The sequence below is a fragment of the Parachlamydiales bacterium genome, assembly GCA_041671045.1.
GTDB lineage: Bacteria > Chlamydiota > Chlamydiia > Chlamydiales > JABDDJ01 > JABDDJ01.
In genome coordinates this window covers 115,343-173,013 of the sequence record JBAZCF010000003.1, presented here as the reverse complement: position 1 = coordinate 173,013, position 57,671 = coordinate 115,343, and the positions used below count along the sequence as shown (strand labels likewise).

Genomic DNA, 57,671 nt, shown 5'->3' with positions numbered 1-57,671 from the left:
GATCGAAGTTTCTGACGATGGGAAGGTTTATACAATAAAATTAAAGGAAACCTTTTGGACGAATGGTGAAAGAGTAGAAGCCAATGACTTCATTTATGCATGGAAAAGTATGCTGACTCCGGGATTTCCTGCGCCCAATGCCTACCAACTCTATCCGATAAAAAATGCCCAAGCGATTAAAGACGGTAAAGAATTTGTCGATGCTTTAGGTGTTTTTGAGAAAAATAAGACGACTTTAGTCATAGAGCTAGAACATGCGCATCCTGAGTTCATGCAGCTCCTTTCCACTCCATTTTATTATCCTGTAAATTATCAGTGGGCAAAAGATTACGATGACAGCCCGCATACAATCAATCCTGGGGAAGTCCCTCTCAATGGACCGTTTGTTCCTAAGTCTTGGCATCAGCAAGAATCGTTAGTCGCGGCTCCGAATCCCACCTATTGGGATGCTAAAGCTGTGAAATTGAAAAAGGTGGAGTTTATCTATAGTGACAATAATACAGCCCTGCAGATGTTCAAACAAGATGGTGTGGATTGGGTAGGCTCCCCTCTTTCTACATTGCCGATGGACGCTTTAGCTGCTTTGAAAAAAGAAAACTGCGTCAAAATAGTGCCTGCTGATGGAATGTTCTTCATACGTATGAATACAGCAAAACCTCCCTTCACTAATGCCAACATCAGACGAGGATTCAGTCAAGCTATTGATCGTAAGAGCATCGTAGAAAATATTACCCTAGCAGGCCAGCCTCCTTCCACATCCTTAGTCCCCACTAACTATGGCTTGGGTTCCACAGCAGCCCATGAAATTTATGATCCCTCAAGAGCCGCAAGTGATTTTGCCAGAGGCTTAAAGGAGTTAGGGCTGCAAACTGATACGTTCCCTCCTGTCACCCTTTCGTATGTTTATAGTGATCGCAACCATAAGATAGCTCAAACTTTGCAACGCCAGTGGAAGACCCTATTGGGCATCGATGTTTCCCTTCCGCCTTCTGAAGCTAAAGTGACGATGGACCAAATCCGCCGCGGCGACTATATGATGGCTATCGGTTCTTGGTTTGCAGATATCCATGATCCGATCAATTATTTGGATGTCTTCAAGTATAAAAATAACGGCACAAATAATACAGGCTGGGAAAACGCAAAGTATATTGAAGCTTTGGAAAAATCGACAACAGTCGGAACAGATGAAAGGAAGAAGTCCTTAGCTGAAGCTGAAAGCATCCTTTTGCAGGAAATGCCTATTGTTCCACTTTTTGAAGCTACCTTCAGCTACATGCAAAAACCGCGTGTAGAAGGGGTCTATTTATCTCCTTTGGGGTATATGGACTTTAAATATGCATCCGTAGCAAAGTATGCAGATGACTTTCCTCCCAAAGGTGACTAAGTGAACGGTTGGTTAAAGCAGCGCTTGTTAGTATCACTGACGGCGCTGCTTTTAGTTTTTTTGATCACATTCCTCTTGATACGTTTTTTGCCGGGCGATCCATTTCTTACAGAACAGGGATTGCCGGAGAAAAGCCACCAAGCTCTCAGAGACCATTGGAAACTTGACGACGCTTGGTATCAACAACTTTTTTCACATGTACGTTCCATAATATCTTTTGACTTCGGCACCTCCATCACCTATCCCGACCGAACAGTCAAATCGATAATTTGGCAAGCTTTGCCGATTTCCATCCAGCTAGGAATGAGCAGTGTTTGCTTAGCGTTATTCTTAGGTGTTTCCAGTGCTGTTTTGACTAGTATCTATGATTATCAGACCCATCGTGTCTTGTTTTTTCTTTTCACAACGTTGCTTCTTTCCATGCCTACTTTTTTAGTTGCCGCTTTGCTGCAGTACTTTGTTGGAACAGAATGGGGGTGGCTGCCCGTTGCCCGCTGGGGTAGCTGGGAACAGCTTATATTACCCTCCTTAAGTTTGGCATTAGGGACGGGAGCTTTTCTTGGAAATTTGCTCTATGTCCGGATCCAAAAAGAATTAGACGAGCCTTATGTAAGATTTGCGGAAGCTAAAGGTCTTTCTCATGCGGCCATTATCTTGAAGCATGTTCTTAGGAATGCCATCATTCCCCTTTTGGCCTATTTAGGTCCTTTCATTGCGAATGTTGCTACCGGTAGTTTTATTATCGAGAAAATATTCGCTATTCCTGGGCTTGGCTACTGGTTTGTCCAAAGTGTAGGGAATAGGGATTACCCTCTCATTGTTGCTTTGGTACTGCTTTATTGCTCAGTGTTGCTTGTCTGTGTTTTCCTTAGCGACTTAGCTATTGCATGGGCGGACCCAAGGCAACGTACTCAACTCTATAAAAAAGCTGCGGCATGAGAAAATCGTTCGGCATATTCTTACTTTTGCTCTGCTTATGCTTGGCTGTATTTGGCCCTTCACTGGCCCCTAGCGAATTCGATGCGATCCATCTAAGTCAGACCAACCTTGCACCTTCAGCCAAACATTGGTTTGGAACTGATGACCTAGGCCGTGACTTATTTGCTCGGACGGCCATAGGCCTGCGACTGTCCTTAGCGACAGGAATTGTTGCTGCTTGTATAGACTGCCTCATAGGAGCATTATGGGGTGCTTCAGCGGCGATGCTGGGAAGAAAATATGATATGATCATGATGCGTTTTGTGGATTCCCTCGCTGCTATTCCTCAGACTATTCTGGCTATTGTCATGCTGGTGTGCTTAGGGCCGGGATTCCTTTCTATGATCTGCGCCATGGTCATCGCGGGATGGCTGACAATGGCACGCATCATGCGCTCTTACGTGGCAACATTAGTCAACAAAGAATATGTCTTAGCTTCCCGATTAATCGGTGCAGGATATGGCAGAGTTCTCCGCATGCATATATTGCCAAACAGTACCGATATCATCCTGACGACTTTACTGATGACTATTCCTCAGGCTATATTTCTGGAATCGTTCTTAAGTTTTCTTGGATTGGGGGTTCCCCCGCCGGCTTCTAGCTTAGGCAGTATGGCCCAAGAAGCGCTGCCTGCATTAAGCTACTATCCTTGGAGAATGCTTATTCCCGCGGGATGTGTCAGCGTAGTTATTTTAGGATTCAATTTAATCGCCAAGCAAGCGGACGATAGACATGGAAAGTAATCAGCCACTGCTGCAAGTCACAAATTTAAATATCCGTTTAGAGGATAAGCCCCTTCTTTCTGATGTTTCATTCGATGTGTTTCCTGCAGAAAGAATTGCGCTAGTGGGTCCAAGCGGTAGCGGTAAATCCCTCACAGTTTCTGCAATCGCTAAACTACTACCGCGTAAGCAATCTTGGGAAATATCCGGAAATATTCTCTGGGAAAATACAGACCTGGTAAAGGCAAACGAAAAGCAAATGCTGGCCTTTAGGAAACAAGGAATCGCCTTCATTCCGCAAGAAGCGTTGTGCTGCTTAAACCCCTCTATGAAAATAGGCAAACAGCTTCAAGAAATTGCCCCTAACGAGGACCCTGCAGAATGGCTGTCCGAGGTAGGCATTCATAATCCTGAACAAGCTCAATGGTCATATCCACATGAATTCAGTGGAGGAATGTGTCAACGTGTGGTGCTTGCGATAGCGTTAGCTTCTAAGCCTAAGCTGCTACTAGCGGATGAATTCACAAGCGCCCTAGACACAGTTTCCCAAGTACAGATTCTACAATTGTTGGATAAGTTATGCACACGTTACAATACCGCGTTGCTGGCTGTTACACACGATAAGAACATTGCCGCAAAACTTTGCTCAAAATCATATCGCATGGATAAAGGCAGGTTGAGTGTCGCATAATCCCCTTGTTCACATAAAAAACCTGACTGTAAAATACGGCCAAAAGACTGCATTAGAGAGAGTAAGCTTTCAGGTGGAAGCCGGCAAGACTTATGGAATTGTAGGGAAAAGCGGCTGCGGCAAATCGACCTTAGCTAAAGCAATAGCAGGCCTTATCCAGTATGAAGGCTGGATTGCTGTAGATGGACAACGGATCCCCCCTATCAGTTGGTCTAATCATGCCTTATGGGCAAGAAAATTAGTTCAGATGATTTTCCAGGATCCCTATTCCTGCCTTAATCCCAAGATGACGATATGTGATATCCTTTCGGAACCCTTTGAAGTGCATGGACTCATCCCCAATAAAGTGGAAAGGATGGCAGCTATTCAGCAATTACTAGAAAATGTGGGGCTGCCGCAGGATATCTTGTATAGATACCCAAAGACTTTCAGTGGAGGACAACGGCAACGTATTGCTATTGCTAGAGCGTTAGCAGTCATTCCCCGTCTACTAATTCTTGACGAATCGCTTTCTGCTTTAGATGGTCACTTACAGCAGCAACTTCTTGCCTTACTTAGAGAACTGCAGAACAAATATGGGATAACATTCCTCTTTATTACGCATCATTTGAAGATGGCTGAATCTTTTTGCAACAGGATAGGAGTGATGTATCAAGGTCGTTTAGTGGAAGAGTATGCACCCCAGGAAGTCTATACTCATGAACATACTAAAGAACTGCACGATGCACATGCTTTTTTAGAATCGGTTTGTTAAGCATATTTTCAACTCTCATCATTCTTCCTATTGTGAGCATAGCAAACCAAAGTTATAATCGGATTAAATTCAGCAACAACTAAACCACCCATATCAATTGAATATAACATCTTGATTTTAAATCAAAAAATAAGTATAAATAGTTTTTATATTTATTAAAAACAGGTACTTAATGTCTATTGACTTTTCTAATCTTTCTAGAGCTATTAAAAATAATTCTAACTGGGTTGATACAAATTTCAAACTAATTAGTAAAGATCCTTGGTATACCCGGCTATTTCACCACATTCTTTCAAAAGTAGGACTGTATTCATTTGAAAATATTAAGGCTGCGAACGTTTTAAATGCTTTAGATCACCAAATTCTAGATACCTTTTTTGACATTGATATTAAAAGCTGCCCCACCAAATCGAATTTAGAGGAGATAACTACTTTCCTCCTAACATTTGATCTTGCGACGAAAGGTCTACATAATGCCCACATCCAAACGCTCATCCAAAAAATTGAGCTTTTCAAATACGGCTCATTGCCCACAATGCTTTTTGCAAAAAACTCTTCTGCTAGAGCGAATTTGCCCTGTGAAAAATCAATACAGATGGATGCTCTCGTAACGCAATGGAAGCGGTTCTATCATGTACAAGAGGATAATGATGAGATCGTTAGTGGGATTTTAGAGCTATTTGACCCTAAGATTGTGGATCACCCGGGCCGTAGTGTGTATGTCAATAGTGAAGGCCATATCTACCTTTATGAGAAAAGGGATGACATTACTTATGAATCTTGTTTTAACGGCAGTAAAGCTACAGAAACGCCTGTTGAAAAACCTAAAAGCGGTCCTCAAAGTACCCCATCGTATGAAGCTTTTAAGCAACTGTTAAAAAAAATACACGGTGATAATTATCCTACTTTATCCCTCAGATTCGAGGCAGTTCAGCTAAAAAATTTCATAGGTTTCATCGACAAACTCAAACCCACTCCCGCATTAAATCAATGGGTCATCGGGTGTTTAACGCATCTTCAAAAGAAGGCTGAGAAGCTAGGTGATGCCGGAGTAAAAGAATTTGTTAGTCAAAGTCTTCTGAAATTTCCACCCTTAGCCATCGTAGAAGAGCTTAAAGTTCAAGATACTCCTCCTCCCCCTGTTAAACCTTTGGTAAATGTCACTGAAAGACCCCCCATGCAAGAAGTTGTATCCACAGGAAAAGCAACTGAAATTCAGATCTTTCATACACCTTCTAAGGTAACATTTATCGAAAAAACCAGAGAGCAGGTTGTTGAACAGCTGCAATCGTGGGAACGACATATTGAAACCCTTAAACAAAATAATCAACTTGAACAGCTGGATAGAGACCTCATTATAATGATGGATTCATTTGATGAAGTGGATTTTATCAAAGGGATGATCAACCAATTTTCGGAAGAGGAAACGCAGGATTGGGTCAAACATCTCAAATATTTTGTAGCGACACTTGTTCAAAATCATTACAAATTGCAGCGGCATCCTTTTCCTGCCGGCCATATCGTCAGCACATTAAGATTACTTGAAATGCAACTTCACGCTATTGCTCGCTTTCAAAAAGACAGAGGCACTGGCTATGTACCCTATTTTACAGGAACCTTCATCCCTCATTTTATAGATTCATATCTTTCATTTGAAAATCATGGAAGTGAAGTCTATTTCTTAGCAAACCGGATTCGAAATTATGACACAAGCGGATGGGGCGCTGATTTTGGAGATATTCGAATAAAATCATCTAATCAACGTCCTTCCTATGTTTTTGAGGCGGCTGAATCGTTTCTTTATCTAAAAATGGTCATAGAAGAAAATAAGATACTGCATATCAAAAAACCGACAATTAAAAGCAGTGATGTTACTTCTACAACTCGTATTGAACTACAAGAGAATTCAAAAAAAATTAGAAAGCTCCTTAAAGGACTTACACAGGAGATAGAACTTGTTTGGAGTGATTCAGAAAGCTCTTATATCGTTCAACCACTGGGCCTTTATCTACGTGATGTGGATTTTTATAATCTCAATTCCGACAGTATGACTGAAGGAGCTTTTTCGAACTATAAAACTCAAGGCGCTCCCATCCTTAGCAATGAGTACCGGTGTAGAGTGACAGAATCAAGCCTATCATCCTACGCGAATGGTCAACGTCAATTCACCGGTAATAATCCTACACACGACATCTTATTAGATGACAATTTTAGTTTTCCTGAACAATCTAAAGATTTTAGTTATAAGCTTCAGCTGGCGCAAACGGACAATGATCGTCCACGGATGAATTTACTTTTATTTTCAGCACATCCGACAGCATTGAATGACCCTCAATTGATGAGGATGTTTTATCTTTTCTTCTCTCAGGGGGGCTACGCCGGAGCATTCACATATTATTACGAGCATCCAGAACATATTCCAGAGCTTGTACATCACCTTCAAGAATTAGATCAGCATCAAAAAAAAGGGGCATTTCCTATAGAAGGTTGGGCAGAATTTGTCAGTATGACGAAAGAGCTCCTAGGAAAAATTATTGCTACTTTAGAAAATGAAGAGCCGTCTCGAATCGATGCATGTGAAGAAAGGTTAAAATTTGGACTCGAACAGTCAAAAAAAGTATTTTCTGAAGGTGAGTTTAATCTCAAAGCCTGTGCTCTTGCAGTGGAAACTTTTGATGAGGCGAATAAACTCCAATACTCTCTTTACAAATTCCATGCCCCTCTAGATATCATCTATTGTAGAGATCACCACATCACTCATCAAGCTTCTCAATTGCAAAAAGTTTTATATAGTTATAAAGTGTCTGGGGAATTAACAAAATCAGCAGATGAGTTTGAACAAAAAGCCCAGCCTCTGCGTATTGCCATTGAAAAAAATTTATATAAGTTTCCAGCAGCAAAAGAAGAGCTGGCAAAATTGATTCGCTCGCTTAAAGAGGAACAGAGCAAACTCCTTGCATTTGAAAATAATAGCCACTTAAGACATCTTCGTCAGACATGTGAAGCTTCGATAGCCACTCATGCGTTATCAAACGATTCATTAAAACAACTCCGCGATTATTTATACATCGAGTCTCTCAATCCCTCCCGCTCCAGAACACTGGATGATCGGACATTTATCTTTAAGGCCTATTTTGCTTTTTCCTATAGAAGTGCGGAGAAGTATGCGGAAGATAAACCCCAGATAGGTCGCTTGATCGACAGCTTTGCTAAGGAAATGCTTACAGAATGCAAGAAAAACCCAAGTCTTGTTGACGAGATCATCTCCTACTGCTTTATGAAAAAGAATAATCCCCGCGATTGGATTTTCGAAGAAGAGGGATTCTTAATACAATCAGGCGAAATCAAGCTCAACCTCCGTAGTGCTGACATTGTCCGCCAAGCTCAGTTAAATCAATATATCCCCACACAACATCACAAATTTCTCAAGGGCCTTATTCCTGCGGAATTATTGAAGAAGAAACATGTCTTCTCTTTCGCACGCTCCGAGGAAAAAACTTTTCTCTACCTGAAATTAGAAGGTGTAGAGATATGGTTGCCTTTTTCAAAAGCAAACCAGCCATTCATTGAAATTCACTATAAAAATCCACAAGGAATTTCCGGAAAATATGCGCTCATTCCTAATGCTGAGGAGCAATTTAAGGAATGCCTACCCAAAGATGTCAAAGGCTGCCCTTGCTATATTTCCTCGGATAAAAAAGAGCTTCTTTTCTTAGGAACCAAGGGTGAGGTGCGTTACTCTGCTCATGTCAACACACAAATGGAAATCGTTTCTGTAGAGCAACACTTCCTCTCTGATCTACCTAAGAATGTCATCTTAAATGCTTCAAACGACAAACTTTCTCTTCTTTTACGTATTTGTGATAAGAGCAATCTTATTTTCTTCGGCAGTAAAGACCAGGTGGAAGTGGCTTATGACATGCATTTGGGGCTGACCTTCCAATGGAACACACGTTTAAAAGTGTGGGACTGCTATGAATTCGAAGGGTATTCAACCAGCGCAGACAGCGTAGATCGCCACTATAAAGCGATGAACCAATACTCAATGAGCTCTGTACGAGAAGGGCATACGGTATTCCGTTCCGACTTTGACCGTTATTTACTCCTAAAACATTCTGACTCCCCTTCTAAGATGATCATTCCCCATAACGAGTTTATCTGTGCGGGGGGGAAATACTCGCGTAAACTCATTCCTTTAGACAGCGAAGCAAAATCTAAAGCGCATGTATTTACCATCGATGCAGAAAAAGGGCTTAGTGGATCAACTCCAAGCGATTACTTATATCTGTCATACGTTTATTTAGCCCAAGGCCGCTATGTGGAGGCAAGTCACGCACTGAGCGAGGGCTTCTTACGGATGCAGACGATAGATTCACAAAGTTTGGAAATCTTAAACTGGATAGAGCGATGGGAAGATAAACACCCTAATGCTATCGCATTAAAGTTAGCGATACAGATGTGCTCGCTACAATTAGAGGACAAAGGGTTTCATACGTTGAACTCTTTACTTGCAGCTGAATTCAAAATCAAAAAACTTTTTCAACTTTCTGGAGAGTACCTCTCAAAACAAAATAAGGTGCACCGTCAACTTCAGATTCCCCAGGCCTTTTTGAATGAACGTTTACGCTTCTATGCTCTGCGCTTAGGAGATCTTGAGTATAAAAAGTTTATGACTGCATCCGATATAGATTTTATCTCGAGTTTAGGGGATGAGCCTAAAAAGAAAGCAAAGATCCTAGAGTACGCGTTAAGTCAAGAGATCGAGTCACTGTCCCAAGCAGTTAAGCCGCAACCCGTTGAGAAAAAGTTAACCTCTGAAGAATGCGCAGCGGGAAGTCATCCTGTATACACCTTTGTTAACCCATCAAAATGGCTTGTGAAAGGTGCGGCTTCAGCAGCAAAGTTTGAGGAAGTAGATTCAGTGATTACAGAACTGAAAACTTACTTTGAAGGGAAAGACTCTTATGCTAAGGAGATCATTGATGATGAGATCGTGGACATGGAAATCCACCAATCTGCTACCCAGAAACAAGTTCCTTTAGAATTTAATGCACAGTCTGATTGGAAAGAGATAAGGCAGCAATTTACAGATGCTAAACAGAAAATTGAAGCTAATCTATCAAAACTGAAGCAGCACATCATTGCCAACTTCCAGCTGGACATGAAAGAATCAGCAACAATGCAAGACCTTAAAGAGGTTTCGCCTATTGCAGAGGATCTTTTCCGAAAAGGAAAACAATCAATACAAGAGAGTGAATGGCAAAATCTTGTGGAAAAAGGATTTATCGATAACAAGCAAATTCCTGAGTTAAAACAAAGCTATCACCACTACCTCAAGCTTTGTAGAGAAAACCTACAAATTCAGAAAATATTGAAGCTTGTGGACAAGTGTCAAAGCAATCCTTCTAAAACGGAGGAATTGGCTAAGTTAGGACAGCTTTTAGCAGCCAGATCCCCCTATAATCCAGACACATTCCCTTTTGCAAAGGCTATCCTTCTCATTGAAACTGAGCTAGGGATAATCCTTACCGAAAATCAGTTTGTCCACATTGCGGAGATGATCAATAACCCTAGCTCCTTTAAACAAGAGAAATGGGGTAGCGGAAAAACCACAGTTATAAGAAACATTATCGCCAAAATTCATGCGGATGGCTATAACCTGTCAGGTGTATTAACCGACCAGGCCCTTGTACAAGCACACCATAGATTACTTAAAGAAACTACTGCCAATGCATTTGGTGATGAAGCCTACCTCAATACTTTCTCCCGCGACGTGAAGATCGATAAGTTGACCATCTTAAATGAGCATAGGAAAGTCCTGCAAATTATCCGTGATGGCGGAAGGATGGACCAGACCCTCCATACATTCGTCAGCATGCTGCACTCAAAGACTCTCAGACTTTTAAGGTTAAAGAGTGATGATAAGGAAGCCATCGGACTCATCAAGTCATTGGAGAAGCTGCTTGCCCTCTACCGAGAAAGAGCGGTCTTCGGGAGCGATGAGCTGGATCAAGTCGGCAACCCACACCATTACCATAACTTTGGTGAAGGTAAAATCAAACTCAGCGAGGATATTTATAATCCGGCACTCATTTTGATGCGTCATGTGAAAACAGATCCGCGCTTTGAAACCTTCAGAATCTACTACAGCACCAAGCACACTAAAGCAATGACCGAACAGGAAAGATCGGACCTCCTTAACCTCTTCGCATCCGTCGCTATCGAACAGCTAAACTGCGGAGATCTTAATGAAGAGCTCTTAAAAAGCTACCTCGTCGGCAGTACCGAAAAAAATGTGATCGACTACTTCCATAGCCATCTCAAAACACATGCTAAACATGCCGAAATCATGAGCTACCAAGTCATGATCACGCAAACCATCGGCACAAGCTTCGACCGTGTTTCAGGTGTGAAATTCTGGAGATCTGAAGATGGCATCCGCACAAAACCGTGCCTCTATGCCGGTAAGTGTAATGAGAAAGGAGAAAACTCCTCTATCGAACTGACTGTTTGGGATACATGTGTCGATTACATGCGTAAAGGGGTCGCCCTCCAAGCAATAAAAACTTATGTCAACTTCATGAAGCAAAAAAGCCAAAATGAAATTCTTCTAATGGAAGGTGGAACTATTAATGACACACCTACAGGAGTGAAATTTAAAGCTCATTTTGGCATTAGCCTAAGTGAAGTTGAACCTTCGCACTTTCCGGCTATCCAGCAAACAATCAATGGCAACCTGGAATGGATCATCGATTTCATGGTGGATATCAACTTTGAGGAATATTTCTATAGCACCGGCCGGATTGATGGCCACGCTGCCTACGCCTCGCACTATATGCGCGAACTTTGGGGATCTTCCGGTAACACAGAAAGCGCCCGCGCTATGCCGCATAAAGTCAATCTCCACGCTGACATGTATAGACAAAAAGGCGCCGCAGGCCATGTCTATGTAACATTCATTCAGGAAATGTCAAATCCTGAAACGCAAGTGGAGACCTATGACTATTCCATCCCTTTTGAAGAATATCTGGCAGCACGTTTAAATCCCGGAAGCGCCTATGTAGACGCAGCTCCTTTCTTCGAAGGTTTAAGCAATGAAAGCATTGCCACTAAGCTTGCAGCGCACCTCCCCAAAGATCGTAAAGCACGCTTCCAGGGAGAGGGCGATGATGTGATCATCCAAGGCAACGACGGCAAGCAAGAAAAGGATATTGGCCTCGTCGACCTAAATACCACCAATACCCTATTTCCCAAAAAAGACACGAGAGGAACTAACTTCATCCTTCCGTCGCAAAAGGAAAATGTCATTTCCATCTCCTCCGATACCGATGTCACAACCTTTACTCAGGCGATCATGCGAGACCGCGCATATGGCAAAGGCTCTCGGTTTAGATATATCCAAGACTCGGGCTTCCAACACAAACTTGGGAGAGAAGACCTTAAAGGGCTATCTCGCGCAGCCAAATACCTTATCCTATTTGCGGAAGAAGAAGCTGCCAACCAAAAGAAACTTAACTATATTCTTAACACCCAAGAAATAGCTGTAGCAGGGATACGCACGGTTCAAGCTCTCCTTGAAATGGCTTCTGAAGAGGAGTATTTTGAGCTCTTAACGAAAGCACGAGAAATCCATCCGCAATGGTTCATCAGCCCATCATCACAAGCTCTGGAAAGACGTGCCGCCCCAAGGCAAAAGCAGAGTGGACATAGTGCTGTTGAAGCCCTGAATTTAGAAGAAATAGGAAGACTTGAAAAATTGAAAGAAACCTTAACTCATCCCGTACAGCAGACTTTCCTTAGCGAAGTCATCAAGCGTCTTGAGAAAAAGAATCTCATTCTTAACGCAAAATATCTCCTGGACGAAGTTAGAGGAAGTGAACATGATCAGAACGTCGTGGTTGTCGAAGTAGAATCGGAAGTTACAGGCGAAGTGGAAGCCGACGTCGATATCCAAGTAGAGCAAGAACTTGCAATCGATTCTGAGCAAGCGAACGATACGGAAACTGCTTTTGAACAAGATTTACGCCGTGGCAGGGCTCTTTCAAGATTTGGGGATAATCGTCCTTATAATCCCTCACGACTACAACAATTTCTTATCGATTTAAATCCATGGTATGGTGATGAAAGGGATATTGATGCCTTTGAGGCAAACTTTGCTAACCCCGAAGTATATCCCGGAACAGGTTTAAGGCTATCCCCTACTATGGATATGCATAGATTTCATTCACAATTTCCTGATTTAACAGGTAATTGGATGACTGGAGAAATTGAATCCATTCAAATCTATTATCCCGCTGTCTATCTTTTTGCGGAGGAACACGGTAAAACAGGCGCTCTTCTCGGAAATGCTAGCGATGCAAAATATGCTGACCATGCAAAGAAAAGGGTGACGGGACAATTTAGTCAACCTCTGGAATCCTTTGTGAATTACCACCTCTTTAGCAAGTTGGATATTACAGCATATGATGTACCCAAAAACTGTATTGAGCCATATAAAAGACATATTGCCATGAGTAAGCTTGTCTTCGGATTTGCTCCGCTTAACATGGAGGATAAGGCGATCATCACACAATGGATGAATGTTCAACCTAATAAGCAGGTATTGATCGATAATTTTAGAAAATATTGCGCAAGGCACTGCAGTAAAAACGACAAAATTGATCTGTTAGATCTATTTAATGGTCTTAAGTAAAAAAAGGAGGCGTAAACGCCTCCTTTTTCTTTTCACACCCAAAGCGAATTTCGAAAGAAGTCTACTCTTGCTTTGAATAATATCCTGACCCTTTAAGCTCAATCCCCGATACACCCAGGCATATATCTAAAGGTCCCCCGGGCGTAATAACTCTTACATGCCCCTGAGATTTGTAAATAGAAGCGCACGATAAAGAACCTGTCCCGCACGATCTCGTAAGGCGTTGCACTCCCCTCTCAAAAGTTTTTACAAAGAGTGTTCCATCTCTTTGAATTTGCCAAACATTTAAATTGATACCGAGGGGAAATAGATCTCTCTGCGTATTCAATTCTCGTCCCTGCTTATATAGTTCTTGATCGCTCATTTCACCTTCAAGAGTTAAATGGGGCTCAATCATATTCACAAAGATCCAGGGATATTTAGACCTAAAAGTTTGGGGATCTGCAATAAACTTCGAATCTATTTCAAAAGATGCCGCAGGCAGGTTAATGGAATAGACATCTTCATCATACTTTTGCAAGGGATGCAGCCCGTATGGAGTGATGAGATAATGCTGTTTTGCATGGGGATAGTTGTCAAATAGATAAGCTCCGCAAGCACGCGCGCCGTTACCGCAAAACTCCCCTAATTGCCCATCTTGTCCTAGTACAAGCATCTGCGCAATGAAGGCGCCCTTTTTTTCACTACCATTGACGAGCAATAAAGCATCATCCCTATTTTCAAAAAGGAGGGCTTTTTGCACCTCATTAAGGAGTTTCTGATCTACGCTCTGTTTATCTAGAAAATCGTACAAAATAAACGTGTTTTGATTAGCCTCGGCTAGATAATACTTCATACTTTCAACGCGGTGTTAAGGATAGATATCTTAGTAGATTCATAATATCTGCCAGAAACAGTGAAACTATCGGCGAGGGACTTAGCATATTTTCCGGTGACGGAATACATATCCCTGTATTGAAAGGGATAAAATACCGTGCTGCTTTGCCTGGGTTTATAAGCTTCTTCTGTACCGATTGCTTTAAAATATTTCGATCCTTCTAGAGTGTTCTTTGAGGGTGTTGTAATGGTGTGGCCTAATTTAAGACCATGCATGAAATATTCCGTAAAGCCACAAAAGCCTAGGGCACCTTCGGAAGAATTTAAGTATGTTATTTGATGGTCTTCCAAACCGCCTTGCATAAGAATATCAGTTTTTAAGCTCCCTTCACAAAGCAAATAATCCACTTTAAGCTCTCTTTGAAATAGCTCATGAACTTTTTTAGGATGCCCTGCCAAAAGATATTTCTGAGTGAAAAAGGTTTGTACTACATTTTCGCAATCAGCAATCTCTCCGGCTGGTAAATAACGGGTTATCGGATTTTGAAGATCAAAAACCGCAACTTTGGTTCCTTCCACCTGAGAGGCCTGAAATTGCTTTACAACATCAGTCGCTTCTTGAACTTCTTTTCTTGTGAAGATCTTTTTCACTAAGCTTTTATGGCACACAGCATTTTTGGTAAAAACATCAACAACGGCTCCTGATGAGGGCTTTTGTTCTTCTTTAAAGACAAAAACTTGCTCAGAGCTGCTTTGATTTTGAAGTTTAAAATGGATATGCACTTCATATGCATATTCATTCAGAAATGACACAGTACAATTTGAACCTATGACTTTACCTATAGTCATACATCACCTAAATTTTGTATTTTGTAGATATGCATAAATATTAACTGATAGTGAATATTTATGCAAGTCGCTACTGAAAATCATACAAGAGTTGCTATTTGGATATAAGAGTGTGCAAAGCGAATGAACGTAGGGAAAGGGGTACCTCAAGAATCAAGCCATAAGAGTGGCGGCAGAACTTACGAAGGGGTTATAATGCCTCATTAGCATAATTACCGCTGTAAAGTACTGCTTCATAGTTAGGTATAGGTATGTGGAATTGAGTGAAGCTTTAAAAGTTCTGCATGAAACTAGAATTCATTAGCAATCCATGCTTAGCAACCGCTTAAACGTTTCTATCGATATTCCCTTCTCTGATCAAAGCAATTAGATGAGGGGGTAAATAAGATTTAGATTTAACATAACTAATTTCAGATGCGGTCATCACATGCAAAACATGTTGATAAGTATCTAAGTAGTGGCCTATTAGTAGGCTCTTATCTTTGTTATCTTTGTTAAGACGACTTTTTATTACAATGCTATTCCAATAAAGCATTCGGTTACTATCATGAGGAGCGATAAAAGTGATGCATTTACCGCGAGCAAACTTCATGAAATCCATTCTAATGCGGCCATTGTCCAAGACATCATGTTCTCTAATAGTTCCGTCGATGGCAAAAAGCGCGTTGACCTGACCAGAATTTTTCCTGTAACTCGCTATGTTGATGCGCTCGAAGGCGCATTTTGTACTGCGCTTTACGGCTTTCTGCATGCTAGTATCAAACTCTGCATCATTGTCATCACGATTACATAGAAACTTGCCGTCCCAGCTTAATGAAGGCTGAGGAATATACACTAATTTAACATTCTTTCCTGTTAATCCCTTGTCCCATTTATGGCGTATGTTTTCGGATAAAAGCCCAAAGCCAAAAGAAATGAGAGTCCATAGAAACGCCTTGAAAATATTATTCAAAGGGCTTTTGCATTGCTTCTCATAGCGAATAATTTCATATTCACGTCCGGAAAAAGAAACCGAAGGTTGCTTTGAAGAATTGTAATGCTTCTCATGCACATGAACATTAGCAGCTTCGTTATCGGGTAAAATAATTGTACGCATAAACTTATATATAATATAAAAACAGAATCATACAATAGTTTTTATTTATAAAAAAGTAAACTCAACAACAACTATGATATATAACAAGGATAACTATTGTAAATTTTTTGAGCTCTCCAACAATAGAGTAAAAGTACGCCCCTCCGTCAAAGCAGGCAACCCCGCAAATTGTATAGGTCCCGGAAAACAATATTTATCTTCCTGTACCCAGCTGTCACGTAATTTTGCTAACGTTTTAAACGGAGCATTATTAAGGTCTACCAAAGCTTTTTTTATGACCGGCTTTTGTTTTCCGTGCCTTTCTTCCATTGCCATCATCTTCACAAGAGGAATCCCCCCGCACTGCCATTCGTCTACGGCTTCTGCAAGCCGACTTACTGTGGCAATATACCCCGTAGCTCTCATCTGAATTAGCAGCGCCGCTACGTAACCTAGGGCATTACAATATTGGGAATCAAAATTTGAAGGGTAGCAACTACGTCCTTCATATCCCAAAAAGTGCCCCTGAGCGCTGAACTTTCCTTGAAAAAGACCCTTCTGTTTCCGTTCTTCCAGCTCTTTTTCAACGGCTGTAATAAATAATTTCTCCGTCTCAATCTTAGATACCTGCACATTACCGTGCGGATCACGGTCCATTAATAGCTGCTCTTGAATGGCCTGCGGTATTGATTTAAAACACTGATTGGATGCGTCAGAAAGCAATGTAGATAAAAGAGCCTTTTTATCAGTTGCTGCATCCAGCGCTAGAGCGTGCGGTTTATCCGGTGCTAAAACGGTATTAAGTTCATTGATGAGTAAACGGAATTCCGGAATGAATTCTATAATCCCCTCCGGCAGCAAGATAATGCCGTAGTTTTTCCCTGCTGCAGCGCGCCGGCTGATGACATCGCAGATTTCATCCGTAATATTTTGCAGTGTTTTAGCTTTTTCCAATACTTCCTCCGCAATCACAACATAATTAGGATGAGTCTGCAGTGCGCATTCCAAAGCGATGTGAGAGGCAGAGCGCCCCATTAACCGTATAAAGTGATAGTATTTTTTTGCCGAGAGGGCATCACGTGCAATATTACCGATGATATCGGCAAAGGTTTTGCTTGCCGTATCGAAGCCAAACGAAATTTCGATATGCTCATTTTTCAGGTCGCCATCTATCGTTTTTGGGACGCCAATAACACAGATATTGCGGCCTTTAGATTTAATGAATTCTGCAAGTAACGCCGCATTCGTATTAGAATCATCTCCCCCTATGATAACGATAGCATCTAACTTTAGGTGCTCTGCAGTATAAAGGGCTGCCTCATATTGAGCTGACGTTTCTATTTTAGTCCTGCCTGAACCGATCATATCAAAGCCGCCTTGATTGCGGTACTTTTGGACAAGGTCGTGTGTGATTTCAACATGCTGATCAGAAATCAGACCGGAAGGCCCCCCTAGAAATCCAAAAAGGCGGCTTTCGTGATGCAGATTAACTAAAGCATCAAAAAGGCCGGTGATCACATTATGCCCTCCGGACGCTTGTCCTCCGGAGAAAAGCACCCCTACCCTCTTGGGCGTATGGGCCGGTAAGCCAGACTGAATAGAGAATACAATTTCATCCTGATCCTTGGTCTGGGGGAAAAGACTTAAAATCGAAGGATCGGCTTCATTACCGTCAAGGGCTTTGAAATGGCCGCCGACTTGCCTTAAATGCTCCAAGATGGAGGGTAGCTTAGGCTGATATTGCTGACGCTGGAGTTGTAAAGGGCTGCAAGAGGAATGCACTGACATGGCCATCCATAATAGAAAGTTTTTCAAAAACTCCTAACATTTCATATGTCGGCATATTTTCTCTAGCAAGAAAATTACCTGATGTAGAACTTTTTGTTTGGAAATTCAAACGGCGGCAAGTCCTTGCAATTTTGCATAACTTTCTATTGATAACCTTCTTACGTTTACTGACTGCGAAGCAGTCAGTAAACTATTATTATCTATAGTGTCTGCCTGAACCAATCTAGGGTAGATTCAAAAGCTTCTTCCCTTTCCCAGATATTGCTGAAATCATGATCACTTTCTTTGAGACGGAGAAAATGATTCGGTGCTTGGGCAGCTTCGCGAATTTTGTGATACTCGTCCGCTTGGCTTACGCTGACACGGCCGTCTTTTTCGCCGTGAATATGAAGCAGAGGAATATCATGAAGATGTCCTAATGAGCCTGAAGTATCGGACATGAACAGCTCTTTCCATAGTTGTACGTCCACAATATGACCGTTAACAGTCATAGCTGCATTGTAGTGTTCTTGAGGCAATGTCCCCATTTGCGCCTGTTCCCAGATTTCGCGCCATGGTTCGCCATTAAACACTGCAGACCAAAGTCCTATACTGCAAAATGCTTTCGTCTTTGCTGCAGCATGAACGGCTATAAGCCCTCCGAAAGAACGCCCAAAAATCCCCAAACGCGTGTTGTCAATGCCGGGATAGTGTTGCAAGAAGTGAGAGGCCGCAATAGCATCTTCAACTTGGGAGCTTAATGTGACTTGGCTAAATTCCCCTTCACTGTCACCGCAGCCGCGATAATCAAAGCGCATGCAGGCGATGCCGTTCTCTGCTAACATACGGGCAAGGATGACATAGGCGCGGTAGCGGCCATTTTTATCTCCGCCCAAACCATGGCAGATAAGTACGGCAGGAACTTTCTGTCCTATCAAAGGCATATGCATCATCCCAAAAAGGTTCTGATGGCCGACTTTGAATTGTATGGGATGACGTTCGTCTACCCTGATCACATCACGCTTGATTTCTGTTTCCATGGTTTTAACACTCGGGTACGTTGACAGCAAGGCCGCCTTGAGAAGTCTCTTTATAGATGCTCTTCATGTCTTTGCCGGTCTGCCGCATTGTTGCTATTACTTGATCTAGAGATACACGATGTAACCCATCCCCTGCAAGAGCTAATAATGCTGCATTGATAGCTTTTACCGCTCCCATTGTATTTCTTTCGATGCACGGAATTTGGACAAGGCCTAGGATGGGATCGCAAGTTAACCCTAAATTATGTTCCATTCCGATTTCGGCAGCATTTTCTATCTGCTCATTCGTACCGCCGAGAGCGGCGGTTAATCCGGCAGCGGCCATCGAACACGCTACGCCGACTTCACCCATACAGCCCATTTCAGCAGCAGAGATAGAAGCCCCTTCTTTATAGAGAATGCCTATGGCGCCTGAAACTAGGAAGAAGGTAATGATTCCTTCTTCGTCGATCTCGGGATAATATTTTACAAGATAGTGTAGTACGGCCGGTATAACCCCCGCTGAACCATTTGTAGGGGCAGTGACGACTCTGCCACTGGCGGCATTTTCTTCATTAACCGCTAAAGCCCAAAGACTTACCCATTCCATAACTTCCGCAGGGGATTCTTTGCCTTCTTTTTTGCGTTGCTCCAGGCTTTGCCAAAGTTTTGCTGCACGGCGACGGACATTTAATCCGCCGGGAAGAATTCCTTCTTGATGGCATCCCCTTTCTGTACAGAAACACATCACTTCCCAAATTCTTAAAATCCCTGCATGGATTTCTTCTTGAGTTCTCCAGGTCAGTTCATTGCGGAGCATAAGCTCCTTTATAGAAAAGTTATGGGTACGACAGTGATCCAGCATGGCTTCGGCTGTGGCAAATGGATGGGGTAAAGGGTGATGATGGTCGCCGAGCGTGTCATCTCTCGCAGCTTCGGAATGATCTACAATAAATCCCCCGCCGACAGAATAAAAAACTTTTTCAAGGAGCAACTTGCCATTTATGTCAAACGCGCTGAATCGCATCCCATTGGGATGGTAAGGTAATAGTTTGTCTCCATGAAATAATAAGTCGTCCGCTTCATTGAACGTCATTTCATGTTTCAGAAGTATACTGAGTTTACGGTTGTTACGAATGGAAGATGTAATTTCCGGGACAGCATCGGGATTCACACCTTCGGGAGTGTAACCACTTAATCCCAATAATATTGCGATGTCGGTATTATGACCTTTCCCTGTGAGCGCCAGTGATCCATAAAGTTCTGTTTTAATACGCCCCGTTTCGGACAAAAGTTTTAAGTCATTGAGCTCTAGTGCAAAACGACGAGCTGCGCGCATGGGTCCTACAGTATGCGAGCTAGACGGACCTATTCCGATCGAATAAAGGTCAAATACACTAATAGCCATAAAGAAACTCCGCTAATAATATTATAAGTTTAAAATTGACCTACTATCGTAAGGTGCATAGGGTATAATGTCAAAGTCTCTTTCAACAGTTCAAGCGAAGGCCTTTCTTTAATTTTATTTCTTATTTTATTTTTCTTAATACAACATTTAATTTAATCTCTTAAACTTCTTGAAAAGTGAACTTCTGGAAACAAAAAAACAACGAGAGTTTAAGTATGTTACGTAAAATCTGTTTAGCCTTAATGCTTTGCATGACATTTGTTACCGTCCTTTCCGCTAAAGCGCGATTAGAGTCTTATCCTGCGATCATGCAGCGGGTCTCCACCTTTTATACCTATGAGGGCGATCGCTATAACCAATTTGCAGGTGATGCAACCATCGTATTGAGTGACGGATCTGCTTGGAAGACTCACCCTGAAGACAGCCAAAAACTAAACCGTTTCGTTCCAGGCGATTGGGTGCATGTAGGTGTCCGACCAACCTGGTACTTCTTCAAACGAGAGCATAAATTCGAACTCGTCAACCACAACAATGGCGAAAAAATTCGCGTGATGTTAGCAAGACATGCGTCGCAACCTAAATATGTTGTCGCCTGTGAGAAAATCTATGAGAACACCGAAGCGCCTGATGCAACAACACCTAAAAATAAAAGACCGACACCTTCCGCTAAAAAACTGACCCTTAATGACGGATCTGTTTGGATGCTTAAAGAAAAACTAGGTTATTTCTCCTCGGGCAATACTGTTTGTATAGGAGCGAATTTTGATGAGACCCACTTTGATTCCTTTTACATCATCAATGGCACGCAACGTGAAGCTGTTTACGCACGTGTTAAGCCTGTATTATATTAATTTTAGCAAAACTATCTCTTAGTATAGGAGTTCTACATAACTTTCTATTGACAATTTTCTTATATTTACTGACTGCGAAGCAGTATTTTGCCACGAAGTGGCTACATGATGTTAGCCATGTGTGAATGAGCGAAGCGAAAAACGCATGGAAAGGGTACCCCTAGAATCAAGCCACAAAGTGGCGGCAGATTTAAGATTAGGCTAGAATGAATCACTAATGTAGCCACTTCGTGGCAAAATACTGCTTCGCAGTTACGTATGAGTAATGGAGAGTAATCCTTAAAATTATTCAATAGAAAGTTATGTAGAACCGCAAGGACTTGTCGCCGCTTTCATTGCCCTCGACTTGTCGAGGGCATCTTACACAATGTTATTCAAAAGATTAAGTGTCCTCGACAAGTCGAGGACAGGGAAAACGGAGACAAGTCTCCGCACTTCTATACTAGGACATGCTTATATAAAACCCTAGCCATTTTACATGTACGTCTAAGTGTTTTAAGTTCTGTTTTATATTTTTGCTTAGTGTCGGTTTTTTACCTTTCTTCTTAAGCTCAATCTCCGTTTCAGTATTGTCCACAGGGGCAGCATTAGAATCTTGAACCGCACTTGTCTCTTCAGTAGCAGCCTCTTTATTCCTTTCCCATTCCTCCGTATACTCTAAAGTGAGCATAGGGTCTGTTGGCGCACTTTTTATATGCGGCATCTCTCCGGAATCAATTTCTAATAATTCTTCTGAATCAGAATCGTTATCTACAGAGCTATTTTCTTCTTTATTTTCAGTAGAAGCACTCTCTTCTTGAGGTACTCCGAAATCGGGAACAGTAAAATTTGGTTTATCATTATGGAATAAAACTAAAAGATCAAACTCCCTGGTATTCTTATAGGCACGCGAGAGCATTTGCTCCAACTCTTTGCGAGCGCTATCAATCCATTCACTCAGTTTTTCTCGTAGATCAAAAGCTTGGGCTTTATCCCCTTCCATTACAGATAAATCCACAAGTTGCCTTGTGCAAGCGATGTAACTGTCGATGACGTATAAATAAACGGAGATGTGAACATTAGCGAGCTCATATGTTTTGAAACCACTTATTCCCTTCTGAACCCATTCCTGGTAGAGCGCATATATTTTTTCCCTATTGGTCAGTAATAACGCATGCCCTTCATCCTTCGTCATCCATTTTGTAGGGTAGTTCAATTCTTTAAGCAAGACCAACACATTGTAAAAATCATATTCCTCCTGAATGAACATAGATTGTCGTTTGACAAAGAGTTTTAAAAGCTTGTCTTCTGAAGGAAGATCCAAACATTTTTGATACTCCAACAAAAAGTTATTCCATTGGGACAAGGTTTCTTTATGATGGGAAAGTTCGATTAAGCGTTTTTTTCCTACAAGACTGTCATAATATTCCTTTGCCAGCTTAAAAGTTTCTTCCAATGTAAGGTTGGGATCAAACATAAAGAATCCCGTCTTACCTAATAGATTTTTTCTAATAGTTTCTAGCGCAGGTTTAAGCGTTTTGAATTTTTCGTGTGTAATAGGATCCTTGTTTTTATCCGGATGGTATTTTCGTGAAAGTTTTCGATATGCCATTTTGAATACGGCAAAATCCTGTTCCGTACGCGGTACTCCTAAAATTTCATAAGGATCTTTTGGATCTTTCTTTTTTGAACTATCCGTGGCAGAGGTTGTTTCTGGTTTTGGTGTGGGCATTTCTTGATATATATAATTTTCTGAGTAAAGATATGTTGCGCAATGCTTCTTAATCTTATTAAACCATTCTTTTATGGTTTTTCTAAGGGTTTCTTTTTTCTCGATGCCATAATGTTCGCAGTATTTGTCTACAGTGATCCAATGTGTATCATTCCATATCTCAGGCAGGTTGAAACCACTCCATGCCTTCACATCTTTTTCTTTAAAAAATTGTTCAACTTCCTCTGCGGCTTTTAAAACTGCCTTGAGGGTGAGTTTTTCAGGAATAAATCTCCACTGGGAGGCTTGGTCGGTCATTTCTATGTTGGGGTATGAACGGATGAACTTCGCCTCTTTAACATAGACCTCCTTAAGTTTTTGACCTAATAATGCAGAAGCCTTCTGTTGAGGATAGACAGATAAAGATATGGCAGGAGGTTCCGGTAGAAAACGCTTGCTTACAGCATGAGCAAAGATATCTTCTGCCAACGCCCAATTTCCATCATTCCATTTTTTACTTAGTGAAAATGATCCTTCACTTTGTTTTATGACTAAGGATCCGTCATCCTTGATTTCTGAGAGTATCGTCAAAGGTCTGAGCAGAGAGTCTTTTACGTTTTCTTCGGAGCCGCTCATAGGGATATAATCCCACCAGTAGGACAATTTCCGGTGAAATGGATAAACACGTTTGACCATCTTTCCAATATGGTCCTTATTTAATATGCGACCCAATTCCGGATATACTTTTCTTTCAGGACGAGCGGGGTCGGATCCATTCACAGGTGCATTACGTAAAGGAATATTAAGTTTTTCTGCGAATTCCTTTGCCGTAAGCCAGTAGGAGTCTTCTACCGCTCTTTTGGACTCATTACGCCCTAAATAATATTGTCCCTCTTTTGTGCGGTGTAGTTTTAGACAATTGATGTGCTTACGTTTAGCTTTAAGGGGGATATAGTCCCAGATGTATCTCATATCACGTGAAGGATATACCCGTACCATATGCTGGCCTATATGCTTTTCAGAGAGTTTTTCACCCCACTCCGGATAAACTTTCTGTTGGGGGCGTTCGGGGTGGTGTCCATCGACAGGGCCGTAAGGGAAAGGAATATTCAATTTTTCCATAAACTCATCAGAACTCATCCAAAAACTATCTTCTTCAAAGGGTCTAAGATCATTGTTTCTGGAAAAGTAATTTGAAAAATAATTATGATGCAGTCTGCCCTTGAATTCGTCGATTTCATAACTTGCACTTTCTACTTCATCGTAGGTCTCTTTATTTGGAATAAACTGCCAATTATAACGTCTTATTTGCACATCTCGCATGTTTTTCTCTTCCTTGTAAGGATAGACACGAAGGACGTTACGGCCGATATGTTTAGCTGAGAGTTTTTCTCCCCACTCCGTATAAACTCTGGTTTTATTGACGGGATGACGTCCGTCTACAGGAGCAGATTCATAAGGCAAATCTAATTTAGAAATAAACTCGTTAATTTCTATCCAGTAGCTGTCTTTCAATACATTTGGCGTTAGGTAATTATACTTATCTAAAAATAATTTATTACTGCTTCTTACGTATGCGCTGACATCAATTAGCGCGTTAATGGTTAATAGACGAGGGATGATATCCCATTGGAATTTTTCCTTCTCAAGGTAAGGATAGACGCGGACAACTCTTTTATTGATATGCTTTTCTGATAGGGGCTCGCCTAACTCAGGAAATACTTTCCATTCGGGGTTTGTAGGATGATGCCCGTCCACAGGTTCGTAAACATAAGTTAAATTGAGTTTTTTGAAAAATTGGTTCAGCTCCATCCAGTAATTATCGTTGCAGGGACGGGAATACTTCCCCACAAAATACTTTCCATCTTTCTTAGATAACTCTACAGCTGCGTCCACGACAGCTTTTGGAGTTGCTTCTTTGGGAATATATTTCCATTTGTACGTTGTCTTACTTAAATAAGGATGCAGTCGAACGAGTTTTTTTCCTATCAAATCATCCGAGATTTTCTCGCCTTCCAGCTCTTTAAAAGATCTGCGAAAAACGTATCCGGGTAGATGCATAAATGCTGGATCATTTTCGAAAAAGCTGAAACCTTGTTTTTCGCAATAGGTATCCACAGGTGTCCAATACCCATCATTCCATTTGGTATCCATACGGAACCCCTGTTCAGAAGCATTACCCTCTTTAAAGTAGGAAAAGATTAAGTCTGTAGATGTTATCTTTCTTAATACTAAAGCGAGCTTGCGTACATCCAGAGTTTTAGGCTCACAGATGTAACACCATTGATACGCATGATTTTTTTGGTCGTAATGGGGGTAGCTGCGTACAAAAATCTTCCCTATATCAGCCTCTGATAAAAGTGGAAATTTCTCATCCGAAACAATGAGCTGCAATTTGACGGGGTGAGCTCCCCATTTAGGAGCGTCTGCAGCAGGACCATGTTCTTTTTTATAAGCAAAGTATTCATTAATAGTTATCCATACAGCCTCATTACATTCTATGGGGTATTCTTCGTCTTGCCTATGTAAAGAGAAAGTCATTGTCTCATCCGTCAGAGCTGTTAGAAAAGGGATCCTATTCTGCAACTCCTGAGGCGTTTCATTGTCTTTCGGCACAAAATCCCAATAATATTCGCATACGGCTTCATCAACCATGGGCGTGATACGGACAAACTTTTTACCTTTATCTTGGGGGGTGAGCGACCGGGCATTCACTTTTCCTGCAGAGATCACTTCTTGGTGGGAATTTGACGGATTAGCCCCATGTAAACGTGGAGCAGTCTTTTCGCGTATTTTTTCGCGGTGGTTTAGAAAATCCTCTTCTGTGATCCAATTGGCATCATTAAATTCGGGTAAAAAAAAGGTTTCTTTTCCATTCACTATAAAAAGAGGTTTTCTATCCACAAAACGAGAGAAAATCAGGGATGAATTTCGAATATCATCAAGGAACAAAGAAGGAGGAACAAATGTCCAAAGATGCTCTCCGCCTACAGTACATGGGTAAACACGTAAAACTTTTGTGCCTATCATCGAGAAAGAGAGACGGCTTCCCAGTTCTGAATATGTCTTCTGCGCAGTATATTCAGGGTTGAATTCTACTTCCGGAACTTTTGAGGTGGTTGCAGGAACGAAAGATCTTGCGTTAAGATTAAATCCAAGAGAGTTATTAACAGACATTTAATTAATTCCGTATTATAAAAGAGTATAATTTATGGAAAACTTCTTAAACAATCAATGAAATTTATGAAATGTTTATTCTATCCAAAACTTACTCAGAATAATAAAAAATTGTAATTATATTCGGTTAGTCTTCAGTATCAAATTCTTTGATACTTTCATCTTGCTGCATGGGAATTTCCGTAGTCGTCATAGTTTAATGGCAATATCTTGAATAATAGAAAATTATTTCTAGAGAGGATTTCTAAGAAAGGTTACAAGAGAAGTATTGAGAAATTTAACGAAAGACTAGTAAGATTAGCGGCAGCCGGGCTTGAACCGACGACACACGGATTATGATTCCGTTGCTCTACCAACTGAGCTATACCGCCGTACTCTTGAAAGAAAATAGCGGGGGAAGGATTCGAACCTCCGACCTTTGGGTTATGAGCCCAACGAGCTAACCCCTGCTCCACCCCGCGTCACACATTCATTCGAACGATGTACATAACTATATATTTCCCTGTATATTAACACAAGCGGTATGTTTTATTTTTCGAAAATAGCCTTCTTACGCTATTGACAGAGAGCCAACTAAAGAATAATATGATTTCTTTTGGAGGATTATCATGGCACAGAACTTCACAGAATCGGCAGGACAAGCGATTCAGAAAGCTTTTTCTGAGGCGCAGGCAAATAAAAACACCGAGGTTACCGAAAACCACTTGCTTCTAGGCTTTTTAGAAGAGTCTGAGGGGTACTTTAATTCACTTATAGAGAATTCCGGTGCAGAGCCACTCCCCTTAATAGAAGCTGTCGAGAATGAATTAAAACGACTGCCGACTTTTGCGGGGACAGGGGGAGAACCACAGCCCTCGCGCGGTCTACAAGGCATCGTCAACGAAGCGCAAGCGATTGCGAAGAAGTGGGGCGACACATATACAGGCAGCGATCATTTCCTTTTAGCCTTCTGGAAACTCGCAGGAGAACCTTTTGCATCCTGGAAGAAAAACACCCGCATTACATTTGAGAAACTTGAAAGTACGATTAAAAAGATCCGAGGAGATAGACATATGGATTCCCCTAACGCTGAAGGCAACCTCCAGGCCCTGGAAAAGTATACCAAAAACCTTACGAAGTTAGCGCAAGAAGGTAAACTAGATCCGGTCATAGGACGTGATGAAGAAATTCGACGTACAATGCAAGTATTGAGCCGTCGTACAAAAAACAATCCTATGCTTATCGGTGAGCCTGGAGTAGGTAAAACAGCAATCGCAGAAGGACTGGCATTGCGCATTTTCCAAGATGACGTTCCCGAATCCTTAAAAAACAAGCAGCTTTTAGCCTTGGATATGGGTAGCTTAATCGCCGGAACAAAATACCGTGGCGAATTTGAAGAGCGTTTAAAATCAATTTTGCATGAAATAGAGAAGAGCGAAGGTAAAATCATCCTGTTCATCGATGAAGTCCACACTTTAGTAGGTGCAGGCGCATCTGAAGGAGCGATGGATGCGGCGAATTTGCTAAAGCCCGCCCTGGCCAGAGGAACGCTGCATTGCATTGGTGCTACCACGCTGAACGAATACAAAAAGTATATTGAGAAAGACCCCGCCTTAGAAAGACGCTTCCAGCCTGTGTTAGTTGAAGAGCCCTCTTTAGAAGAAGCTATTGGCATTCTGCGCGGCCTCAAAGAAAAGTATGAGATCTATCATGGCGTGCGCATTACAGAGTCCGCACTCCACGCTGCAGTCTTCCTATCTAACAGATACATCACTGATCGACAGCTGCCCGATAAAGCGATCGACCTTATCGATGAGGCGGCAAGCTTGATACGTATGCAGATTGGCAGCCGTCCCCTGCCTATTGACACCAAAGAGAGAGAGCTAGCCTCATTGATCGTTGAACAGGAGGCCTTGCGCCGTGAGAACACTCCCACCTCAAAAGTTGAAAGCGAAAAATTAGAGGCAAAGATAGCCCAAATCAAAGAAGAGTTGGCCAAGCTTAAACAGCAATGGGAAGGAGAGAAAGAGCTTATCACCGCTGTAAAACAGAAAAAAGACCAGCTCGAAAGATTGCGTTTCCAAGAGGAAGAGGCGGAGAGAAAGGCTGACTACAATAAAGTTGCGGAAATACGCTACAACACCATTCCCGGACTCCAGAAAGAAATTGAACAGATCGAAGAGAACCTCAAGAAAAAAACACATCGCCTCCTTCAAGAAGAAGTGGATGAAAACTTAGTCGCGCATATTGTTTCCAAATGGACCGGCGTTCCGGTACATAGGATGCTGGAAGGCGAGGCGCAGAAACTTCTTCATCTCGAAGACGACTTAAGCAAGCGCGTTGTCGGACAGGAATTTGCTGTCACAGCTATTGCAGAAGCTATCCGTCGTTCGCGTACAGGACTTAGCGATCCTAATCGTCCTATCGGATCCTTCCTATTCCTTGGCCCTACCGGTGTAGGTAAAACGGAGTTGTGCAAAGCGCTTGCGGTTACGTTGTTCGACCAAGAAGATGCCATGATCCGTATGGACATGTCTGAATATATGGAGAAGCACAGCGTCTCTAAATTGATCGGCTCCCCTCCTGGCTATGTCGGCTATGAAGAAGGCGGTCAGCTGACAGAAGCCCTTCGAAGAAGACCTTATGCTGTTGTCCTCCTTGACGAAGTAGAGAAAGCCCACCACGATGTATTCAACATCCTATTGCAAGTCTTCGATGATGGACGTATCACTGATAGCAAAGGTAGAACTGTCAACTGTAAAAACGCTATCTTCATCATGACTTCCAATATCGGATCCGATAAGCTCATGGAGAAGCTGGAAAAGAGCAAGGGTAAAAAGATCACTAAGGAAGAAATCCTTTCCGTCTTAGAACCTATTCTTAGAACTCACTTCCGGCCGGAATTCCTAAACCGTCTAGATGACATCCTCCCCTTCCTGCCGCTCAAAGAATCCGATATGGAGAAAATTGTGGATATCCAACTCGACCTTATCAAAAAGCGTCTGGCAGATAAAGATATCACTCTTCACTGGGACGAAGCCGTCCGTGCGCATCTCGCAAAGGAGGGATACGATCCCTACTACGGAGCAAGGCCCCTCAAACGTCTTATCCAAACTGATGTCACGAACATGCTTTCTAAAGCCCTACTCGAAGGTGTTATACCACCGGAATGCGATTTGGAGCTCATCCTCAAAGACAGCAAAATCTCATATAAACTACGCCAAGAAGCCATTAGGTAGAAAAGGAGTATAAGGGGCCCTCGATACGTCGAGGGCCGTGAAAGCGGCGACAAGTCGCCGCACTCCTATACTAAGACATGATTGTCATTTCTAAGCGTGGATAGCGCGGCCTAGAGCAAGGAGTGAGGCTTCTTTGATAGCTTCGGAATATGTGGGATGAGCGAAGGGTGTTTCGGCGATTTGTTCCACGGTAAGCTTGGCAGCGATGGCTATGGCACCGATGGCAATAAGTTCTGAGGCGTGGGCTGAGACAATATGAAGGCCGATGAGGCGGCCGGAGTTTTTTTCACCGACGACTTTGACGAAGCCTTCAAGTTCACCGGTGCAGCGAGCACGCGGGTTACCGCGCATGGAGACTTGTCCGGTGATAATGTCCAATCCTTTGGCTTTGGCTTCTTGATCTGTCAGGCCAACGGAGGCCACTTCGGGATAGGTATATATTACATTGGGGATGGATAGGTAGCTGATGATTTTCTGTTTACCGGCGATGGACTCAGCGACGGCGATACCTTCTTCAGAGGCACGGTGAGCCAGGCCGGGGCCTTCGATAACGTCGCCGATGGCTAAGATATTGCTTTGCGAGGTGCGGAGAGAATCGTTGACGGGAATGCGGCCTTTGGCGTCCGTTTTGATACCGGCATTTTCCAACTGAAGGCTTTGTGTATAGGGTCTGCGTCCAACGCAGACCAGGACAACATCGGATGGGAGAGTTTGCTTTTGGTTTTCTTCTTCGAAAGTCACATCTTTTGTATTTCCGTTATCTTTAACATCTATGACTTTGGAGCTTAGGTGGAAATTTATGCCTTGTTTTTTCAGTATTTGCAGAAGGGTACGGGCAGCGGTGGGTTCTACACCGGGGCAGATATGGTCGAGCATTTCTATAATATCTACTTTAGAGCCAAGGCGTTGGTAGACAGATGCGATTTCAACGCCGATGATTCCCCCACCGATGACAATAAGGGAGGAAGGTATTTTGGGTAGGGATAGGGCGCCGGTCGAGGAGACTATTGTTTTTTCATCGAAGGGTGCGAAAGGCAGTGGTATAGGTTCTGAACCTGTTGCGATGATGAAGTAGTCTGAAGTTATATTTTTTTTCGATCCATCAGGTTGTGTGACAGCGATCGTATTAGGGTCTATAAAGGCTGCTGTACCTTCAACTTGGTCAATGTGGTGATGTTTTAGAAGGTTGCTGACGGAACTGACAAGCATATGTACAGAGCCGCTTTTATTTTCCATTATACGGTCGAAATTGGGAGTTGCATTAGGATTTTGCTCTTTAACCAGGGAGAAGACTTCGCTAGCATAGAGAAGAGCTTTTGAAGGAATGCATCCGACATTTAGGCATGTCCCGCCTAAAGTTTTATTTTTTTCTATGCACGCAGTCTTCAGGCCGAGTTGTGCGCAGCGTACGGCAGCGACATAACCGCCGGGGCCGCCACCGATGATGACAACTTGATAATCTTTCACGGACATATGTTATACCTCCAATAGAATGCGTGGAGGGCTTTCCAGCATATTTTTTATATGTACAAGGAATGAGACAGCTTCTTTTCCATCCACAAGCCTATGATCGTAACTAAGGGCTAGGTACATGATAGGTCTAATCACAATTTCATCATTGACGACGACAGCTCTCTTCTGGATTTTGTGCATACCGAGAATGCCGCACTGGGGTGCATTAAGGATGGGAGTAGAAAGCATTGATCCGAAGACACCGCCGTTGGTGATGGTGAATCCCCCGCCTTGCAATTCTTCGATAGTGATTTTCCCCTCACGGGCTTTCTTTGCATATTCTTCGAGTTTCTTTTCAATTTCCGGCATGGTGAGCTTATCACAGTCGCGTATGACAGGGACAAGGAGTCCTTTGTCGGTGCTTACAGCTATGCCGAGGTCGTAGTAATTTCTTTGTACGATATCTTCACCCTCGAGGTAGCTATTGAAGAGTGGGAAAGTTTTGAGTGCAGAGATTGTGGCTTCCACAAAGAAAGACATAAAACCTAATTTAACACCGTATTTCTTGGTAAAATCCTCTTGAAAGCGTGTTCTAATATCGATAATGGCCGACATATCCACTTCATTAAACGTAGTAAGCATAGCAGCTTCGTGTTGGGCGGCCACTAAGCGTTTAGCAATGGCTTTTCTAATTGTAGGAATTCTGCGTCTGCTTTCTCTCTCGGAAGTATCGCGCGGCTTTTCAGGTTGTAGAGGTTTTTCTGCCCGGGGCGCAGGCTCTTGAGCTGATGGTGTTGAAGCTTTTTGTGGTTTAGGTTGCAGTTCTTGGATAAAAGCATCTGCAGAAAATCGGATGGGTGCGTCGGATGCCTTACTAACTTGGATCTCCGGTGCGGGCTTTTCCTCTTTATTGACAGGAGCCGGGCTGTCTTTCTCTTTTGTTTCTTCTTTAACAGGAATGGGTGTAGAAGGTTCCTTTGCGGGGGTAGATTCTGCATCGGTTTCAACAAAACCTATGACAGTGTCCACAGGGACTTTATCCCCGACTTTAACTGTTAGGGAAAGTTGGCCGCCTTTGGGAGCGTAGACGACTTGATTAACTTTGTCGGTTTCAAGTTCTACAATTTCCTCATCCGCTTTGACCACGCTTCCGCTTTGCTTTAAGATAGCCCCAATGACGGCTTCACTGATGGACTCTCCCATGCGGGGAACTTTGATTTCTACTTTCATGTTCTAACCTTTAGGCGGTGCAGTTCTTTAGTTCAGCCAAAATCTCTTGATTTTGCTGTTTATGTAAATAGTAGGAGCCGGCAGCAGTGGAGGCAGAGGGTTTTCTGCCAACATACTTGATAGGAAGTTTTTCTTGAAATTCTGAATAAAGCAAATTCAGCATATAGGACCAAGCCCCCATATTTTCAGGTTCTTCTTGAGCCCAGAGGATGGAAGTCAGGTGCGGATACTTTTGAACTATTTTCTTAAACAACACATTATCAAAGGGATATAACTGCTCAACCCGGACGATGACCGTATTTCTTACTTTCAGGTCCTGAAGCGCCTGTACTAAATCAAAGTATATTTTTCCGGTACAAAGCAGAAGATGTGTAATGGCTGAAGGGTCAACCGCGCCTTCTTCGATAATTGTATGGAATTGCCCCTTGCTTAGTTCTGATCGGGAACTCAAGCATTTGGGGCTTCGTAAGAGTGCTTTAGGTGTAAAGACAACTAAGGGTTTTTTAAGTGATGAAAGGCCTTGTCTTCTTAATAAGTGGAACATCTGAGCAGGCGTAGTCGGATAGGCTACAGTCCAGTTGTTGTTTCCTGATAGCGAGAGGAAGCGTTCTATTCTTCCGGACGAATGTTCGGGTCCTTGCCCTTCATAACCATGTGGAAGAAAAAGGGTGATTGCAGATTTCTGCCCCCATTTTTGTTCCCCTGCAGAGATATATTGGTCCATGATGATTTGACCGCCGTTGGCAAAATCTCCAAATTGTGCTTCCCAGATGACAAGTCCTTGGTTGACTGTACTGTAGCCATATTCAAAGGCAAGTACAGCATACTCTGACAAGGGTGAGTTGTAGATGGAGAATTGTGCTTGGTCCTTATCCAAATGTTGGAGCGGCATGTATGGCTTGGAGTTTTCTTGATCGATAAGTACAGCATGCCGGTGGCTGAAAGTGCCTCTTTGAACATCCTGTCCTGATATACGTATAGGAACGTTATTCATTAATAGAGTTCCATAGGCAAGGTTCTCTACAGTCCCCCAATCCAATACCTTTTCATCTGCACCGGCTAGGAGGGCTTTACGGCGGTCTTGAATAAGTGATTGCAGCTTTTTATGTGCGGAGAACCCCTCAGGCAACGTGCTAAGATGAGTTGCTATAGATTGCAGGGCTTCATCTGCAACGCTTGTGTCTATATTAACCTCAAGAATACTATGTACGGAATTTTTCACTGCAGCGGTCGGTGCTTCTTCTTTCACCTTTATCGACTCCAGCTCAGCAGAAAGACTATTTGAGAAATCGCTTTCAAGAGATTCGGCAACTTTACGTTCCACAACACTTTGTTGAATTAGTTTATCGCGGTAGAGTTCACGAATCGGGCTTTTACCTTTGATTAACTGATATTCTGCTGGTTGGGTAAAGGCGGGTTCATCTGCTTCATTATGTCCGTACTTTCTATAGCAGTTAAGGTCTAAAAACACATCGCAATGAAATCTCTGACGTAATTCTATGGCGAGTATCGTCGCGTAGATACAGGATTCAGGATCTTCTGCATTCACATGGAAGACGGGTGAGCCAAAGGCACGGGCGATATCTGTGCAATAAGGGGTGGAACGTCCATCTTTAGGAATAGTAGTGAAACCTATTTGGTTGTTGATCACGATATGGAAGCTGCCGCCGGTAGCAAAGCCGGGTAAGTGTGATAACTGCAAGGTCTCATAAACAACGCCCTGTCCTGATAATGCAGCATCGCCGTGAATAAGCAAGGGAACAACGCGTTTAGTAGATCCTTGATCAATTTCCTGCTTGGCGTAGACTACGCCTTCAAGCACCGGATTGACAGATTCTAAATGACTGGGATTGGAAGGAATAAAGACGGTAACTTTCTTCCCTTTAGATGTCGTCACTTGTGAATGGTAGCCTTTGTGGTATTTGACATCTCCACTGCCTTCCGTAAGGGTGGGAACATAGTTTTCTTCAAATTCGCTAAAGACAGTTGCGTAGGATTTATTCATAATACTGGTAAGGACGTTTAGGCGGCCGCGATGTGCCATCCCGATGTAGAGTTCTTCCATACCTAATTCTGCGCCCGTTTCCAACAAGATCGCCAGCATAGGGATGAGTGTTTCGCCCCCTTCAAGGGAGAATCTCTTTTGTCCGGGATACTTTACGTGTAAAAAACTTTCAAAGAGCTCTGACCTATTCAACGACTGTAGTATATGTTTTTTTTGTTCTATCGATAAGGACGCTTTGAGAGTATTGCTCTCAATCTTATGCATCAGCCAATGTTCAATTTCAGGATTTTGAAGGTCCATGTATTCGAAGCCGATCTTCCCGCAATAGATTTGGCGCAAGGCTTGGATGATTTCCAATAAAGGGGCTTGCTCTTCTTGCATCAGACCGCAAGTGGGGTATAAATTGACCAGATCTTGTTTATTGAATCCCGCAGCTTCCAAGGAAAGTTCCCAAGGCTCTTCAATCTCTTTTAAAGAGATCGGATTCACATCCGCCATTAGATGGCCATATTTGCGGTAGGCATCGATCAAGTCGAACACTCTTTGATCTGTGCCGCTAACAATTTTCACTTTGGGATGGTACATCACCGACTGCTTAGAGGAATCTTCTGTGGACGCTAGGATATGTGGATGAGAGCTTTCGACTTCATCGGAAGTAAAGTTATTTTGCTCAAAAATAGCCCACCATTCATGAGGAACGCTATTAGGGTCTTTCTCATAATGGGAAAATAATTCCTCAACATATTCCGGGCTTGCCGCTAAGGCTAGCGATACAGTATTCAGATCCATTATTCGACCTTTATTGATATTTTGCTCTGCGGAGTGAGATCTGTGACTTTATATTTTCCCTTCAAAATATCCAAATTAGTTGCTAAGGGGTTGATTATCTTGGTTATGACTTCGTGTTTGAATTCGTTCAAGGAGTTATTTTCTTCATCCACTGTGTTATTTATCGTATCTCTATATTTTCCTTTAAGAAGCCCTATTTCATAAGTAAAATCTTTTCCAATGATATCTAGAGTAAGTTTTCCACAGGCAGAAGCCAATGCTGACAGGTTCTCGTCTAATTCCTTTGGAGTTGAAGACTGTAGAACCTTCTGTGCTGCTTGGGAAATTTTTTTGCATTTAAGTGCTTCAATAGAAAGACCGCTATGTAGAGTGCTTACCTCATCCGCTTCTTGCGCCGCTAATTTGGCGACTTTACGATGACGGTTGTAAAGGCTTGTCGCTACAGCTCCCAATACAATAAAAGAAATCCCGGCTACAATGGTTATTTGCACCCATAAATCGAGTTTAGAGAAGGTGTACAGCAATCCTCCAGCTGTTAACCCGGTACCCGTACTTTGAGCAACCACGCCCCCATTCTCAAAAACAGGTTTAGCCATTCCATCCACCATAGTTTTTTTTGGGGGATTGGATGATTTATTCTTATGGGTTTTTCGGGTTTCAGAAAAAACTTCTTTTAATTTATTTAATTGTTCAAAGGCTTGCTGTCCCGTAGTCCAAATTTTTTTTAAGTCTACATTAGTAGAATTGTCTGTAGGGGAAACTTGTGGGGGCTGACTGGATACGTCGAGATGAATCTGTTCCAATGAGGTGGATCTAGTTAATGACGACATATTGAATCCTATGTGAAGATGACTTATTCTATATAATATGTTTTACCAATTTGAAGGGCGTTATGCAAAAGAAATTCATGCTAGCTTTTTTCACAGCTTCTATTCTGCTTTTTTCAACAGGGTATGCCTTTTGTCAGCCTCGTGCGAAAATGATTCAACCACCGGCATTTACGGCAAAAGCTGCGTATGTTAAACCGCAAGATGTGGATCAAGCGGCCTGGGATGCTATTGAGCCCTATTTTTTACCGCCTGACAACCCTTTAAAGAAAAAATTAGACCGTTTATTTTCCACTAGTCGATTGACATCATCCTCAAAAGCATTAAAAGCCGCAGGCTTTACTCCGCTAGAAGACAAAGAGCAAGATTTGATAGTAGCTACGCATCCGGAACTCCCGGGCTACTTAATAAAATTATATTATGACAATCACAATGTGAAAGATAGACCCGGAATGCCAGGAGAAGGTCAATACTGGATCAACCGTATTTTGGGTGTTGAGCGTGTAAATAACTCCATCAGAAAGCATAACTACGAAAATATTTTTGTGGTGCCTGACAAATGGATTTATCCGCTTCCCAACAAGCCTGCCCCCACTTGCTTGAATTCTGCAGCATGCTTCCCTAAACACTTTGTCTTGGTTTCTATTGAGTTGAACCTTGTCTCCCATAAAGAAAATGAGAAACTCTATAAAGAAATTTCAGATCCAAAAATTCTAGAAGCATTGTATACTGTTATGCAAGAATCTCATTTGTACGACAGTGTTTATATTGACAATAACATTTTCACCCGAGAGGGTAAAATTGCCTTTATCGACACTGAAGATTTTGATAGGAAGCCTATCTTATTCAATGAGATGACAGTCTATTTCAATCCTGACATGCAGCGTTATTGGTTAAAGCTCCTGCAGGAAAGAGGTGCGACTATAAAAGCTAAAACAAGTAATGAATAGAAAAAAATAATCAAGGAAGAAAACAAATGTCATTTGGTACCAACGCTGTTGCAAGATCCTCCAAGTTTTATTATACAGAAGATCCAGTCCCAGTAAGCGATACTCAATACCGCAATATAGTGCTCCAAGCTTTCGGTGGTAAAGCTACAGATTCACTTCAATTTTTATCGGTACAGAGAATTACTCATGCCTTGAGTTCAGCTAACAAACCCGTTGAATTCTTTCAAAATGATGAGATGGCGACTAAAATTGCGGAGCTTAAATACAACGCCCGCAATATGACTTCGCAGCAAATATTATCGGCTCTAGGAGTATAATTTTTGATGGAGTGCGGCTGAATGCCGCACTCCTAACGATTAACTTAATTCTTCTTGTTCTTTAAGTTGTTTCTTTTGTGAGGTGAGTTCCATGGAACGCTTCACAACTCCCCAAATGATAATAACCAGCAATAGCGGATAGCACACTTGCAAAGCAGGTGATGTAACGGCAGTGATCCCTTCTAAGCCAGTAATGGACATAAAGTAGCTGACTAGCGATGTAAGCACTAGTGAGACCATATACATGGACTTGTTGCGGAAGACAGAGTTTGTTAAAAAGTCTGTAAATACTGAGACCAAAGCCACGGAAGTTGTGATGCACGCAAGGAAAATTGCTGCGGCGGCGATACCGCCTAAATGAGTACCTAAAGTTACCATAGCTAAGTGTGCTAGCATTTGTTCTTTATTCACATTCACTAAATCCGCACTATGCGTTGCAGCAGTGTATAGTAAAGCTGAGTAGACAACGGCAAGAGTGATGGCAGCGACGAATCCGGCTTTGAAAGTCAGCTTTAGGTTGGAAGAAAGAGATCCGCCTTGCTTTTGCAGAAGTGCGATGACTGAAGCACTGAAAAAGAAGGAAGCGATCAAATCCATCGTATTATAGCCTTCCTTTAAACTTTGGAAGACTAGGTTTGCTGTATCAAGGCTAGAGGAAGTAGTAGGCATAGAAGTCAATCCTCCGAAGAAGATTGCCGCTAAGCAGATCAGAAGTATCGGAGTTAAATAGGCGCCGAGAATATTTAGCATACGGCTGCCTTGAACCACGATAAATGCCGCTATCAAACTATAGATGGCACCGTAAGTCCAGGCATTTCCGATGGGAAGGTAGGTGCTAAGGCTTGCAAAACTTAAGGAGATACAGCGGGGGGCTGAGCCGAAGGGAATCCATACTAATAATAGGACGAGCGTAAGTAAGAATCCCCAAGGACGACCTAATAGATCAAAAAACTTCTTGGAATGACCTTCAAACATTACCATAGCGATAATCCCTAATAAGGGCAGGCAAACTGCGGTGATCATGAATCCAAAGAGAGCAATAAGCCAGTTATCTTGGGCGACTTGACCGAGGAAAAGAGGGAATATGAGGTTTCCCGATCCAAAAAACATACAAAAGAGGGCTAATCCCACAACAATGGGAGATGGTTTAGAAGAATTTTCTTTCATTTTGAAATCCGTTTAAATTTTTATTTTTTACTGAAAATGAATAGGAAGGAGCGAAAGTATTAACCCTTACGGGTTGTAGTACCTGTAGAAGCAAAAAGATTGAAATCACTATTAGAAAAAGGACGGAACATTAAGTTTTCTCCATAAAAAATAAAGCTTACTTATAAATAACATTATACGCAAGAGATATGAAGATTGAATAAAGGATGTAATTTTGGATTTTTTTCTAATAGATTATTAGATGATAATACGCTTTGGATGTTCTATTTCTAACCTTTGTTTAAGCAAAAAATATTCTTCTTTAGTTAAAACAAGCTCACCAAATCCTTCTGTTATACGACGTTGAAGATTATTAAGGATCTCAGCTTCGACTAACTCTTTATCACCCGGACAATTTTTATTATTCATGTACCCCCCTGGATGATTTGATTATACGTTAACCCGTGATTACGTCCTAATCTCGCTGGAGAAAGAATCCCATACAAACCTTTTTCATAGGGTTAGTATGGGATTCTTATTTAGTGGCGAATATTTTGTACGGCTATCGAGATATGGAAAGGATGCCCTTGTAACAAAGGCTTAAGACCGTATTTTGTTCGTAAAGCTTCGAGTTCCGGGGAATTTACCCTTAAAATAATATATCTTTTTCTTCCTGCATTAACCGTCGTTATCGACTCGGGTGTAAATGTAAATTTCTTACCTACTTCAGCGATTTGAGGAAGGTTTTTTGTCTCTTCTTCATAGAAAACGCTAATATGCGCTCCGGGGGAATCCGCGCGACGGAAATAAGGGGGCATTGTATAGTCGGGTGCATCAAGCAGTGGGAAAATCTCCTTAATATAATTGTCATCGACCTTTAAGTAGATGTAGCCTCTTCCGTTTTCGGTTAACGTTCCAATATCTTCATGCAATTGTAAGGGGCCGGATCTTGTATCGACTGCTGTTGCTTGAGGAGCAGTATCTACTGCGCCCATCATATGTGACGTGCAAAGAACAGCAAATGCACAGAGAAGAGTTGATAATAATTTCTTCATAGAATTTCCTTTTTATTTCTATATTTAAGATTCTCATCTAAAAGGTATTTTTAGTCTAATAAAGGAACATTTATGCGCGCGATGGTCTACGTAGGAAAACCGGAACTTGAATTACAAGAAGTGCCCATCCCTATTCCTAAAGAGAATGAAGTGCTACTTGAGGTGCTCGCCTGCGGAGTCTGCCGTACTGATCTCCACATCGTAGACAAAGATATCATCCCACCCCACCTACCCATCATTCCGGGCCATCAGATAGTAGGCAAAGTGACAGCTTTAGGCAAAGATGCAACGAAATTTAAACTGGGCTCATATGTAGGAGTACCGTGGTTGGGTGGCTGTTGCTTTCACTGCCCTTTTTGCCTAAGGAATGAAGAGAACCTTTGTGATTTTCCGGTGTTTACAGGATTTACCCGTAATGGCGGATATGCGGAATACTGCACAGCGAATGAGGAATTTTGTTTTCACATACCAAAAACATATCCACCGGAGAAAGCCGCACCCCTATTATGCGCCGGATTAATAGGGTATAGAGCGTTAAAGTTATGCGGACCAGTCAACGACATAGGGATGGTAGGATTTGGTGCATCGGCACATATCATCACGCAAGCAGCGAGACATTTAGGCAAAAATATTTTTGCCTTCACGCGTGCAGGAGATAAAAACAAACAAGACTTTGCACTAAGGTTAGGTGCTGCTTGGTCCGGCTCTATCGAAGCTCCTCCCGAAAAATTGCTTGATGCGGTTATAATCTTTGCGAGCGAAGGTGCATTAGTCCCCCAAGCCTTAAAACTCGTCCGTAAGGGAGGGGTAGTTGTCTGCGCAGGCATACATATGAGTGATATTTCGGCTTTCCCTTATAAAGACTTATGGGAAGAAAGAGTAATACGCTCTGTGGCAAACTTGACAAGGCAGGATGGGTTGGAGTTTTTGCTGTTGGCAGAGAAGTACCCACTGGCAGTAGAGACTACGGTTTATCCACTGGACAAAGCTAATCAAGCTTTAAAGGATCTTCGCAACGGAAAATTTAACGGATCAGCAGTGATATGTCCTTAGTCTTATTGATGTATGCTTTGTTTGCTAGTGTCTTTACAGTCGGTAAAGTAGCTTTAGATGTTTCGGGGCCCTTTTTTTTAACAGGGGTCCGCATGCTGGCAGCGGGTATTGTTTTGTTAGCTTATGTAAGAATACGCCACCCGGAAGAATTTCGCATTCCGTTCAGGCTTTGGCCTCTGCTATTTTGGGTAGGTTTATTTAATGTGTTCATTACCAATGCCTTTGAGTTTTGGGGACTGCAATATATGCTTTCCTCCAAAACATGCCTGATCTATAGCTTATCTCCTTTTGCTGCGGTATTCTTATCCTATTTATTCTTAGGCGAAACTATGTCGCCCTTCAAGTGGTTGGGAATGGCCATCGGTGTAGCAGGATTTATCCCTCTCTTTGCAGGTCCTTGGATAAATGAGGGCGTTGAAGCAACAAGTGTATTAGAAAACTGGGCCGAAATCGCCTTGACCATCTCAGCCATCACGGCAGTCATTGGATGGATTTTCGTGAAGAAGTTGACGGTAGGAGAAAAATATTCAGGAGTGATGGTCAACGCTGTCAGCTTTGTAATTGGAGCAGTGCTATGTTTTATCGTTTCAGGTTTTACCGAAGCTTGGGACCCCTTTCCTGTTACAGAATGGAACACATTTTGGCTTTCTGTAGCGTACATTGCAGTGATACATAATATCATCTGCTACAACATCTATGCGCTGTCGCTCAAAAAATTCACGGTCACCTTTATGGCATTTGCAGGCCTCTCTAACCCCCTATTTACGGCTATCTACGGATGGTATTTTCTGAACGAACCCCTCACACTCCCCTTCTTCGTAGCTTTGGGTGGCGCAGGAATAGGCTTGGGACTATTTTATCGGGAAGAACGTAAAAGTATGTGGGCTACAGCGTCAACATGCATAGTATCCCTGATGGTACTGCAAAGCTGCGAAACAGTAGTGGATAAACCTGCAGCGCAATATGTTCAGATCGTGGACAGAACATACCGCCCGTTATATCAATCATTGCTGCCGGAAGGTTGGAGTAAAGAAGACCCCTTACCTGATAGCGGTTTGGCAGATACGATGAAACCGATAGCTACTATGCAGGTAGAAGACATTACGATTACAGTACATAACTTTCCTAGCTCTTCTCTGGAACAGCGGATCCCTCCTCAAGCTCAAATAACACGCTGGGAAAAGCAATTTACAACATTAGACGAGGACACTATAGCCATCCAATCCGTTGGCCATAGCGGGTTTTTAGGTCTGCAGTTTGAAGCCTCCGGAATAGTTAAGGGACAAGAAGTCGCAACTTTGGCGTGGATCTTTCAGCTCGCTCCCGAACATTACTATGCTTTAGACGCAACACACCCCAATGACATGCAAAGAAAAGCTGATTGGACAATAAAAGCTGTCGGTTCAAAGGAAAGCATTGAAAAGCATAAGCAAAGTATTTTATTGTTCGCTCATTCTTTTGAGTTAATAGATGAGATTCCTTAGACAAGTTCTTAGCAGTGTGTGGCATTTTATTGGAAGTTTCCGCTTTGCCTTAGTGTTAATTGCCTCCACCGCCTTCTTTGTGATTGCAGGGACATGGATTGAAGGCTGCACCGGGTCTCATTGGTGTGCTGCTTATTATACATATAGCAGCCCTTTCTTCGCCTTATTGCTCTGGGGTTATTTCGTTAATATCTTAGTTTCGGCATTACGCCGCTGGCCCTATCGAAAAGCACATATTCCCTTTCTTTTGACTCATTTAGGTTTGTTGATGCTGATTGGCGGAGTGTTAACCAAAATCTATTTTGGTACACAAGGGGCTTTAGCCTTAACAGAAGGCAAGGGAAACGATGAGATATTTATCAATCCTTCGGAAGCGCTCTATATTGAAACAGTGAACAGCAAAGGAATCCTCCCCCTACACGTCAAGGGTGCTGTCGGCACCTTAAAATACACTATTCTGGAACAGACCCCGCATAGCGAGCAGGAATGGGTTGCATGGATGAAAGAAGGCTTCCTAACGCTTAAAGGGATGCCCTTGGTTGCCTTAGAAAGTGAACCGCTTATCCTTGCCGATCAAGCTCCTTGGCATGTGCTTGCTACTTCCCATCCCTGGGAGGTGATTTATCCCAAATACGCTAAAGTACGCATCAGCAATGACCTCACACAAAATGCTATCGCAGAAATTCCTCTGGAAAATTTCCTATCCGAAGGGTTCATACATCCACCTTACCAATTTAGCGGAAAACTCGAGCTTAAGCATCTAAATGTACGCATTCTGAATGATGAGACGGACACCTCTGAAAATATAGAGATTTCCATCGATGGACAAGTACCCACGCCCTACCCCAAAAGAGACGAGATCCTGCTACCCCGGTTATATAGCGTTTCAGTCCATTCACTCCCCTTGGTGGTTTTCCATTCAGTGCAGCACAAAAACCCCTCCATTACACTTATAAATAGTGCAGGAGAGGTCTACGAAATAGCAGATAATGAGACTTCTCTTTTTGCCTATGCACGCGGTTTTGGCGGGTATGCTGCCATCCTTGAAAAAGACTGGCCGGCAATACCGGATTACAGACAGCAACGCTGGGACGAAGTAAGTCATGCTCTAGGAGATGCATTAAATAAAGGCGCCCTGCTCCAGCCTATTCAGTTACTGCAAAAAGTTGGAAAGCCCTTAGCAAACACTTTAATAGAGGTGCTGGAACAATGGATCCATTCAGGAACATGGCTGAGCAGCTCTCTGCCTTATGCAAATGAGATAGATTGGACCAAAGCAAATCCTAGTGATCTAGTTAAATGGAAACAACAAGCCGCCTTATTCCAACTGCTGCAAGCTACCGCAGGACAGGGTGAAGATGTGATGGGAAAGCTAGCGAAAATGCTGCATGTAGAATCCACGGATAAACAACAACTTCTCCATACATTGCTGTACTATGCGGATACATTGGCCCCTTACTTGCCGCCTCTCATGCCTTCAAATAGTCTTATCCTTTCAGCAGCACTCAGAGACAGCGGAATCCACCCGGAATTATTTGTAGAAGAGTTCCCGCTTGCTAAAGCAGAACAGCCTTTGAAAATTGAGTCCAAACTTCATTCTGAAGTTTCTCTCCAATCCTCGCTTACAAAATGGGAGGACAACCGCCCTGCAGTTTTAATGCAGTTTAAGGACGGAAAAAAAGAAGAAAGAGTGCACCTCCATTTTGACAAGTATGGCTCACAGTTGAAAGTACCCATTCTCGATGGGAAGTACTTAGTCCGGTATCAGTCTGCAGTAGAAAAAATCCCCTATCGATTAAGGCTGAAGGAAGCACGGCAGATCAACTATCCCGGGACAAACCAACCCTTTAGTTTTGAGGCTGACATTGCCATTTCAGGGAATGATTTCAGAGAGGATGCAACCATTAGCATGAACAATGTCTATGAAACCTGGGATGGTTACCGTTTTTACCTTGCTAACATCCAATCTGGTAAAAGGGAAGACCTGCAGCATGTACAGATTGTAGTCAACCGGGATCCTGCAAAATACATTCTCACCATGCCGGGATTTATCCTGCTCTTGATAGGTGCGTTTTGGCTACTTCTAAGATTTAGCGCACGTTGATATTAAACCCCAACTTGCGCCTTTGATCACTCTTAAGCACAAGTTGGTTTTAAGGCCTCACACTTTTCTATCCAGCCTCAATAAGCCGTTGATTAAGTTAATCTTGTAACGCAAGGTCTCTTCAGTTTCAACCTTAGTCTCGGTTGGAAGTTCCTCAGGCGGCATGTCCCACTCACTATCTATTATTTTCTGTACGATGGTCGTTTGTACAGTCGTTTTCTCACTTAAGACAATGATCTGGTAGTACGTGATTGGATCTTCTACTTCATATTTTTCTGTGAGGTCAGGATCAATGACCATAAACTGATCCTGCTTACCGTTGACATTTACCGTACAATCGATCTTGGTTTCTTTTACAACCATCTCCAGAGGGGCAAATTTTAAAAGTTTTTGGCTAAACTCTCTTTCTAGCACGGGCTTGCCGGTTAATCCAACAAGGATATTTACGTAATCCCTTTTCTTTTCCAGTATTGCAGCAAAGATCTTGTCTTTGCTTCCTTCTTGATTTAAAATAAACAGAATTTTTTCCTGCGTTAATTCCTCATCTTTCACCGCAAAATGATTTTCAATTTCATCCTTAGAAAAGATCTCCCGGATCGTATTAAGGTCTAATGACATTGACTGACGGTTTTCAAACGTCCTTGAATGTCTTCTTTGAATGTCTCTTTTAAAGGGGTTGGACTCTTCTTTCTTCCCCTGTGGAGAAGTAACCTGTTGCGATTCTACTGCTATAACAGCAATGGGGGGGGGAATGGCCTCTTGCGGAGAAGCAAGTTGTTGCGATTCTACTTCTACAGCAGTGACAGGAGGTTTAACGATCTCTGCAGGCTTACTTGCGATTTTTTCTTGTTCCTTTGCAATGTGTTCATCAAATTTAAACTTTTTCCTCGGAGTATGAGCTGCAGATGTAATACCGGCTTCTAAGTTTTGAAATTGAGGGCTCTGCAGCAGGGTCGTTGCAAAGTTCTTCTTTGCATCTTTTTCAAATTTCACTTCATAAATCTCTTCTAAAAAGGAAGATGCATTAGAGATTTTTTTTGGAGGATCCTGCAGTTTTTTTGCTATATCTTCCCACGCATTGGATTCTACTGTGGGATTTGCATCTTTAAGGCGCAGGAGGGCTTGCGAGTTGATAAAATTTAGAAGATCCTGTTCATATGTTTTAAATTTTTTCCAATCACATAGAATAGCTTCTTCCATTTTTTCACAATTTTTCTTTTCTGAGAGAGCTTTCATATAAGTAAAGGTATTCACAATGGAGCGTACAGCCTCAATGACAAACAGCTCATCTTTGTAAGATACCTTTTCCCTAACTTTTACAAACTCTCCGCCAAATTCATCTCTTTTGAACCAGGCTTTGGTACCAGGCGGCCATTTTGCAATTTCCTCTAAAGCTGTTTTTAAAAGATCAAAATTCCACACTACGAAATTGTCAAAGAGAGGAAAGTTCACAAACATATTTAAAGCTGTTTGCTGAATATTAGATAATGTCATTGACATTACTTTCCTATCGTAATACTTTTCCAAGGTACACATGTTAGTAACAGCAGCTTTTAAAGCCAGTTCTACGCCATAGGTTTCGTCAAAAAGACTTTCATCTTCTGCTGTCAATGGTGTTTTTTTTTGGCGGACTAACATCCTATTCCGCGAAGCCACTTCCAAAGCAGATAAGATATAATTAGGGTTGAAAGCTGAATACCATTTTCGAGATACCTTGCTGCGAATGAAATTCACAGGATTGTATGAAACAGCACGTTCATCTTTAGAAATTACACGTTTTTCTGAATCAAAAATGGGCGCATCGCCATTTGTAAAATGCGCTAAAGACTCAAAAAACACTTTTGAACTTATATAACCCCAACACAGGTCTACTTTATGCTTATCTTTTCCAATTTGTGCGAATGAGAGCGGATATTTTACTTCAAAGGATGGGCTGCGGGTTGCTTCTGTACTACTCATTGGATCCTCCGATAATTCACCAATAGAATAAAGTATGCGTACATACTCTAAAATTAAGAAAAGATAGTAAGCCGATATGACAACAAAAAGTTATTTTGATATCTTAATTTGATGTATCAAGGTCAAAACGAATTTACGTCAATATTATACTGTCAGAATTTATGAAATTTATTTTTACACTTTTCTTCTCCCTTTTACTTCCTGTGCTAGCGCATGCTGATATCAATGACATCCCTGTGCATTTCAATGGAAGATATAGGCCTTATGCTGCGCTTGAAAAAGACGAAAGGTTAAAGCCTTTAGACGAAATTCTGACACTGCCCAATCGGCATACTCCCTCTTTCTGGGAACCTCTCAAGAAAATCTCCTTAGACCAAAAGAACTTTACAGCCTATTCAGATAAGAGCTATGCGCAAATACACGCAGCCTATTCCCGCTGGCTTAAGGCAGCAGACCCCCTATCGGGTATCGAGGCTGAAGAACTGACTCAAGCCCTTTTGGGAGGGTATGCTGAAATCGCTTCAAAACCCTATTTAAAATCTGTGCAAAAGGAACTTCGATTTCCATCCCTCACACAGTTAAAAGCCGAAAAACTCTATGTGACAGTACCCTGGGTCAAAGTCTCATTTATTCTATTTACCCTTGCAGCCATAATTTGTGCCTATGGACACCTTTCATTTGCAAAATGGGCTGCAAGCATAGGCTTCAGCATACTAACAGTAACTATAGCCTTGAGGATGTATATTTTACAAAGGCCTCCCGTATCCAATATGACCGAAACCCTGCTATTTGTTCCTTGGATTGCCGTTCTAGTGGGTTTAGTGTTCAAGAAAGAAGCTTTATTGATCTCTACTTCTTTGGCAGCACTTTTATTAGGAATTTCCATCTTTGCAAAAATGGGGCATGCGCTTGAGAACGTTCAAGCGGTATTAGACTCCAACTACTGGTTAACAATCCATGTACTACTCGTGGTAGGAAGCTATGCACTTTTCCTTCTGTCAGGTTTAGCCGGACATGCCTACCTCGCCGCACTTGCATGGAATAAGCAAGGACAGCTAAATCCCTGGGCCAAGCTTGTAAAAAATACTTCTTATCTTGGATTGGGAATGCTTATTCCCGGTACAATTCTGGGCGGCATATGGGCTGCGCAGAGCTGGGGCCGCTTCTGGGACTGGGATCCTAAAGAGTCATGGGCCTTTATTACAATCTTAGCCTATCTTATCGGATTGCATGCCTATCGCTATAAGGTCATTGGAGATAAGGGACTTGCGCTTTCTGCTATTATAGGTGCTTGGGCAGTTACCTTTACTTGGTATGGCGTGAACTATATTTTGGGGACCGGTTTGCATAGTTACGGCTTTGGAAATGGGGGTGAATGGTTTTATGCTTTTGCCATCTTAGCCGACGCTATTGTTGTAGGATATCTGTATTGCTATTCGACAAAAAAATGGGCCCATGAATAAGTAATTATTCTTTTTAGTTATTTGCTTAGCTGGTGTATATTTCCTCTGCAAAAAGAGGAGTTTCATTATGCCTATACGTTCTGTAGATTTTGTTTGCATTTGCTATGATGTAGCCGGAACGAATGTTTTCAAGCCTGTCATCCAAGACCTTGCGGATAGAGGTTATGGATATACCATTGTAGCAATGGGCTCCGCTGCCGCTAACGCGGTAAAGGTCACTAAATTCCCTGAAAGCAACGTCAAAAATATTACAGAGCTAGGGTCTGAAACAGGTGTCCCTGCAAAAGGTTGGGAACGGGGCCAAAAGCTTCCTAAGAAAGATGTCGAAACTATCGTTCAATCAATTATGAATATGCATCCTGAAGCTATTCTGGTGGAATCATCATCCCGCGTGCAACACCAGATTGCTAAAGCACTGTGTAATAACGGTTTCCCTAGAGAGTGCTTGTTTGTTTACTATGACAATATGAATATGTGCATTCATGATAATCCTAACGCTGCACTCATTCTTCGCTTTGTAAATAGCAATTTTCAAATGCTGCTTCCGACTTTCTTTATTGAAGATAATTTAAAAGCAAACTCCCCTGACATTTCCGCAAGGAACTTCAAAGTGGTAGGTCATCCAGGAGTCGAGGCAGCCGTAGCCGTAGAACAAATGGAAACGTTAAGAAGCCAAAGCACAGCCATCTATCAGAAACTGAATATCAGAGAGGGTGAATTCATACTTTCATTTCTAGGCGGTTATTTGAATGGATATGAGGAAGCATTTGAACTTTTTGTTAAACAGGTCAAAATGCTTAGAGAAGCACTACCTCTCTATAATGGAGTCCAGATAGTTGTTACGGTACATCCTAAATTGAATGATGAAAGCAAAAATGATCTACACGAATTCAAAATGCTTGAGAAATACGGTATAGAAAATTATACGATTGTGCAGGGTCAAAAGCTGCATAAAAGATATGGAGATCTCTTTGAAATTCCTTTCGAAACACTGGTGTGTACTGAAACTTCACCTGCAACATCGAGAGATGTTATGTCTATCAGCAGCTTAACTCTTTCTCAAAGTTCAACACTCATTCCTGAAGCTGTACTTGCGCAAATTCCCGCCCATTTTGTCAATCCAACTACTCAGAAAAATACGATGGTAGATTGCGGGCTATGCCAAAACCTGAATCAAGAAGACTCTTTAGTAGAGTACTTTAACTCTAATAAAGTCCAGTCTACCTTAAGTCAAGAACAGCTTTTCTTTAAAGCTCAACTATTGAGAAACGCAGTCCAGCGTATAAGTACACTGTTGTTACAGGCCATTAAAACACCGGACGCGGTAGCAATCTAAAATCTTATAAAGCGAGTGCTTGTATTTTTTTTGCGATTAAAACTTCCATTCTATAAAATAGTATGGTATTTTATTTGCGCTATTGTGCGAAATTACAAGGTTTTATAAGCTGCCGCACATTGAAGCTGTCCGCCAAGCCACTACTTGCGAGAAGAATATGAGACATATTAAAAGTGAACGTCTTAAAAAATTGGAGTCTGAACTAACTGACCTTCAACAATGGTTGAAGCTAGGCCTTGTTCCGAAAAAAGATATCCAAAAACATAAAGAAGAAATTCAATCGCTACAGCTAAAGATCGAAGAAGAAAAAGATCGCCTCGCCTTCCTGAAAGAGAGCGGCGAAGGTGAAGATTTTGCTGTGCCTAAGAAGGCACAAGGTAGGACGGCCTATACTGAAATGCCTACAATACCCGATATTGATATGCATGAAGGTTCCGTTGGAGCAACTGACAGCCACTTTGATATGGAAACAGAAGCTGCCGGTTATGAATCTGATGATTCTGATGAGGATGACGACAGCGTAAGCGAAGATAACGATACCACTACACAAGAAGATGAAGACGACGAGTCCTATTTTAGCGACCGTAATCGTTGGAAGCGCGGGGGTATCTTAGATCCTGATGCTAACGAATGGTAGATTAGATACAACAAGGGATGAGGTTAGTCTATATATCCACATCCCTTTTTGTAAAAAAAAATGTTCCTATTGCCACTTCTACGTCATCCCTGATAACTCCGATAAACAGCTCATCCTTTTCCAAGCCCTCTTAAAAGAGTGGGATACATGGCGTCCGCATTTCTCACAAAAGAAATTAGTTTCCCTATATTTCGGAGGCGGCACTCCTATCCTATTAAGGACTGATCTGCTATCTCGGTTATTAGAAAAAATCCTAGGAGATGTCGACTATGATCAGAATATCGAGATCACTCTGGAAGCAAACCCTGAAGAAGTTACACCTGAAAAATGCAGGGAACTTTCTGCCATTGGGATTAACCGCATCAGTATAGGGATTCAATCCTATGACGACAATTTATTACAGCTTTTAGGTAGGCAGCATTCCGGAAATAAAGCCGTGGATGCCCTCCAGATCATTGCAGATGCCGGCATCGGTAATATTTCTGCGGATGCAATGTACGACCTACCAGACCAAAACTTTTTGCATTGGGAACGAACACTGCAAAAAATCGTCCAGTCCCCCGTCTCTCATATTTCGTTGTATAATTTAACCATTGAACCGCAAACCCTTTTTTATAAGCAGCGTAAAGAGCTTACACTACGATTGCCACCTGAAGAAGAAAGTGTCCGGATGTATAGCTTCGCACGTGAGTTTCTGTCTTCCAACGGATTTCAACAATACGAAATTTCAGCCTTTGCTAAACAAGGCTACCAAGCAATTCATAACAGCGGCTATTGGACAGGACGTCCGTTTATCGGATTAGGACCTTCAGCCTTTAGCTTTTGGGAAGGTAAACGCTTCCAAAATATCGCTCATTTAGGAAAATATGCTGAAGCTTTGGAAAAAGGTGAAAGTCCTATAGACTTTCAGGAGCAGCTTCCTGCGGAAAACAGTTTAAGAGAACATATTGCTGTCAGGCTAAGGCTGTTAGATGGTTTTGATTTACCTTGTGAACTTCCTAATTCCTTGAAGAAAGACCTATCTACTGTAGAGAAAAATGGCTGGGTCTTAAAGGAAAATAATCATATTAAGCTAACCGATCTGGGCATTCTTTTTTATGATAGCGTCGCTACAGAAATTATAGTTTAAATTTATAACTCTCTCTCTCAATCTACCCATAATAAAATTTTTAAGGGACTTAGGATTGTTTTGCATTTTCCTTACGCAGAACATCTTTTAGCTTAGGTCTCACTTAGGGTAAAGTTCGCTTGTATATAAAATACACCCCTTGCATAATCCAATTTTAAATTTGAATTGGTAGAAGCCATGGATTCCGAGCTCATACTGCTCTCTTTTGATAAGATCATGCAAACGCGTTCTTATACTGTAGTCATCCTTGGTGCACCCGAGAAACGTTTTGCGATCTATACTGATCCCAGTATAGGACGCACACTACAAATCTATTTGACCGGTGCTGATAAGCCGCGGCCGTTGACTCATGACCTAATGAACTCTATATTCCTAGGGTTAGGCGTCAAGCTTATTCAAGTCGTCATAAACGATATTCAAGATACAGTCTATTATGCGCGCCTCTTCATGGAGCAGCTAATAGGTGGAGTAAAGCATATTATCGAGGTAGATGCCCGCCCCAGCGACTGCATCACTCTTGCCCTACTGAATAATATTCCTGTCTACTGTACCAAAGAAGTGCTTGAAAAAACAGTTCCTATCGAAGAGTGAAATTTGTGAATACTCTGCAACAAAGCTTATCCGAAGATTCTTTGATATTTCGAATTAAGCAGCCTCCCTCCCTTTTTTGGCTTAACATCGTTTTCTTATTAGCCCCTATTATTCTTACATACATTGCTTCACTGCATATTTGTTCTGAAGCATGCACTGCAGGGCAAAACTATCGACTTTTCGGCTTAGCATTTGAAATATGGGGATTTATCTTATGCCCCTTTTTCTTGCTGCTTCATATAACATCTAGACGTATTCCTGCTTTTATTTGGCTGACAACTATCGCTGTCGCAGGAGCCTTAGGCGCTGAAGCCTGGTTTATCTATGTTCAAAAATATTATATCGGCCATTGGTGCCCAGTGTGCTTAGCCATCGCAGCATGCTTAATTATCGCGTTTGTCATTCAAGTCATAACCATTGCCATCGGGCATGACAAATTATCTAAAATTGAAAAAGAAGGTGTAAAAATGAAATATTATCTCGGATCTCTCACTACCTTTACCGTCGCCGTCCTAGGTTTTTTTATCGCCTTCGTGGGACTAAGCAAAGTGGATAAACTTGAAGCTGCCCAAGACGAATTGAAAGAGAAGATCACATTTGGAAACACCAAAAGCCCTATTGAAGTTTATCTTTTTACAGACTGGCAGTGCCCTTCATGCCGTAAAATTGAGCCTGTCATTGAAAAGGCAACTACTTCCATCAATAAAAAAGCACGTCTTGTATTTGTTGATTTCCCCATCCACCCCGAAACAATGAATTTTACACCCTACAACCTAGCTTTCATGGTAAACAACAAAGATAAATACCTGAAACTTCGTCATATTTTGACAACCCTTTCAGAACAGACCGGAGCGCCTACCGAGGAACAAGTAGCCAAAGCAATTCAACCTTTAGGTGTTAAGTATCAACAACTCAATTACGCTGATGTCGCTGTGGCCTTCAAATATTACAAAGACCTAGCCAAGCAATTTAACATCAATAGTACTCCAACGGTCGTGCTAATCAACCTTGACACCAAGAAAGGGAAAAAGCTTAAAGGCGGCGTAGAGATTACTGAAGCAAATATCCTTAATGCCATTGATGCACTGAAATAATGCCGGGACCAGCTGTAAAAACACAATTTCCAACTCTAATGGACACAGTGGGGCACACCCCACTGGTCCAAGTTCAACATTTGACTACCCACCTCCCCCACATTACCCTCCTATTAAAGCTAGAGTACTTTAACCCGGGCGCCAGCGTGAAGGACCGGATTGTAAAATACATTATTGATGACGCTGAAGCCCGCGGCTTGTTAAAACCTGGCGGTACTATCATAGAAAATACCTCCGGCAACACTGGAGCTGCTGTCGCAATGATCGCTGCGACGAGAGGCTACAGAGCTATCCTAACGATGCCGGATAAAGTGAGTATCGAAAAGCAAAATGCCCTGAAAGCTTTTGGCGCTCAGATCATCATCTGCCCCACCGCAGCGCATCCGAATTCGCCGGAACACTACGTCAATGTCGCCAAAAAATTAGCTGACGAAACTCCGAATAGCTTTAGAGTAAATCAATACGACAATCCACAAAATCCCCTAGCCCATTATCTGACGACAGGGCCGGAAATCTGGGAGCAATCGCGCGGCGAGGTAGACTATTTTGTTGCTAGCGCAAGCACCGGCGGTACCATAAGCGGCGTAGGTAGATATCTAAAAGAAAGGAAGCCCTCTGTAAAAACACTTATGCCCGATCCCATCGGCTCGATCTACTACGACTATTTCCATAAAGGGATCATCCCGCAAGATGCCGTGTGTTCTTACCTCCTGGAAGGGATCGGAGAAGACCATATGGCAAAAGCTATCGATTTTAAGTTGATTGATGACGTCGTTCAAGTAAAGGATGAAGATGCCTTTAGGATAACTCGTATCCTTGCTGAAAAAGAAGGTATCTTGGCAGGGGGTTCTAGCGGCGCTAATGTATGGGCTGCTTTACAGTTGGCTGAAAAATTAGACACTCCTGCCACCATTGTAGCTATCATTCCCGATAGCGGATTAAAATATCTCAGTAAGATTTTTGACTCTCACTGGCTCGAATCCCAACATATTAAATTTTAAAGGGGTTAATATGCGATTTAGCACTAAAGCATTACATGCAGGTGAAAACCGCCATTTGCAACAAAGCTCAGTAATGCCCCCCATCTTTATGACCTCTACCTTTGTCCAAGACATACCTGGCGAGGGTGAATACGAATATACCCGTGCAGGGAACCCAAACTTCACTATTTTAGAGGATACGTTGGCCGCTTTAGAAGATGCTCAGTATGCGACAGTCTTCTCCTCCGGATTAGGTGCCTTGACAGGGCTATTATCTTCCTTTTCAGCTGGAGATAAGATTGTAGCGTTAGAGGGTCTTTATGGAGGTACGTACCGCCTTTTTAATCAAGTGTTCAAAAACTTCAACATCCGTCTCGAGCTTGTCTCTGTCCATGACCTTAGACATCTAAAAGAGGCGCTTAGCGGAGCGAAGTTATTTTGTTTTGAGACGCCTACAAACCCTCTACTAGAAATATATGATATTCAAGCACTTAGCACAATCGCCCACGCTGCTGATGTTCCGGTGCTTATTGATAACACTTTTGCTACACCTTACTTGCAGAATCCCCTTCTCTTAGGTGCAGATATCGTTTGGCATAGCACAACCAAATACATTGGAGGGCACTCAGACACAATTGGAGGTGCGATGATGACAAATGATGAAACAATCAAAACCCATTTAGACTTCGGACGTAAAGCTTTAGGAGTTAACCCCAGCCCTTTCGACTGCTGGCTTATCACGCGCGGAGTTAAAACTTTGGCCTTGCGAATGGAACAGCACCAGAAAAATGCTGGACGCATCGCTAATTATTTTCAGCAGCAACCTTTTGTGAAAAAAGTTTACTATCCCGGCCTGCCTATGCACCCAGGCCATGCCCTGGCAGCAAAACAAATGCGCGGATTTGGTGGAATGCTTTCCGTGGATTTAGACCTGCCCGTCACTGAACTGAAAACGTGGCTGGCCTCTTTGAGCTACGTGCGTCTGGCAGAAAGTTTAGGCGGAGTGGAGTCGCTTATCTGCCACCCTGCAAGCATGACACACGCTTCCATCCCCAAAGATGAACGATTAAAACAAGGTGTTTCTGAAACCTTAGTGCGTATTTCAGTGGGCTTGGAAGATATCGAAGACCTCATCGAAGATTTTACAGCATCATTCCAAGCTCTGCAAGTTTGCGCAAAGTAACAGCCCTTTCTCTAATAATAGACTTTTTTCGAAATTCATTCATTACGAGGAATTAATATGGCCGTAGCCCCTATTCTCTCTTCTCATCCTTATACACTTTTATCTTCTGCAAAGATCCCTCCTGTAGGAAAGGTAAACGGCATCGAAACATCTGAAACGGAAAAACATCCACCACGTACACGTGTGGAAATTGCTAAAGAATACAGAAGTATTCAAAAATCGTTGCAATCCCTGGATAACAACCAGGATCTGATTCCTGCACATACCGATGCAATTTTTAATGGCTTGAAGGCTCTAGCAAAACAATGCCTACAGGAATTGTCTAGTTTAGATGATCCCTTCGATGATGAAACCTTTACAGCCATGCAAGCCCTGGAGAAGGAACTTTCACTCGATGAAATCCTTGCAGCCTTTTTTCCGGAATGCTGCTTTCATCACATTCCTGCGGCATCTCACTTCAAAGATACCCCCTACTCCCCTGAAATTGCTTATCCTTTCGCATTCAAAACCGGCGAACTTCTAGTCTTCCGAAGTGTGGAGTTTTGCTGGTATGATCATCTAGATGAGAAGATCTGCTCTGTCCCTATCAAAACCGTAAAACAGGCGCATAATTTGTGGATCTTAAGCCAGGCTTCAGAACAGGTCAACAGTGTTTCCTTTTTACATGGAGAACGTCAAAGAGCCCTAAAGATTATCAAAAGTTCCATTCCTATCCTCTTCGCAGAATCTGCCCCTATGGACTATTTCACCCGAAATGGTGAACGTTGGGATACTAAATCTCTCATGGACCTTCCTAAATACAAACAAAAGCCGTCTTCCTATCTACAGGAGTTTACAGCCCAAGCTCTCATCGCCCTTTACCAACACACGAATGGCCATAATATTAACATGAAACTGTGGGGAAGTTATTATTCTTCTTGCCCAAGAGAAATACTGAACTGCCTAGATGTCTACTATTACCCGCGCGACCTTAGAAAATTCAATTATACCGTCCATTCCGAAACAGTAAAATCCGATTATGAAAGCAAATTGCGTAACAGTAATTTATTCACACCACAATTTGAAGCGATCGAGGACATGCACATCCTTGTGCATTCAAAAATACGTAGTCTCTATTTTTTGCATGCAGACTTAAACCAAAAACTGCAGTCCGTCCTTTCTCTGCGCTTTCCTGAGATGGAAAGTATTGCTATTGCCAATCCGAATAACCCGGTATTGGAATACCTTGACGACAAAATCATACGTTTAGTCATTGCTAAGGACGTGGAGAAAGATATGGTCGTGCAGAAGGTTGAAATTAACTATCGTCAAATCGACCAAATAACTTTAGAAAAAGAGCTTGAGGATTACATTAAAGCTCTTCCTTCGGATAATAGGTATTGGAATAAAAAAGTTTGAGCTGGTGATTGGAGCATGATTACAATTTAAGATCTTTCCAGTATCTGCATAAAGGGCATTAAGCTTTGAGGTTCAGAAATGACACTCTTAATGATATCCAAAGGTGTTATCCTGATAGATGAGAGTGCTTGATTTTGAGACGGAGGAAACTGAATTCTGGTATTAAATATAGAAATACAAGGGGCCTGTGAACTAGTGTCACCGATTTGAATTTTCTTCCCCTTCAGAAGAATACGTTGACCATCGCCTTCATAAGAGTCTATAGCATTTAAAAAATATTCTTTGCGTTTTTTAATCCTCCTCCAGTGAGTTCTGATGTAATGCAGCTTTTTCATCTCGAAACGTTCTGGAAGCTCTGAATCTGGTATTGGAGAGGGCGATTCTTTTAATTTAAAGAGTATACGGTCTTTTTTAGGACCCCACCAACTAGTCTGAGTGGATAATAATTTAGATTTATCCTTAATGAGTTCCCAACGGATTTTGATTAATTCGAAGTCTATACCGCTTCGGTTAGCAAGTTGCTCAAAGGGAATATTATAGCGATAAGCTTTTACTAGAACCATATCCACATTTCGAGGAAGTATTGTATAAGCGGCGGTGCCGGTACGGGAAATAGCTGGCATTTCATTCTCACTATGAAGGGGTATTATGCTTTTGCAATTGTACTATAATTTCGATTTTCCCACTCATTACGTCCCACCCAATAAAAGGTAAACAGAATTTCTGAATTCTCAGAAAAGTTTTCTACCGGCAAATCTGCAAAGTAAATGCCTAAACCTAAAGGAACAAATTCCGAATCTGTATGCGACGCCCAATTATCTTTGCTCCAACGTACAAAGCCCCCTACATCTGCTTGGATGCGTAGACGTTTCCCTACAGGCCAAAATGGCAATTGGTGGTCCATCCTCCAAATGGCGTATACAGCTTTCACTTTATCTAATAAATACCGCTGCTGTGTTTGCGGAGGCATAGTAAAGACTTTTCCGTCTTTTATGGAACGCAGCAAAGTAATATATTCAGCATGCGCCCACACCAATGGCTTAGCTGATCCTGCCGAGTGTCCTTTAAACAAACTATGCTCAGGAATATCTTCACTGTCCCAAATTTGTTCGGGTAGGAGCCCGCCTACTCCTGCATAACTTGCCATTACTCTTAAAAGGTCTTTTGCTTTATCCATATTACCGGCTGCCACTTCATAATGGGCTCTTTCACCGCATAATAGAGGCCATCCTCGGCCAATCCCTGTGCCATTAAAGGGCGACCCGTCCGCATGCTCACCATAACCATCATGATTATATCTATGCCAAATAGGACCACGCGGTGTATCCGTCTTTAAGAGGGCATCGATCACTTTAATTGTATTTAATATGCGTGGATCAGTGGGGGATCTTAGGCCTTGCCTGACTAACGTCAGCGCATCCACACTAACAATATTCCTATAATCCTTCACAGATTGATCAGGGGGAAGGTTTTTTAAGTATATCTCATTAGACTGAGGGGGTACATCTTGGAATTTCACTGACGGCATTACCCTTACATAATATCCATCTACCCCATATTGATTTGCCAAAGGGGTATCTCTTACATAGAGCCAGCGCTCAATACTTTCGTTCCACCAATCGGCCGTATCCCTTAAATATTCTGCAGATGCAAAATCACCTGCATCCGATAGAAAATCCGCCGCACAAAGCAATGCTGAAATCTCACAGGCTATTGTAAAAGGAGTATATCCTGCCACTTCCTCCCAACGGTCTTCTTGGGTCACCGGGCCATTTTTGATAATAAATAAGGCTGCACGACGCACCATTTCAGTAGGATCTAACAAACCGATCGCCTTTTTACGCCGGACTATATCTGCTAATATGACCGGTAATGCCGTTTCATCCATTTGCAAACCAGGCCAATAAGGCGTACCATCCTCCCACATGCATTGGACCCAATGCCCATCATGCTCTTGTGTGCACATCAGAAAATTTAGCGTTTGATAAGCACCTAAAACATCATTGGCAGCAAGAAGTGAGATAGCCGTCTGAGCCTGATCACGCGGCCAGATCAAATGGTAACCGCCTATATCATTGTCCCCCCTAGAAAATCCCCAAGGAATGGATAAGGAAGCTATGACACTTCCTGAGAGACGTTTTCCCTCGTGAATTTTGAGTACAGCATTGCTCATGCGAAAAAGTGAGCCCCCCAAAGGGTCTACGCTGCCTAAATCATCAAATTGGCTATGAAAACTTTCCCACTGGCTTATGTATTCTTTAAGGCAATCTTCAAAGGGACGTAATAATGCTCCACGGCTTTGCAGTCCTGCTTCAAAGGAGGTTACTCCAAAGGATAAGGAAAGTACAAAACGTCCTCCGCATTCTTCCAGATCTATTTCCGCCGCCATAGCAATATT

39 protein-coding genes and 2 tRNA genes (2 of these 41 running past the window's edge) are annotated in these 57,671 nt (G+C 42.2%); 22 read left to right on the top strand and 19 right to left on the bottom strand.

The genetic code is table 11. The features are described from left to right. From WC222_05265 to WC222_05240, 6 genes are all read left to right on the top strand, one after another. A protein-coding gene (locus WC222_05265; protein MFA6915785.1) for a peptide ABC transporter substrate-binding protein crosses the window boundary here: on the top strand, positions 1–1,384 show its 3' portion. Its footprint begins 257 nt before the window's first position; the window shows 1,384 of its 1,641 coding nt (coding positions 258–1,641); the start codon falls outside the window, past its left edge; its stop codon occupies positions 1,382–1,384. Next, the gene (locus tag WC222_05260) at positions 1,385–2,323 is read left to right on the top strand and encodes an ABC transporter permease (protein ID MFA6915784.1); all 939 of its coding nucleotides are present in this window, start codon (positions 1,385–1,387) and stop codon (positions 2,321–2,323) included. It abuts the gene before it with no gap. Beyond that, positions 2,320–3,105 (top strand): ABC transporter permease, encoded by a 786-nt coding sequence (locus WC222_05255; protein ID MFA6915783.1) that lies wholly within the window; start codon positions 2,320–2,322, stop codon positions 3,103–3,105. The genes WC222_05260 and WC222_05255 overlap by 4 nt, the downstream gene beginning before the upstream one ends. Beyond that, on the top strand, positions 3,095–3,775 hold the full coding sequence (locus WC222_05250; GenBank protein ID MFA6915782.1) for an ABC transporter ATP-binding protein: 681 nt from the start codon (positions 3,095–3,097) through the stop codon (positions 3,773–3,775). Before WC222_05255 ends, WC222_05250 begins: the two co-directional genes overlap by 11 nt. After that, positions 3,765–4,529, top strand: a complete 765-nt coding sequence (locus WC222_05245) for an ATP-binding cassette domain-containing protein (GenBank protein ID MFA6915781.1) — start codon at positions 3,765–3,767, stop codon at positions 4,527–4,529. Before WC222_05250 ends, WC222_05245 begins: the two co-directional genes overlap by 11 nt. 172 nt (positions 4,530–4,701) lie before the next feature. Beyond that, positions 4,702–13,221: a DUF3638 domain-containing protein gene (locus tag WC222_05240; protein MFA6915780.1), complete on the top strand. Its 8,520-nt coding sequence runs from the start codon at positions 4,702–4,704 to the stop codon at positions 13,219–13,221. 61 nt (positions 13,222–13,282) lie between these two features. On the opposite strand, the gene WC222_05235 is transcribed toward WC222_05240, so the two are convergent. The 6 genes from WC222_05235 to WC222_05210 all read right to left on the bottom strand — a co-directional run bounded on the left by WC222_05235 (position 13,283) and on the right by WC222_05210 (position 20,155). After that, positions 13,283–14,056 carry a hypothetical protein gene (locus WC222_05235; protein MFA6915779.1) on the bottom strand — a complete coding sequence of 258 codons (774 nt, stop codon included), beginning with the start codon at positions 14,054–14,056 and terminating at the stop codon, positions 13,283–13,285. Further along, entirely contained in the window at positions 14,053–14,886 is an 834-nt protein-coding gene (locus tag WC222_05230; GenBank protein MFA6915778.1) for a hypothetical protein, read from the bottom strand. Before WC222_05230 ends, WC222_05235 begins: the two co-directional genes overlap by 4 nt. 325 nt (positions 14,887–15,211) lie before the next feature. Continuing rightward, positions 15,212–15,982 (bottom strand): hypothetical protein, encoded by a 771-nt coding sequence (locus tag WC222_05225; protein ID MFA6915777.1) that lies wholly within the window; start codon positions 15,980–15,982, stop codon positions 15,212–15,214. A gap of 93 nt (positions 15,983–16,075) precedes the next feature. Next, positions 16,076–17,749, bottom strand: coding sequence for a diphosphate--fructose-6-phosphate 1-phosphotransferase (locus WC222_05220; protein ID MFA6915776.1), 1,674 nt, complete (start codon positions 17,747–17,749; stop codon positions 16,076–16,078). A gap of 200 nt (positions 17,750–17,949) precedes the next feature. Next, a complete protein-coding gene (locus WC222_05215; GenBank protein ID MFA6915775.1) occupies positions 17,950–18,768 on the bottom strand; it encodes an alpha/beta fold hydrolase in 819 nt (272 codons plus the stop codon). 4 nt (positions 18,769–18,772) lie between these two features. Next, a complete protein-coding gene (locus tag WC222_05210; protein ID MFA6915774.1) occupies positions 18,773–20,155 on the bottom strand; it encodes an L-serine ammonia-lyase in 1,383 nt (460 codons plus the stop codon). 215 nt (positions 20,156–20,370) lie between these two features. On the opposite strand from WC222_05210, the gene WC222_05205 reads away from it, so the two are divergent. Further along, positions 20,371–21,006, top strand: a complete 636-nt coding sequence (locus tag WC222_05205; GenBank protein ID MFA6915773.1) for a hypothetical protein — start codon at positions 20,371–20,373, stop codon at positions 21,004–21,006. Between the two features lie 442 nt (positions 21,007–21,448). Here the strand turns inward: WC222_05205 and WC222_05200 are convergent, their stop codons facing one another. The 3 genes from WC222_05200 to WC222_05190 form a co-directional block, all read right to left on the bottom strand. Next, positions 21,449–25,873, bottom strand: a complete 4,425-nt coding sequence (locus WC222_05200; protein MFA6915772.1) for a DnaJ domain-containing protein — start codon at positions 25,871–25,873, stop codon at positions 21,449–21,451. A 298-nt stretch (positions 25,874–26,171) separates the two neighbouring features. Beyond that, positions 26,172–26,244, bottom strand: a tRNA-Met gene (locus WC222_05195). Between the two features lie 17 nt (positions 26,245–26,261). Continuing rightward, a tRNA-Met gene (locus WC222_05190) sits at positions 26,262–26,334 on the bottom strand. 147 nt (positions 26,335–26,481) lie between these two features. Here WC222_05190 and clpB point away from each other — a divergent pair. Beyond that, positions 26,482–29,091 (top strand): ATP-dependent chaperone ClpB, encoded by a 2,610-nt coding sequence (gene clpB / locus WC222_05185; protein ID MFA6915771.1) that lies wholly within the window; start codon positions 26,482–26,484, stop codon positions 29,089–29,091. Between the two features lie 90 nt (positions 29,092–29,181). Here clpB and lpdA read toward each other — a convergent pair whose 3' ends face one another. From lpdA to WC222_05165, 4 genes are read right to left on the bottom strand one after another with little or no spacing between them, the layout of a single operon-like run. Continuing rightward, positions 29,182–30,564 carry a dihydrolipoyl dehydrogenase gene (gene lpdA / locus WC222_05180; GenBank protein ID MFA6915770.1) on the bottom strand — a complete coding sequence of 461 codons (1,383 nt, stop codon included), beginning with the start codon at positions 30,562–30,564 and terminating at the stop codon, positions 29,182–29,184. Positions 30,565–30,567: 3 nt separating this feature from the next. Beyond that, positions 30,568–31,773 carry a 2-oxoglutarate dehydrogenase complex dihydrolipoyllysine-residue succinyltransferase gene (odhB, locus tag WC222_05175; protein ID MFA6915769.1) on the bottom strand — a complete coding sequence of 402 codons (1,206 nt, stop codon included), beginning with the start codon at positions 31,771–31,773 and terminating at the stop codon, positions 30,568–30,570. 10 nt (positions 31,774–31,783) lie between these two features. After that, positions 31,784–34,567, bottom strand: a complete 2,784-nt coding sequence (locus WC222_05170; protein MFA6915768.1) for a 2-oxoglutarate dehydrogenase E1 component — start codon at positions 34,565–34,567, stop codon at positions 31,784–31,786. Further along, the gene (locus tag WC222_05165) at positions 34,567–35,397 is read right to left on the bottom strand and encodes a hypothetical protein (GenBank protein MFA6915767.1); all 831 of its coding nucleotides are present in this window, start codon (positions 35,395–35,397) and stop codon (positions 34,567–34,569) included. Before WC222_05165 ends, WC222_05170 begins: the two co-directional genes overlap by 1 nt. 62 nt (positions 35,398–35,459) lie before the next feature. Here WC222_05165 and WC222_05160 point away from each other — a divergent pair, with 62 nt between their 5' ends. Then, positions 35,460–36,344 (top strand): hypothetical protein, encoded by an 885-nt coding sequence (locus tag WC222_05160; GenBank protein MFA6915766.1) that lies wholly within the window; start codon positions 35,460–35,462, stop codon positions 36,342–36,344. Between the two features lie 26 nt (positions 36,345–36,370). Further along, positions 36,371–36,661 (top strand): hypothetical protein, encoded by a 291-nt coding sequence (locus WC222_05155; GenBank protein MFA6915765.1) that lies wholly within the window; start codon positions 36,371–36,373, stop codon positions 36,659–36,661. A 39-nt stretch (positions 36,662–36,700) separates the two neighbouring features. Here WC222_05155 and WC222_05150 read toward each other — a convergent pair whose 3' ends face one another. From WC222_05150 to WC222_05140, 3 genes are all read right to left on the bottom strand, one after another. Then, a complete protein-coding gene (locus WC222_05150; GenBank protein MFA6915764.1) occupies positions 36,701–37,828 on the bottom strand; it encodes a branched-chain amino acid transport system II carrier protein in 1,128 nt (375 codons plus the stop codon). Positions 37,829–38,065: 237 nt separating this feature from the next. Beyond that, positions 38,066–38,236: a hypothetical protein gene (locus WC222_05145; protein MFA6915763.1), complete on the bottom strand. Its 171-nt coding sequence runs from the start codon at positions 38,234–38,236 to the stop codon at positions 38,066–38,068. Positions 38,237–38,346: 110 nt separating this feature from the next. Continuing rightward, positions 38,347–38,862, bottom strand: coding sequence for a hypothetical protein (locus tag WC222_05140; protein MFA6915762.1), 516 nt, complete (start codon positions 38,860–38,862; stop codon positions 38,347–38,349). Between the two features lie 72 nt (positions 38,863–38,934). Here WC222_05140 and WC222_05135 point away from each other — a divergent pair, with 72 nt between their 5' ends. The 3 genes from WC222_05135 to WC222_05125 are packed head-to-tail and all read left to right on the top strand — an operon-like array spanning position 38,935 to position 43,503. Further along, a complete protein-coding gene (locus tag WC222_05135; GenBank protein ID MFA6915761.1) occupies positions 38,935–39,915 on the top strand; it encodes a zinc-dependent alcohol dehydrogenase family protein in 981 nt (326 codons plus the stop codon). Further along, positions 39,906–41,399, top strand: coding sequence for a DMT family transporter (locus WC222_05130; protein ID MFA6915760.1), 1,494 nt, complete (start codon positions 39,906–39,908; stop codon positions 41,397–41,399). Before WC222_05135 ends, WC222_05130 begins: the two co-directional genes overlap by 10 nt. After that, positions 41,386–43,503, top strand: coding sequence for a hypothetical protein (locus WC222_05125; GenBank protein ID MFA6915759.1), 2,118 nt, complete (start codon positions 41,386–41,388; stop codon positions 43,501–43,503). Before WC222_05130 ends, WC222_05125 begins: the two co-directional genes overlap by 14 nt. 57 nt (positions 43,504–43,560) lie before the next feature. On the opposite strand, the gene WC222_05120 is transcribed toward WC222_05125, so the two are convergent. Next, positions 43,561–45,462, bottom strand: a complete 1,902-nt coding sequence (locus WC222_05120; protein ID MFA6915758.1) for a hypothetical protein — start codon at positions 45,460–45,462, stop codon at positions 43,561–43,563. A gap of 161 nt (positions 45,463–45,623) precedes the next feature. Here WC222_05120 and ccsA point away from each other — a divergent pair, with 161 nt between their 5' ends. From ccsA to WC222_05075, 9 genes are all read left to right on the top strand, one after another. Continuing rightward, positions 45,624–46,925, top strand: coding sequence for a cytochrome c biogenesis protein CcsA (ccsA, locus tag WC222_05115; GenBank protein ID MFA6915757.1), 1,302 nt, complete (start codon positions 45,624–45,626; stop codon positions 46,923–46,925). Between the two features lie 67 nt (positions 46,926–46,992). After that, complete coding sequence (locus WC222_05110; GenBank protein ID MFA6915756.1) at positions 46,993–48,261, top strand: hypothetical protein; 1,269 nt, start codon at positions 46,993–46,995, stop codon at positions 48,259–48,261. A 157-nt stretch (positions 48,262–48,418) separates the two neighbouring features. Continuing rightward, entirely contained in the window at positions 48,419–48,898 is a 480-nt protein-coding gene (locus tag WC222_05105; GenBank protein ID MFA6915755.1) for a hypothetical protein, read from the top strand. Beyond that, on the top strand, positions 48,882–50,027 hold the full coding sequence (hemW, locus tag WC222_05100) for a radical SAM family heme chaperone HemW (protein ID MFA6915754.1): 1,146 nt from the start codon (positions 48,882–48,884) through the stop codon (positions 50,025–50,027). Before WC222_05105 ends, hemW begins: the two co-directional genes overlap by 17 nt. Before the next feature lie 177 nt (positions 50,028–50,204). Further along, positions 50,205–50,618 carry a bifunctional nuclease domain-containing protein gene (locus WC222_05095; protein MFA6915753.1) on the top strand — a complete coding sequence of 138 codons (414 nt, stop codon included), beginning with the start codon at positions 50,205–50,207 and terminating at the stop codon, positions 50,616–50,618. Between the two features lie 5 nt (positions 50,619–50,623). Beyond that, positions 50,624–51,712, top strand: a complete 1,089-nt coding sequence (locus WC222_05090) for a thioredoxin domain-containing protein (GenBank protein MFA6915752.1) — start codon at positions 50,624–50,626, stop codon at positions 51,710–51,712. Continuing rightward, positions 51,712–52,713 carry a cysteine synthase family protein gene (locus WC222_05085; GenBank protein ID MFA6915751.1) on the top strand — a complete coding sequence of 334 codons (1,002 nt, stop codon included), beginning with the start codon at positions 51,712–51,714 and terminating at the stop codon, positions 52,711–52,713. Before WC222_05090 ends, WC222_05085 begins: the two co-directional genes overlap by 1 nt. A 10-nt stretch (positions 52,714–52,723) precedes the next feature. Continuing rightward, the gene (locus WC222_05080) at positions 52,724–53,875 is read left to right on the top strand and encodes a PLP-dependent aspartate aminotransferase family protein (GenBank protein ID MFA6915750.1); all 1,152 of its coding nucleotides are present in this window, start codon (positions 52,724–52,726) and stop codon (positions 53,873–53,875) included. Positions 53,876–53,932: 57 nt separating this feature from the next. Then, positions 53,933–55,273: a hypothetical protein gene (locus WC222_05075; GenBank protein ID MFA6915749.1), complete on the top strand. Its 1,341-nt coding sequence runs from the start codon at positions 53,933–53,935 to the stop codon at positions 55,271–55,273. Positions 55,274–55,299: 26 nt separating this feature from the next. On the opposite strand, the gene WC222_05070 is transcribed toward WC222_05075, so the two are convergent. Together WC222_05070 and WC222_05065 are read right to left on the bottom strand one after the other, a co-directional pair. Further along, positions 55,300–55,896: a hypothetical protein gene (locus tag WC222_05070; protein MFA6915748.1), complete on the bottom strand. Its 597-nt coding sequence runs from the start codon at positions 55,894–55,896 to the stop codon at positions 55,300–55,302. A 23-nt stretch (positions 55,897–55,919) separates the two neighbouring features. Then, positions 55,920–57,671, bottom strand: partial view of a glycoside hydrolase family 15 protein gene (locus WC222_05065; GenBank protein MFA6915747.1) — the 3' portion only. The gene runs 663 nt beyond the window's last position; only the last 1,752 of its 2,415 coding nucleotides appear in the window; the start codon falls outside the window, past its right edge; the stop codon is at positions 55,920–55,922.

What these genes read in the sequence shown, in the direction of transcription:
- WC222_05130 (MFA6915760.1), top strand. Translation starts at nt 39,906, where the DNA reads ATGTCCTTAGTCTTATTGATGTATGCTTTGTTTGCTAGTGTCTTTACA.
- WC222_05205 (MFA6915773.1), top strand. Translation starts at nt 20,371, where the DNA reads ATGTTACGTAAAATCTGTTTAGCCTTAATGCTTTGCATGACATTTGTT.
- WC222_05145 (MFA6915763.1), bottom strand. Translation starts at nt 38,236, where the DNA reads ATGAATAATAAAAATTGTCCGGGTGATAAAGAGTTAGTCGAAGCTGAG.
- ccsA (MFA6915757.1), top strand. Translation starts at nt 45,624, where the DNA reads ATGAAATTTATTTTTACACTTTTCTTCTCCCTTTTACTTCCTGTGCTA.
- WC222_05135 (MFA6915761.1), top strand. Translation starts at nt 38,935, where the DNA reads ATGCGCGCGATGGTCTACGTAGGAAAACCGGAACTTGAATTACAAGAA.
- WC222_05220 (MFA6915776.1), bottom strand. Translation starts at nt 17,749, where the DNA reads ATGTCAGTGCATTCCTCTTGCAGCCCTTTACAACTCCAGCGTCAGCAA.
- WC222_05235 (MFA6915779.1), bottom strand. Translation starts at nt 14,056, where the DNA reads ATGAAGTATTATCTAGCCGAGGCTAATCAAAACACGTTTATTTTGTAC.
- WC222_05160 (MFA6915766.1), top strand. Translation starts at nt 35,460, where the DNA reads ATGCAAAAGAAATTCATGCTAGCTTTTTTCACAGCTTCTATTCTGCTT.
- WC222_05255 (MFA6915783.1), top strand. Translation starts at nt 2,320, where the DNA reads ATGAGAAAATCGTTCGGCATATTCTTACTTTTGCTCTGCTTATGCTTG.
- hemW (MFA6915754.1), top strand. Translation starts at nt 48,882, where the DNA reads ATGCTAACGAATGGTAGATTAGATACAACAAGGGATGAGGTTAGTCTA.
- clpB (MFA6915771.1), top strand. Translation starts at nt 26,482, where the DNA reads ATGGCACAGAACTTCACAGAATCGGCAGGACAAGCGATTCAGAAAGCT.
- WC222_05165 (MFA6915767.1), bottom strand. Translation starts at nt 35,397, where the DNA reads ATGTCGTCATTAACTAGATCCACCTCATTGGAACAGATTCATCTCGAC.
- WC222_05125 (MFA6915759.1), top strand. Translation starts at nt 41,386, where the DNA reads ATGAGATTCCTTAGACAAGTTCTTAGCAGTGTGTGGCATTTTATTGGA.
- WC222_05155 (MFA6915765.1), top strand. Translation starts at nt 36,371, where the DNA reads ATGTCATTTGGTACCAACGCTGTTGCAAGATCCTCCAAGTTTTATTAT.
- lpdA (MFA6915770.1), bottom strand. Translation starts at nt 30,564, where the DNA reads ATGTCCGTGAAAGATTATCAAGTTGTCATCATCGGTGGCGGCCCCGGC.
- WC222_05210 (MFA6915774.1), bottom strand. Translation starts at nt 20,155, where the DNA reads ATGGCTATTAGTGTATTTGACCTTTATTCGATCGGAATAGGTCCGTCT.
- WC222_05225 (MFA6915777.1), bottom strand. Translation starts at nt 15,982, where the DNA reads ATGCGTACAATTATTTTACCCGATAACGAAGCTGCTAATGTTCATGTG.
- WC222_05250 (MFA6915782.1), top strand. Translation starts at nt 3,095, where the DNA reads ATGGAAAGTAATCAGCCACTGCTGCAAGTCACAAATTTAAATATCCGT.
- WC222_05070 (MFA6915748.1), bottom strand. Translation starts at nt 55,896, where the DNA reads ATGCCAGCTATTTCCCGTACCGGCACCGCCGCTTATACAATACTTCCT.
- WC222_05120 (MFA6915758.1), bottom strand. Translation starts at nt 45,462, where the DNA reads ATGAGTAGTACAGAAGCAACCCGCAGCCCATCCTTTGAAGTAAAATAT.
- WC222_05140 (MFA6915762.1), bottom strand. Translation starts at nt 38,862, where the DNA reads ATGAAGAAATTATTATCAACTCTTCTCTGTGCATTTGCTGTTCTTTGC.
- WC222_05215 (MFA6915775.1), bottom strand. Translation starts at nt 18,768, where the DNA reads ATGGAAACAGAAATCAAGCGTGATGTGATCAGGGTAGACGAACGTCAT.
- WC222_05085 (MFA6915751.1), top strand. Translation starts at nt 51,712, where the DNA reads ATGCCGGGACCAGCTGTAAAAACACAATTTCCAACTCTAATGGACACA.
- WC222_05080 (MFA6915750.1), top strand. Translation starts at nt 52,724, where the DNA reads ATGCGATTTAGCACTAAAGCATTACATGCAGGTGAAAACCGCCATTTG.
- WC222_05110 (MFA6915756.1), top strand. Translation starts at nt 46,993, where the DNA reads ATGCCTATACGTTCTGTAGATTTTGTTTGCATTTGCTATGATGTAGCC.
- WC222_05075 (MFA6915749.1), top strand. Translation starts at nt 53,933, where the DNA reads ATGGCCGTAGCCCCTATTCTCTCTTCTCATCCTTATACACTTTTATCT.
- WC222_05200 (MFA6915772.1), bottom strand. Translation starts at nt 25,873, where the DNA reads ATGTCTGTTAATAACTCTCTTGGATTTAATCTTAACGCAAGATCTTTC.
- WC222_05105 (MFA6915755.1), top strand. Translation starts at nt 48,419, where the DNA reads ATGAGACATATTAAAAGTGAACGTCTTAAAAAATTGGAGTCTGAACTA.
- WC222_05170 (MFA6915768.1), bottom strand. Translation starts at nt 34,567, where the DNA reads ATGGATCTGAATACTGTATCGCTAGCCTTAGCGGCAAGCCCGGAATAT.
- WC222_05095 (MFA6915753.1), top strand. Translation starts at nt 50,205, where the DNA reads ATGGATTCCGAGCTCATACTGCTCTCTTTTGATAAGATCATGCAAACG.
- odhB (MFA6915769.1), bottom strand. Translation starts at nt 31,773, where the DNA reads ATGAAAGTAGAAATCAAAGTTCCCCGCATGGGAGAGTCCATCAGTGAA.
- WC222_05240 (MFA6915780.1), top strand. Translation starts at nt 4,702, where the DNA reads ATGTCTATTGACTTTTCTAATCTTTCTAGAGCTATTAAAAATAATTCT.
- WC222_05150 (MFA6915764.1), bottom strand. Translation starts at nt 37,828, where the DNA reads ATGAAAGAAAATTCTTCTAAACCATCTCCCATTGTTGTGGGATTAGCC.
- WC222_05230 (MFA6915778.1), bottom strand. Translation starts at nt 14,886, where the DNA reads ATGACTATAGGTAAAGTCATAGGTTCAAATTGTACTGTGTCATTTCTG.